The sequence below is a fragment of the Mesorhizobium sp. M0496 genome, from assembly GCF_040321205.1.
GTDB lineage: Bacteria > Pseudomonadota > Alphaproteobacteria > Rhizobiales > Rhizobiaceae > Mesorhizobium.
The window spans coordinates 1-41,262 of the sequence record NZ_JAMYRC010000054.1; the positions used below are offsets into that span (position 1 = coordinate 1).

Below are 41,262 nucleotides of genomic sequence, written 5' to 3' on the forward strand. Positions count from 1 at the left end.
ATACGCGCCAGGACATCTGGGTCCCCACCACGGGCTCACGGGTAACCGGCGCCCCCCACGCGGGCGCGGCTGCGCTGGGACGGAGTGGGGGAAGGCGTCCGGCCAAATCGAACCCGCGCCAAATCGAACCTGCCGTTGAGACCTTCAACTTCACGTTCGCACTGGAGTACCACTCAATCCTGGTGCAGAATAAATTCCAGATAGAGGTTACGCTGCAGCATCGAGTGGTTGTCGTCGGAAATCAGCGACACCATCAGCGCACCGTCGTCGCGGGTCCAGACGTCGAGCCCTTCCATGTTATCGATCTGGTAGCCCATGTCGGCTTCCAGCAGCACCGGCCCGTCGGCGACGGCGCCCTTCTCGACGCTCTCGCCATAGATGCGCCGCAGCCGCATCTTGACGCCTCTGGCCATCGAAAAACTGCGTTCCAGAAGCAGCAGGTCGCCATCCGGCAGGAAGGCACCGTCGGTGATGTCGAAATCGCCGTTGCGCTTGACGGTGAAGACGCCCTTGCGCGGCCCTTCGATGATGGCGGCATAGATGTTGCCGGCCTTGTCGAGGCTCTTCTCGGAGACCACGACCAGCCCGCCCTCATGCTGGCCGTTGGCATTGGCATGGGTGACGGTCTCGAAGCCGCGATTCTGGCGCAATTCCTGGGCCGGAACCACGAAATCCAGCTGGCTGAACGGCGCCTTCATGCCGGTGGGGTCGATCCTGAACTGGGCGACGCGGTGGTTGCGCTCGAAGCCGACGGTGGCAACACCGTCTTTGACCGCGAGACCTTCCGCATCGACCTCCCATTTCTTGTCGATCGGCCGACCGGTCTCGTCGACCATCTGCTGCATGCGAAAATTCTGAATGCCGGACGGCCGCTTGTCAGCGTCGCGAACCACCGTGCCGAAGAACCAGAACCCGGTATCGGCAACGCCGATGAACTCGCCGCCGGCTTTCAGGAACCGGAACGCCGACAGCGCGCCGAAATCGCGCGTTGGTGAGGTCATCTCCAGCCCGCCGACGAATTCGAGCGTACCGAACTGCTTGTCGGCATGGCCAATCTGAAATTCGGCAATCGGGCGGGCCGAGACTTCGACCGGTTCGACCGAGGTGGAATCAGCCGAACCAGCTGCAGCTGAAGCCGCGCCGGCGAACAGGGCGATGGCGGCGAAAAGCGTCTGCTGAAAGCCGCGGCGCGAAAAGATCATCCGGCGCGCCGCATACCGCCGCGCCGCGTATCCTTCGCGCTCTCCTCGGCGAACAGCGAAGCCAGCTGCTCGGTCATCGCGCCGGCCAGTTCCTCGGCATCGACGATGGTGACGGCACGGCGGTAGTAGCGCGTGACGTCATGGCCGATGCCGATGGCCAGCAGCTCCACCGGCGAGCGCGTCTCGATCAGTTCGATGACCGCGCGCAGATGACGCTCGAGATAGTTGCCAGGATTGACCGACAGCGTCGAATCGTCGACCGGCGCGCCGTCCGAGATCATCATCAGGATCTTGCGCTGTTCGGGCCGGGCAATCAGCCGGTTGTGCGCCCATAGCAACGCCTCGCCGTCGATGTTTTCCTTGAGCAGGCCTTCGCGCATCATCAGGCCGAGATTGCGCCGTGCCCGCCGCCATGGGTGGTCGGCCGATTTGTAGATGATGTGGCGCAGATCGTTGAGCCGGCCGGGATTCGGCGGCTTGCCGTCCTTCAGCCACTTCTCGCGCGCCTGCCCGCCCTTCCACGCCCGCGTGGTGAAGCCGAGGATCTCGACCGAGACGCCGCAACGCTCCAGCGTGCGCGCCAATATGTCGGCGCAGGTGGCGGCGACCGTGATCGGCCGGCCGCGCATCGAGCCCGAATTGTCGAGCACCAGCGTCACCACCGTGTCGCGGAATTTGGTGTCGCGCTCCTGCTTGAACGACAGCGGCTGCATCGGATCGATGACGACGCGCACCAGCCGTGCCGGGTCGAGGTAACCCTCTTCCAGGTCGAAATCCCAGGAGCGGTTCTGCTGCGCCATCAGCCGGCGCTGCAGTCGGTTGGCCAGGCGGCCGACGACGCCGGACAGATTGGCAAGCTGCTTGTCGAGGAAGGCGCGCAGCCGGTCGAGTTCTTCCTCTTCGCAAAGCTCCTCGGCGCCGACCGTCTCGTCGAAGGCGGTGGTGAAGACCTTGTAGTCGATTTCCTTCGGCAGATTGGTGAAGGGATTGTCGTTGCGGCGCGCCTCGCCGGGTGTCTCGGCGTCCGCATCGTCATCGTCGGACAGGTCGTCGGCTGTGGCGTCGGAGGCTTCGGTCTCGGCCGACTGCTCGTCATCGGCCGACGCCTCGGCATCTTCGGATTGCGACTGCTCGGAACCGGAATCCTCTTCGCCGCCCTCCTCGCTCTGCTCCTCGCCTTGCGGCTGGTTTTCGTCATTGTCCTCGGAGTCTTCCGTCTCCTGGTCATCGCCGAGTTCCTCGGCCATTTCCATGGAGGCGAGCATCTCGCGCACGACGCGGGCGAAGGCCTGCTGGTCACCGAGCTTTGCCGACAATCCGTCGAGGTCGGCCTTGGCCTTTTCCTCGACCCAGGGCCGCCAGAGTTCGACCAGCCGCTCGCCGCTTTTCGGGATCGGCCGGCCGGTCAGCTTCTCGCGCACCATCAGGGCAAGAGCTTCCTCGATCGGCGCGTCGGCCTTGTCCTTGACGTCGACGAGGTTGGCCTTGGCGTATTTGTCCTCAAGCATCGAGCCGATATTGTCGGCGACGCCTTGCATGGCGCGTGAGCCGATCGCCTCGACGCGGGCCTGCTCGACCGCGTCATAGATGGCGCGGGCCGCCTTGCCCTCCGGTGCCAGCTTGGTGTGGATGCGCACGTCGTGGCAGGCGCGCTTCAGCGCCATGGAATCGCCAAGCCCGCGGGTGATGGCAATGTCGGTCTTCGACGCCTTCTTCGGCAGTTCGGGCAAGCGCGCGCGGCTGCCCGCAAGTGCGGGCCTATCTTTGACGAAACCGACCTCGAGTTCCTTGTCGCCGGCGATGGCGCGCATGCAGACGGTGACGGCGCGCTTGAAGCTGTCGGCTTCAGACCCCGTCTTCGACTTGTTGCGCGTGTTGTCGCCCGGACCCGCCATCGAGGCTCTGCTTACCCCAGCACCACGTTGGCGGCGCTCTCGGGCAGATCCTCGCCGAAGGCGCGCTGGTAGAACTCGGCCACCAGCGAGCGCTCGAGCTCGTCGCATTTGTTGAGGAAGGTCAGCCGGAACGCCATGCCTATATTGCCGAAGATCTCGGCATTCTCGGCCCAGGTGATGACAGTGCGCGGGCTCATCACGGTCGACAAATCGCCATTGATGAAGGCCGAACGCGTCATGTCGGCGACACGCACCATCTTGTTGACGATCTCTTTGCCCTTGGCGTCGCGATAGTGCTTGGCCTTGGCCAGCACGATGGCGACTTCGTTGTCGTGCGGCAGGTAGTTCAGCGTGGTGACGATCGACCAACGGTCCATCTGCGCCTGGTTGATCTGCTGCGTGCCGTGATAGAGACCGGTGGTATCACCCAAGCCAACCGTGTTGGCGGTCGAGAACAGCCGGAACGCCGGATGCGGGCGAATGACACGGCTCTGGTCGAGCAGCGTCAGCCGGCCCGACGATTCCAGCACGCGCTGGATGACGAACATCACGTCCGGACGGCCGGCATCATACTCGTCGAAGCACAGCGCGACATTGTGCTGGTAGGCCCAGGGCAGGATGCCGTCGCGAAATTCGGTGATCTGCAAGCCGTCCTTGACGACGATCGCATCCTTGCCGACGAGATCGATACGGCTGACATGGCTGTCGAGGTTGACGCGCACACAGGGCCAATTGAGGCGGGCGGCAACCTGTTCGATATGGGTCGATTTGCCGGTGCCGTGATAGCCCGACACCATGACGCGGCGGTTGTAGGCAAAGCCTGCCAGGATCGCCATCGTCGTGTTCTTGTCGAACAGATAGTCCGGATCGATGTCGGGCACATGCTCTGATGTTACCGAATAGGCCGGCACCACCATCTTGGAGTCGAAACCGAATTTCTCCTTCACCGACACCGTCGTGTCGGGCAGGTTGGCGATGTCGCGATCGACCTTGTTCATATCTCTCAACGTCTCCACGGGCGAAAAGCCTGATTTCGCCGGCAATCGATTTTGTTCGGGGGCGGTCTTAGAGATCCAATCTTATGAAAGTTGGAAAAATGCCCCGACCGAAAGGTCGCTCAGCACAGGCCCGCCTGTTTGAGCACGCGATAGGCCTGCAGCACATCGCGGAACCGGTCTTCCGAACCTCTGTCGCCACCATTCGCATCCGGATGGTGGAGTTTCACCAGTTCCTTATAGCGCGCCTTGATCTCCTTGCCAGTCGCCTTTGTATCAAGGCCAAGCGTTTCCAGCGCCTTGGCCTCAAGCGGCTTGGCCTTGCGCTCGCGCGCCTCGCGCGGATCCTTTGGCCCTTTGAACAGGTCGAACGGGTCGCGCATGCGGTTGTAGTAGCCGGCACGGCCGGAGCGCATCTGGGCCATATCGGGCGACGATCGCGTCGAGGGGCCGGTGGCGCCCATCTTCCAGGTCGGCCGATGGCCGGTCATCGCTTCCTTCTGGAAGCGCGCGACCTCGGTGTCCGGCACGCCGGAGAAATAGTTGAAGCCCTTGTTGTACTCGCGCACATGGTCGAAGCAGAAACGGAAATACTCGCCCTCCTTCATGCGCCCGACCGGCGCGCGATGGGTGCCCGCCTCCTTGCAGCCGTCCCACTGGCAGATCGGCGAGTGCGACTTCAGCTCCGCGTCCTTGTCGGGGCGGACGCGAATCTTCTCGAAATATTTGGGGTACGGCTTCATTTCACCCATTTATGGGGCGTTCGCAGATGCGAAACAAGAATTGACATTTTCGCGATGATCGCCCTAACCGCTGAATCGCGGCATAAAGCAGGCGAATGGCGGATTTTGTTGCGCGGCAGCGGCTTTTTCGAAGACCGATTTTCGGTTTCAAGGCTGATGTGCCAGCCATATGTGGTGAAGGGAGACGGCGATGTCCATACAGAAGACCATGGAAGACAAGCTCAACAAGGCATTTTCGCCGGACCGGTTGGTCATCATCAACGAGAGCCATCTCCATGCCGGCCATCACCACAACGGCTCCGACCATCACGGCACCTATGACGGCACCGGCGAGACGCATTTTCGCGTCCGCGTCGTCGCTTCCGCCTTTGCCGGCATGAGCCGCATCGACCGCCACCGCGCCGTCAACGAACTGCTTGCCGACGAGTTGAAGGCCGGTGTGCATGCGCTGGCGATCGAACCGGCGGCTCCCGGCGAGAAGACCCGCTGGTAGGTCGGTTAAGCCGCGCTCAGAGCACCGCTTCGATGAGGAACGGCCCGCGCCGTGACAAGGCGCTGTCCAGCAGCGCGTCGAACCGCTCGCACGTATCGGCGCGGGCCGCCTCCACGCCCATGCCTTTGGCCAGCGACACCCAGTCGAGCGGCGGATGGTCGAGGTCCAGCATGCGCCTGGCGTTCTCGCCGATCGCCTCGACACCGACATTCTTCATCTCGCCATGCAGGATCGCATAGGTCCGGTTGGCAAACACGATCGTCACCACATCGAGATTCTCTCTGGCCTGGGTCCACAGCCCCTGCACCGAGTACATGCCGCTGCCGTCGGCTTCGAGATTGATCACCTTGCGGTCCGGACAGGCGATCGCCGCCCCCGTCGCCATCGGGATGCCTCCGCCGATCGATCCGCCTGTGCCCATCATGTAGTCGTGCGGCGCGGCAAAGGCCGACAGCGCGAAGAAACGCAGCGCCGAGGTGATCGCTTCATCGCAGACGATCGCTTCCACGGGAAGCTTTCGCGCCACCGACAATGCGATGGCATCTTCCGTCAGCTTGCCGTTCGGCGTTGCCTCGTCGGGAAAGGCGGTCGCGAACACCTGTTGTTGCGCCGGCTTTATGCCGAGTTCGTCGCGCAGCGCCTCCAGCGCCGCATGCAGATCGTTGCCATGGGCGGCCAGCGTCAGCACCTGGCACCCCTCACGGACAAGCCGCCCGGGCTTTCCCGGGTAGGCGAAGAAGGCAACCGGTTCCTTCGCGCCGACCAGGATCAGAACGTCGATATTCCCGAGCACAACCGTCGCCGCATCGACCGGATAGGGGATGCGGGTCGGCGCGACACGTCCGCGTCCGCGTTGCATTCGGGCGATCAGGACATCGCTGAAAAGACGGACATCGCTGCCCGTGGAAATCTGCCCGGCGACGGCAAGCCCATCGGCTCGTGCGGCCTTCCCACGTACGATCATGCCGGCCCGACCTGGAGCCGCACGGATCGCCGCGGCGACCGTGCGCACCGCGTCCATGTCGACGGCGGGCGGCGGTGCCAGCCTCACCTTGCCGACCGAAACCGCTCCAACTTCGCCCCAGGCGGCATCAGCCGGCAGGATCAGCGTCGCGACACTGGGAGGCGTCAACGATGCGCGCAAGGCCGCCTCGGTCGCCGGCGCGACATCGTCTGGGCCGCCGATGCGGCAGACCCAGTTCGACATCGGTGTAGCAAGGCCTTCGATATCGCTTGTGAGCGGAGCATCGAGCGGCAAATGGTAGGAGGCATGGTCGCCGACGATGTTGATCATCGGGCTGAGCGCACGCCGCGCATTGTGCATGTTGGCGAGACCATTGGCCAGGCCGGGACCGGTATGCAGCAGCGTCGCGGCCGGGCGATCGGTCATCCGGGCATAGCCATCGGCAGCCCCGGTCACCACACCCTCGAACAGGCCGAGCACGCAACGCATCCGCGGTTTGCGGTCAAGCGCTGCAACGAAATGCATTTCTGAGGTGCCGGGATTGGCGAAGCAGACCGTCACATCATTGGCCAGAAGCACGTCACACAGGACATCGGCTCCGTTCATGCAATTCTCTCCTGTTGACGATCGAGGAGCAATTCCAGGAAAAGTGTTAAGCTGTTTTCCCGGGAAAAGCGCATAGCGCTTTCCCTTGGGAATTGCGCCAAAACAAACAGATAGAGCAATGCACCTGCGGGCGCCCGCACGGCAATATCCCGCCAGTGCTTTTGGTCTGATCCAGTAGCTAACGCACGAGCTTCGATCAGCCGACCGTCGATTTCAAGAATGCCAGCGCGACAGCGGTCAGCGCATCGCCGTCGTCGCCGAAATCGCGATTGATCGACATGTGCGTATAGGCGCTGCCGTCGAACAGCGTAACCCTGGTGCCGGTGGCGCGCAGGCGCTTGGCAAAGGCCTTGGAGGCTTCGCCACGGCCAGGCGCCCGCGAATAGGCGATGAAGGTCGGCGGATGCTTGCGGCCGTCGACATAGCTGATGGGCGATAGTGCCGCCCATTGCGTAGGGTCGGAAAAGACCCGCGCATAGGCCCGCACCATGCCGCCATTCCTGGCAAGCGCTACAAGGTCGTAGGCCCTTGTATCATCGAGAAGCAGGGCAGCGACGCCGGGCAGTCCACCGCGCATGCCGGTCAGCGCAATCAGATGGCAGCCGGCCGAATGGCCCATGCCCACAATGCGGTTGGGGTCGCCGCCATGCCGGGCGATGTTGGCCCTGATATAGCCATAGGCCTTTTCGACGTCGCCGGCCTGGGTGGCGACATCGGCCTCAGGCAACATGCGGTAATCGATGGAGACGAAGCAGAAGCCATTGGCCAGCAGGAAGGCCGGTTTGGCGTTGACCTGGCTGCGTTTGCCGAACTGCCAGGTGCCGCCATGGACGAAAAACACGACCGGCAGGCCGGTTGCACCATCGGGGGCATAGATGTCGAGTTTGGCCGGCCCGTAATCGAAAGTTTTTGGCGCTGGTTGGCGTTGCCGCCACGCAGCCGATGCTCCCAGTGGCAGCATCGCCGCCACGGAAGCCAGAATGAGGCTTCGTCGATCGATCATCGTGGTCTCCCGACCGTGTCGGCCAAGAGTGCCCGCGCACGCCACGAGCGTCCAGTTAAGGATCGGCAATATCCAAAAATCTGGTTCGGCGATCGATCCTCGATCCGAACGCGATCGAACTGCCCCATCGAACCCGCATCGGGCGACAGCTCTCACCGCATCAAATGCACGCTCTCGGTTCAGTTCACGAAATCAATATTTGTCCTTGACGGCCTCATCTGTCCATCACCCCCTAAGTTATTGGATACGCATTCTAATCACATGGGGTGCTGTCCCGGGTCGATGCCAGGCGCACGTTCTCTCCTTCATGTGAAGGGAACCACAATGCACCCCCGGTAGTTGAATAGATTGAGAGCCATCCGGCAGCCAGAACGGCTTTGAGGGCGGAATATCATGCGTGAGAATCAGTCCGACGTCTTCGATCTTTTTTCGGAGATTTATGCGAACGCGGCCCAGGAAGAAATCAGCCTCCAGCAGTACCTTCTTGCCTGCCGAGAGGACAAATCGATGTATGCCTCGGCGCCTGAACGGATGGTCGAGGCAATCGGCGAGCCGAACCTGGTCGACACCAGCAAGGATGAGCGACTCGGCCGCATTTTCTCGAACCGCACCGTCAAGATCTATCCCTCTTTCTCCGACTTCTACGGCATGGAGGATACGATCGAGCGCATCGCCGGATATTTCCGCTATGCCTCCCAGGGGCTCGAGGAGCGCAAGCAGATCCTCTACCTCCTCGGCCCTGTCGGCGGCGGCAAATCCTCTCTGGCCGAACGGCTGAAGAGACTGATGGAGGAACGCCCGATTTACACGCTGAAGGCCGGCAACCAGATCAGTCCGGTTTTCGAATCGCCGCTCGGCCTTTTCAATCCCGATCGCATGGGCGACCTGCTGGAAGACAAATACGGGATAGCCCGGCGCCGTCTCAACGGGCTTATCTCGCCTTGGGCGGCCAAGCGGCTTGATGAATTGTCCGGCGACATTTCCAAATTCAGCGTGGTCGAGTTGAAGCCTTCGCGGCTGCGCCAGATCGGCATCACCAAGACGGAGCCTGGCGACGAGAACAACCAGGATGTCTCGGCCCTGGTCGGCAAGGTCGACATCAGGCAATTGGAAAATTTCAGCCAGTCCGATCCGGACGCCTATTCCTACAGCGGAGGACTGAACCGGACCACACAGGGCCTGCTCGAATTCGTCGAAATGTTCAAGGCGCCCATCAAGGTCCTGCATCCGCTGCTGACCGCGACCCAGGAGGGCAGCTACAACGGCACCGAGAATTTCGGCGCCTTCCCCTATCAAGGCATCATCGTGGCCCATTCCAACGAATCGGAATGGCAGCAGTTCAAGAACAACAAGAACAACGAGGCTTTTCTCGATCGCATCCTAGTGGTCAAGGTGCCGTATTGTCTGCGGACAACCGAAGAAAGACATATCTACGAAAAGCTGCTGCGGGAGAGCGAATTGGCCACCAGTGCCTGTGCCCCTGAGGTGCTGGACATCCTCAGCCGCTTTACCGTCTCGACCCGCTTGGCCAAGCACGACAATTCGCCGCTCTACACCAAGATGCGTGCCTATGACGGCGAGAACCTGAAGGACGTCGACACCAAGGCGAAACCGGTTCAGGAATATCGCGATGCCGCCGGCGTCGACGAGGGCATGGCCGGCGTCAGCACGCGCTTTGCCTTCAAGATCCTGTCGCAGACCTTCAACTATGACACCGAGGAGGTGGCCGCCGACCCTGTACATCTCATGTACATCCTGGAGGAGGCAATCAAGCGCGAACAGTTTCCGAAGGAGACGGAAGCGGACTATCTGGAGTTCATCAAGTCCGAGCTGGCGGCCCGGTATGCCGAGTTCATCGGCCACGAAATCCAGAAGGCCTATCTGGAATCGTACAGCGAGTATGGCCAGAACCTTTTCGATCGCTACATCGCTTATGCCGATGCCTGGATCGAGGATCAGGACTACAAGGATCCCGACACCGGCCAGATCCTCAACCGCGAGGTTTTGGACAATGAGCTGTCGCAGGTCGAAAAGCCGGCCGGCATCGCCAATCCCAAGGACTTCCGCAACGAGGTGGTGAAGTTCACCTTGCGCGCCCGTGCAAGAAATCACGGCCGCAACCCGGCGTGGACAAGTTACGAAAAGCTGCGCGAAGTCATCGAGAAGCGCATGTTCGGCCAGGTCGAGGACCTCCTGCCGGTGATCAGCTTCGGCTCCAAGCAGGATAGCGTGACGGAAAAACGGCATAATGAATTCGTGCAACGGATGGTCGAGCGTGGCTACACCCAGCGGCAGGTGCGTCGCCTTGTGGACTGGTACATGCGGGTGAACAGGGCGGGTTGAGAGAGCCCGGATGGTTCCATGCCGATCTTCATCGACCGTCGCCTGAACCCAAAAGACAAGAGCCTCGGCAATCGCCAGCGCTTTCTCAGGCGTGCGCGCGAGGAACTGAAGCGGAGCATACGCGATCAGATCCGCACCGGCAGGATCGCCGACGCCGACGCCGAGCACGCTGTGCCCATGCCCGAAAGAGGCACGGGCGAGCCGAGTTTCAACAACGCTCGCAACAGCGGCAGGCGCCAGCACATCCTGCCGGGCAACAGGCATTTCTCCCCTGGGGACCTGATCCCCAAGCCCGGCGGGGGCGGCGGCGCGGGAGCCCCGGGGAATACGGCATCTGAAGACGACTTTCGTTTCGTGCTGTCGCGTGAAGAGGTGCTCGATCTTTTTTTCGAGGATCTCGAACTCCCAGATATGGTCAAGCTCAACCTCAAGGAGATCCTTGCCTTCAAGTCGCGCCGGGCTGGCTTCGCCGCCACCGGCTCACCGACCAACATCAATGTTGTGCGCACGATGCGCAACAGCCATGGCCGCCGCATTGCGCTGAGACGTCCCAAGCAGGAGGAGTTGGACGCGATCCTCCAGGAAATCGCCACGCTCGAGTTGGTGCCATCCAGCGCAGCGGCGCGTCAGCGCATTGCGGCGTTGCGCGAAGAGCTTGACCGGCTGGAACGGCGGCGCAGGCGGATTGCCTATGTCGATCCGGTCGACATCCGCTTCAACCGCTTCGATCCCCGGCCTGTGCCGAACGCCAATGCCGTCATGTTCTGTCTGATGGATGTATCCGGCTCGATGGGTGAGCGCGAAAAGGATCTGGCGAAGCGCTTCTTCGTACTGCTGCACCTGTTCTTGAAACGGCGCTACGAGCGCATCGAGATCGTCTTCATCCGCCACACGCACCTGGCCCAGGAGGTCGATGAGGAAACATTTTTCTACAACACGCAAAGCGGCGGCACCGTCGTTTCCACCGCGCTGGAGGAAATGCACCGCATTATTGACGAACGTTACCCCGCCCACGAATGGAACATCTACGCCGCCCAAGCCTCGGACGGCGACAATTTCGCCGGCGATTCCGAGCAATGCATAACATTGCTCAACGGCAAGCTCATGCGGCTGTGCCAGTATTTTGCCTATGTCGAGATCATCGACGAGCGTGAAGCCCATATCTTCGGCACGACCGAAAACGGGACATCGCTATGGCGAGCCTATAGCGAAATCGACCTGAGATGGCCGAACTTCCAGATGAGCCGCATTGCCACGCCCGCCGATATCTACCCGGTCTTTCGCCAACTCTTCGGCAGACAGCCGGCTTCCCTCAAGAGTGCATGAGGGCTCCGATGGCCAGACAAGCCAGTAAATCCAGCCTGCTTTTTTCGGGGTCCGACTGGGATTTCAAGACATTGTCACGAACCTATGACGCGATCGAGGCAATCGCGGTCGAAGAGCTTCATCTCGAAACCTACCCCGTGCAGATGGAGATCATCTCTTCCCAACAGATGCTCGACGCCTATTCATCGGTCGGCATGCCACTGATGTATCGTCACTGGTCTTTCGGCAAACATTTCCTCCATCAGGACCTGCTCTATCGCAAAGGCGGGCGAGGGCTTGCCTATGAACTGGTCATCAATTCCAATCCCTGCATCGTTTATCTGATGGAGGAAAACACCATGGCCCTGCAGGCCCTGGTGACGGCCCATGCTGCGCTCGGGCACAACCATTTCTTCAAGAACAACCAGTTGTTCAAGCAGTGGACGGACGCAGGGGCGATCCTCAGCTACCTGGACTTCGCCAAGGGCTACATTGTCCGTTGCGAGGAGCGGCACGGCCCCGCCGCCGTCGAGGCTGTTCTTGATTCCGCCCACGCGCTGATGGCGCAGGGCGTGTTCCGCTATCACCGGCCGCCGAAGCTGTCGTCGGAGCGGCAGCGCGAAGGGCTTCGCGAGCGCCTCGAATACGAAGAACACTCCTATAATGATTTGTGGCGCACGCTGCCGCCGTCGCAGCGAACGGCCAACGACAAGGGACACGACGAGCCGGAGCGGAAGAAATCGCTCAACCTGCCCGAGGAAAACCTGCTTTATTTCCTGGAAAAGAACAGCCTGATCCTGGAGCCTTGGCAGCGTGAGGTGATCAGGATCGTTCGTGTCATAGCACAATATTTTTACCCTCAACGGCAAACACAGGTGATGAACGAGGGCTGCGCCACTTTCGTCCACTATACGCTGATGAACATGCTGTTCGATCGCGGCCAGATCAGCGAAGGCGCCATGCTCGAAATCCTGCGGAATCATTCCAACGTGGTCTTCCAGCCGGCATACGACGATCCGCGCTTTTCCGGCATCAACCCCTACGCTCTCGGCCTCGATATGATGCAGGACATTAAGCGCATCTCGACCGAGCCGACGGCGGAAGACCGGGAATGGTTTCCCGACATCGCCGGTCACGGCAACTGGCTTGAGGTCCTGCTCGATGCCTGGGCGGATCACCGGGACGAGTCCTTCATCCGCCAGTATCTCAGTCCGACCTTGATCCGGAAATGGCGGTTCTTTGTGCTCGGTGACGTTGCCGAACAACCGCATTGCCAGGTCGCCTCGATCCACAACGAACGCGGCTATGCCAAGATCCGCGCCGCGCTTGCCCACAGCTACGAGATCGGCGCGAACCAACCGGACATCCAAGTAATGGATGTCGATCTGCTCGGCGACCGGCATTTGAGGCTGCAGCACAAGGTCAATGATGGCATCCTTCTCGAGGATGCCAGCCGCGATGCCACGCTTCGTCACATCCGCAGGCTTTGGGGTTATGAGGTCAGCCTGGCGGCCGTCGACGCTGAGACGGGCGCGGCTATCCACGAACGCTCGACGAGCCAGATCGCAGAATGAGACTCCTTAGCTGCGCTGGTCTCATGGCGCCAAAAAGTGCGCAGCGTTTTAAGCGTCGCCGGCTGGCCTGATCCTCAGCCTGGCAATCCGGTTCTTGTCGCGCTTCATGACGGTGAAGCGCTTGCCGTGGAACGTGAAAGCCTGCTTCTCCTCGGGGATCGACTGCGTCTCGTGGATGACGAGGCCGGCAATGGTGGTGGCCTCCTCATCCGGCAGGTTCCAGTCGAGCGCCCGGTTCAGGTCGCGGATCGGCACCGTGCCGTCGACGACGACGGAACCGTCAGCCTCCTGCTTGACGCCCTGGATGTCGACATCATGCTCGTCGGCGATCTCGCCGACGATTTCCTCGATGATGTCCTCCAGCGTCACCAGCCCTTCGACCTCGCCATATTCGTCGACGACGACGGCGAAATGCGCCTTGCGGCGCAGGAAGGCGTTGAGCTGTTCCTGCAATGTCGTGGTGTCGGGCACGAACCAAGGTTTCGAGGCAATCTTCATCACGTCGATCCTGGAGAAGTCGTTGCCGACTTCGTTCAAGGCGCGCAGCAGATCCTTGGCGTGCAGCACGCCGACGATGTTGTCGAGCGAGCCCTTCCACAGCGGCATGCGGGTATGCGGGCTCTGCAGGATCTCGCGCACCACCGCCTCCGGCGCATTGTCGGCATTGACCGAGCGCATGTTGGTGCGGTGGACCATGATGTCGGAGACTTCAAGCTCGGCGAGATCGAACAGGCCGCCGACGCGATCGCGATCCTCGCGCACTATCTGGCCGTCGCGGCGGAAATCGTCGACCGCGCCGCGCAATTCGTCCTGGGTCGAGCGCTGCGGCTCGATGCGCGACAGCTCATAACCAAAAGCGGCAAGCAGGCGCGTGCGCACGGCAACGACCAGCAGGATGAGGATGGCAAGGACAGCGACGACGATCCAGCCGGTCTCGTTGTTCATTTCGGCCGCATCTTCTGCTTGCCCAGCCGGCTTTCCTGCTGGCTGGGATGGTTCTCTTTCAGGAACGACAGCACTTCCGATGCCGGAACATCCTTGGCGATGAAGGCCTGGCCGATGCCGCGCGTCAGGATGAAGGTCAGCGCACCGCGCGACACCTTCTTGTCCTGGGTGATGAAGGCAAGCAGCGCCTCGGCGCCCGGCAGATCGCCCGGGATATCGGCCATGCGCCAGGGCAGGCCGACGGCGCGCAGATGCGCCTCGACGCGCGCCGCGTCGTCAGGGCTGGCCAGGTTGAGCCGCGACGAGAACCGGTACGCCAGCGCCATGCCGATAGCGACGCCTTCGCCATGGACAAGGCGGGTTCCGTCATATTGGGTGGCGGCTTCCAGCGCGTGACCGAACGTGTGGCCGAGATTGAGCAGCGCGCGGTCGCCGGTCTCGAACTCGTCGCGGGCAACGACGTCGGCCTTGGCCCGGCAGGCTTCGGCAATGGCCTGCGCCCTCTCCGGTCCACCGGCAAAAACCTGGCCCCAGTTCTCTTCCAGCCAGGCGAAAAATCCCGGCCGGTCGATAAGCCCATATTTGGCGAGCTCGGCATAGCCGGCGCGGAATTCGCGGATCGGCAGCGTGTCGAGCACTCCGGTGTCTGCCAGCACCAGCTTCGGCTGATGGAAGACGCCGACAAGGTTCTTGCCGCGCGCGCTATTGATGCCGGTCTTGCCGCCGACCGAGGAATCGACCTGCGCCAGCAGCGAGGTCGGGATCTGCACGAAATTCATGCCGCGCCGCACGATGCCGGCGGCGAAGCCGGCAAGGTCGCCGATAACGCCGCCGCCAAAAGCGATGACAATGTCGCCGCGTTCCAGCCTGGCTGCCAGCACACCGTCGACCACCTCTTCGAGATGAGCAAAGCTCTTGGTCTTCTCGCCGGGCGGCAGCGTGATCACGGCGGGCTGTATGCCGTCCGTCTCAAGGCTGGCCTTCAGCGCATCGAGATGCGCTGAAGCGACATTGGCGTCGGTGATCACAGCGGCGCGGGTACCCGGCAGCCGGCGCGAAATCTCCGCACCGGCGCGTGATAGCAGCCCCGAGCCGATCAGGATGTCGTAGGTCCGGTCGCCAAGGCCAACTTCGACGGTGACTGGCTGATCCGCGCTCATGATCGCACCTCGCCTGTCGCAGCGGTCACATCGATGCCGAAATGCCGGCACAGCGCATCCACCACCTCGGTCGCGATGACCTCCTTGCGGTCGTCGCGGGTCGGCACGGTGACGTCAGATGTCGCGTAGACCGGATAGCGCTCGCTCATCAGCCGCTCCAGCACGGCGCGCGGATCGGCACTTTTCAACAGCGGCCGGTTCTGCTTCTTGGAGACGCGATCCATCAGAAGGTCGAGCTCGGCCTTCAGCCACACCGACACGCCGTGCGAGGCGATCGCCTCGCGCGTCTGCGCGTTCATGAAGGCACCGCCGCCCGTCGACAGCACTTGTGGGCCGTTTTCCAGCACCCGCAGGATGACGCGCTGCTCTAGCGCCCTGAATTCGGTCTCGCCATAACGCTCGAACAGCTCCGGTACGGTCATGCGCGAGACGCTCTCGATCTCCTGGTCGCTGTCGATGAAAGGCAGCGCCAGCATCGTCGCCACCTTGCGGCCGATCGCCGTCTTGCCGGCGCCCATCAGCCCGACAAAAACGATGGAACGGCTGCCGAGCCGGCCAAGCAGCGCGGCGTGGGTCTCGTCTGGAGGATTTGCTGGCAGCGCGTTCATCGGATGTTTCGAGGGCCCTCTTTGCCGGCGTATCGACATGAAAAGCCCGTTTGCGTCAAGCGTGGCAAGCACCTTGAGCCCGATATGGGCTGGCAAGGTCTGCGCCGGAAGTTGCTGACAGGCCTCAGCTTCTTCCTTGAATTGGCCGGATTGGCGTCCCATAAGGGGACAGGGTTTGGAAACGCAGAACAAGAAGACGGGCGAAAATTAATGCCGACACTGTTTCGCTTTGTCGTGATAGCAGCGATTCTGGCTGGCATTGCCTATGGTACGATGTTCGCACTGGTGATGTTCGTGGAGCCCAAGAAGGGAGAAATGAGCGTGCGCATCCCTCCGGAAAAGCTCAATCCCAAGAAAAGTTGAATGAACAGCGCCGCTCGCATCGAAGCCTTCCTGGAAATGATGAGCGCCGAACGGGGTGCCGCCGAAAACACGCTTTCCTCCTACCGCCGTGACCTCGAAGACGCCTCTGGCGAGATCGATGGCGGGCTCGCCGGTGCGGCAGCCGCCGATATCCGCGCCTATCTCGACGACGTCGCCGCGCGCGGCTTTGCCGCCACGTCGCAGGCGCGCAAACTGTCGGCGATCCGCCAGTTCTTCAAATTCCTCTACGCCGAAGGCCTGCGCGGCGATGATCCGACCGGCACGTTGGACAGCCCGAAAAAAGGCCGCCCGCTGCCCAAGACGATGAGCGAGGCCGACACCGGCCGGCTGATCGACCGCGCAGCACTTGAGGCCGGCGATTCAGGGCTTGGCGACGGTGAGTGGCTGGCGGCGCTGCGCCTGCATGCGCTGGTCGAGGTGCTTTATGCCACCGGCCTGCGCGTTTCCGAGCTGGTCGGCCTGCCGGTGACGGTGGCACAGCGCGACGACCGCTTCTTCATGGTGCGCGGCAAGGGCGACAAGGAGCGCATGGTGCCGCTCTCGGCCAAGGCGCGCATAGCGATGAAAACCTGGCTTGCTGCCCGCGCCAAGGTTCCAGCCTTTGCCGACAGTCCGTTTCTGTTTCCGGCCGCCTCGGACAGCGGCTATCTCTCGCGCCAAGTCTTCGCGCGCGACCTGAAAGGGCTGGCGGCAAGGGCCGGCATCGCCTCGGCGAAGATCTCGCCGCATGTGCTGCGCCATGCTTTCGCCAGCCATCTCCTGCAGAACGGCGCCGATCTCAGGGCCGTGCAGCAATTGCTCGGCCATGCCGACATATCGACGACACAGATTTACACCCATGTGCTGGAAGAGCGGCTGGTGCGGCTGGTCAACGATCATCATCCGCTTGCCGACTAGGCCTCATATCGCTATGTGAGGACGACGTTTCACCGCCCGGAGCCTTGGATTCAAGGGTTCCGTCAGCCATTGCCTTCCGATGTATCGGTCCGCTCACGCATGTACAATTACCTCGATTTCGAAAAGCCGGTGCAGGACCTCGAGGGCAAGATCCTCGAGCTGAAGAAGCTCGCCGAGAATGGCGAGGCGGTCGATGTCGGCGACGAGATCAGCCGTCTCGAGAAGCGCTCCCGCGACGCCCTGCGCGACGCCTACAAGGCGCTGACGCCGTGGCAGAAGGTACAGGTGGCGCGCCATCCCGACAGGCCGCATTGCGTCGATTACATCAAGGGCCTGTTCAACGATTTCACGCCGCTGGCCGGCGACCGCAATTTCGGCGAGGACCAGGCAATCGTCGGCGGTTTCGCCCGCTTCCGCGGCGAGCCTGTTGCTATCATCGGCCAGGAAAAGGGTTCCGACACGACCAGCCGCCTGAAGCACAATTTCGGCTCGGTGCGGCCGGAAGGCTACCGCAAGGCGGTACGGCTGATGGAACTCGCCGACCGCTTCAATATCCCGCTGCTGACGCTGGTCGACACCGCCGGCGCCTATCCCGGTGTCGGCGCCGAGGAGCGCGGCCAGGCCGAAGCCATTGCCCGTTCGACCTCCGCATGCCTTGGCCTCAAGGTGCCGTCGATCTCGGTGGTCATCGGCGAAGGCGGCTCGGGCGGCGCCATCGCCATCGCCACCGCCAACCGCGTCTATATGCTCGAACACTCCATATATTCGGTGATTTCGCCGGAGGGCGCGGCGTCGATCCTGTGGCGCGACACCACACGATCCAAAGACGCGGCGACCAACATGAAGATCACCGCCCAGGATCTTTTTGAGCTGAAGATCATCGACGCCATCATTCCCGAGCCGCTCGGCGGCGCGCATCGTGGCGCCGAAACCGTGATCGCCGCGACCGGCGACCTCATCGCCAGGACGATGAAGGATTTTGCCGGCGCCAACACCGATTTCCGCGAGCAGCGCCGCGAGAAATACCTGGCAATGGGCCGCAGTCTCTGATCGCAGGCAGCCTTGCTCGCCACAATGTGGCGGCACGGAGCATTTTTGCCACAAAAATGCCGCTGCTTTCAGCTCAATGGGACTGCCGTCAGGGGACGCATCGACACTTGCGGTAAGGAATTTGTTAGGGTTAACGGGCTTAGGGTCTGTCGATGTGCAGTGCAGTAGCCGGGGCGCGAACGCCCTGGCGCCAGAGAAAAGACGATATCCGTAGCCATGTTCGCCAAGCTTGCCCGTACCGGAATGCTGATAGCCGCGCTCGGTGTGGCCGGCTGCAACAATTCGTCGATGAAGGATTTTGCCCCGGAAGCCAACAAGCCGCTGCCCGACAAGATCCTCGCCGACATGAGGGCCAAGGGCATGGTCCGCACCTCGTCGGTGATGGCCCGCATCTTCAAGGAAGAGGGCAAGCTCGAAATCTGGAAGGCCAAGACCAACGGCCGCTACGACATGGTCGCCAGCTACGACATCTGCAAATGGTCGGGCAAACTCGGGCCTAAATACACCGAAGGCGACCGCCAGGCGCCGGAAGGCTTCTATACGGTGCGTCCGGCGCAGATGAATCCGCGCTCGAACTACCATCTGTCCTTCAACATCGGCTATCCCAACGCCTATGATCGCGCCAATGGCCGCACAGGCTCCAATTTGATGGTGCATGGCGCCTGTTCGTCATCGGGCTGCTATTCGATGACCGACGCGCAGATCGAGCAGATCTATGCCTTTGGCCGCGATGCCTTCCAGGGCGGCCAGACCGAGTTCCAGATCCAGGCGTTTCCGTTCCGCATGACCGCCGCCAACATGGCGCGCTACCGCAACGACCCGAACTACGACTTCTGGAAGATGCTGAAGGTCGGCTACGACAATTTCGAGATCACCAAAGTGCCGCCGAAGGTCGACGTCTGCGAAAAGCGCTATGTTTTCAACCAGGCTGCCGCCGACGGCGAAACGTTCGATCCGACCGGCGCCTGCCCGGCGACGACGCAACCTGATTCGCTGAAAAGCGCCTACAACTCCTATATGAGCACCTACGACGCGGCGTTCAACGGCGCGGTCAAGGCCAGCGTGCCGGCGCCCAAGCCGACCATTGCTGGCATCAAGGAAGCCAGCATCGTCTCGGACTGGTCCAAGCGCCGCGCCCGCGGTGAGCGCGTACCGATCGATCCGCCGTCGCTCAACAACGACGGCTCGGTCACCGAGACGGCGCGCATGGGCCGCATCGATTCGCCTGCCGGCCGCAAGATGGCCGCCCTCGACGCCGAAAAGGCCGCCAAGCAGAAGGCCGAAGAGCAGAGACTGGCTGCCATAGAGGCGGCCAAGCAGGCCAAGGAAGCCGCCAAGGCTCAGGCTCTGGCTGAAAAAGAGGCCGAGAAGGCTGCCAAGGAAGCCCCTGTCGCCACCGCGACCATCGCAGCCCCTTCCGAAGCCGCGCCAGTGGCAGAAACGCAAGCCGCGAGTGCCGACGAGAGCCGGGTGACAAAGCTGAAGAACAAGCTGCTCGGCATGTTCGGCGGCTGATTTTCACCCGTGACTGATCGCGTCGCTGTCTATGACCTCAAGGGACTGAACTGCCCCTTGCCCGTGCTCAAGGCCAAGAAGCGCCTTGCCGGCATGCAACCGGGCAGCCGGCTCTGGCTTGAAACCACCGATCCGCTCGCCGTCATCGACATTCCGGCATTCTGCTCCGACAGCGGCCACAATCTCATCGAAACGGCGGCTGTCGTCGGCGGCCATCGCTTCCTGGTCGAGCGCGGCGAACAGCGATCGTAGAGCTTACCGTCCGGCAATCGCCAGCGGATTGTTTTCCAGCGCCGCGCGGTCGGGCGTATCGATCGACGGCCGGTTGGTGAAGGCGGCGAACAGCCGGCGGATATAGTCTTCCGGCATGTCGAGCGTGATCAGAACCAGCCGTGTGCCACGCTGGCCATCGGGCCAGGCCGGCAATTGCACCGGCGGATGCAGGATTTTCTGCACGCCATGGATCACCAGCGGCCGCGACGGGTCTTCCCTGAGTTCGATGATGCCCTTCATGCGCAGCAGGCGCTCGCCATGCGTCGAACGCAACAGGTCGAGAAACATCTCGATGGCCGAAAACGGCACCGGGCCGTCATGCACCAGCGAATAGGAGCGCACCCGCGAATCGTGGCGATGGCCGTGGTCATGGCCATGTTCGTGATCATGCCCATCTTGATGATCGTGATCACGATGGTGGTCGTGATCGTGCGCTGCTTCCTCGCCAAGCCAGCGCCGCACATCAGCGGATTTGGTGGCGGGATTGTAAAGGCCGCAGTCGAACAGCGCCGCCACGCCTGTCCCGGTATCGGCGGCATCGAGCAGCTCGGCGCCCGGATTGATCTGCCGCAGTCGCGCCCGCAGCGTTTCCAGTTCGCTGGGGTCGGTGACCAGGTCTGCCTTGCTGAGCACGATACGGTCGGCGACGGCAACCTGCTTGACCGCCTCGACATGGGCATCGAGCGTCGCCTCCCCGTTGACGGCGTCGACCAAAGTAATGACGCCGTCGAGCCGGAATGCCTGGACGAGTGCGGGATGCGCCATGATCGACTGCAGCACCGGCGCCGGATCGGCCAGCCCCGTGGTTTCGACGATGACACGGGAGAGCCGGGCGATGCGGCCGGTCTGCAGCCGGTCGACCAGGTCGGCCAACGTGTCGACCAGTTCGCCGCGCACCGTGCAGCACAGGCAGCCGTCGGAAAGCTGGATGATGCCGTCGGAGGACTGCTCGACCAGCAAATGGTCGATCGCCACCTCGCCGAACTCGTTGATGATGACCGCCGTATCGGCCAGCGCCGGATCCTTCAACAGCCGGTTGAGCAGCGTCGTCTTGCCGGCGCCGAGGAAACCGGTCAGCACCGAGACGGGGATCGGGAAGCCGCTCATTGAGTTCTATCTGTCTGTTCGAGCATGATCTTTTCCGAAAACCGGTCTCCACTTTTCGGGATCATGCTCTAGTTCGCAACCTTGGCCGGCTGGTCGCCCTGCGCGGCGGAGCCGGCAATCTTCGGACCCGTCCCGGCCGGTGCCGGCCTATCGGGCCGCCAGCTCGGGATCGGCACGTCGGCATAGTCCTGTCCGCCTTGGTCGAGGACGGCCTTCGGCGCCGGACCGGTGGCGCCGCCAAGGCCGACGGCAACCAGCGTCGGCACATGGTCGAGCTTTTTCTGATAGGGCGATTTCGGCACGTCCTTGGCAACAACCGGCGGCGCTTCGGACTGTTCCTGCGGCGCCTTCTTCTTGCAGACCTCGTCATGCATGTCGTTGGGCGAGACCGTGTCGCCATAGGGCGCCAGCGTAGTGACGGTGGCCGAGCCGGCGGCAGGCGTGTCGAAACCCTGATCGAGCAGTTTCGCGGCCGTCTCGGCACGGGTGACCGCCGACTTCTCGCCAAGCACCACCGCGACAAGCGTGCGCCCGTTGCGGGTCGCCGAACCGATCATGTTGAAGCCGGAGGGGCAGACAAAGCCGGTCTTCATGCCGTCGGCGCCGGGATAGCGGCCGATCAGCAGATTGTAGTTGGGAATAGCCTTCTTGCCGACGGCAAGGCCTTCGATCGAAAACCACGACGCATATTGCGGAAATTCACGGCGGATCGCCATCACCAGAACGGCGAGGTCGCGCGCCGTCGTGTACTGGTCCGGCGAATAGAGCCCGTTCGGATTGACGAAATGCGTGCCGTTCATGCCGAGCCGGATCGCTTCGGCATTCATCCGTTCGGCGAAGGCTGCCTGCGAACCGCCGACATTCTCGCCGACGGCCATGGCGATGTCGTTGGCCGATTTGACCAGCATCATCTTCAGCGCATTGTCGAGCCGCATCACCGAGCCCGGCTTGAAACCCATCTTGCTTGGCGGCTCGGAAGCGGAGTGTTTCGTCACCTTGATCGGCGAATCAAGCTGGACCTCGCCGGCGGCGATCGCTCGAAAGGTCACATAAGCGGTCATCAGCTTGCTCAACGACGCCGGATACCAGCGCTTGAATGCATCCTGATGCTGCAGGATCTTGCCGCTGCCGAGGTCGAACACGACCACCGGATTGGCCAGCGTCGGCCCGGCCAGGACCGACAGCGCGATTGTGCCAGCCGAGAATAGTTTGAGGAAATGCCTGTGCCGCATGATCAAATCCGAAATCGCCTCTTGCCGTAGTCGCCCCTGGCTCCGTAAGATTTCGTTACGCGATCGCCAGCATGATAGGTCCGACCCTCAAAAACCGGACCGCATCGATGCGGTGCTATTTACCCTATGTGACGCCAAGATGGCAAAGTGCCTGGCGATCACAATTGCAAGGCAGCGGGCCGATACCCGCCTGTCCCAACAGCGAGATGGAACCATCATGCCAATCCTGAACCGTGCCGCCGAAATGCAGGACGAAGTTGCCGGCTGGCGCCAGCATCTGCACCAGACGCCAGAACTCAACTTCGACGTCTTCAAAACCGCCGCCTTCGTCACCGAGAAGCTGAAAGCCTTCGGTTGCGACGACGTGGTGACCGGCCTCGGCAAGACCGGCGTGGTTGGCATCATCCGCGGCCGCCAGGGCCAAGGCCCCACCATCGGCCTGCGCGCCGACATGGACGCGCTGCCGCTCAATGAGATATCAGGCAAGCCCTATGCCTCGACCATTCCGGGCAAGATGCATGCCTGCGGCCATGACGGCCACACGGCGATGCTGCTTGGTGCCGCGAAATATCTCGCCGAGACGCGCAACTTCACGGGTTCGGTGGCGGTGATCTTCCAGCCGGCGGAGGAAGGCGGCGGCGGCGGCAACGAGATGGTCAAGGACGGCATGATGGAGCGTTTCGACATTTCCAAAGTGTTCGGCATGCACAACATGCCAGGCCTGCCTGTCGGGCAGTTCGCCATCCGCCCGGGCCCGATCATGGCGGCGACGGCCGAATTCACCATCACCGTGCGCGGCAAGGGCGGCCATGCGGCGATGCCGCACGGCACGATCGATCCGATCGTCATCACCAGCCAGCTGGTCGGCGCCTTGCAGACGATCGCCTCACGCAGCACCGACCCGGTCGAGGCCGTGGTGGTGTCGGTGACCAAATTCCATGCGGGTGACGCATACAACATCATCCCGGAAACGGCGGAAATCGCTGGCACCGTGCGCACCTTGCGCAAGGAAATCGCCAAAAAGTCCGAAGAGCGCATCCGCACGATCTGTGAAGGACTGGCGACCGCCTTCGGCGCCAAGATCGAGGTCGACTACCAGGCAAATTACCCCGTGACCTTCAACCACGCGGAAGAAACGGTGTTTGCCAGCGATATCGCGATCGGTGTCGCCGGCGACGCCCATGTCCACCGCGGCATCCAGCCGGTGATGGGCGGCGAGGATTTCTCCTATATGCTCGAAGCCCGCCCCGGCGCCTTCATCTTCATCGGCAATGGCGACACCGCCGGTCTCCACAACCCGGCCTACGACTTCAACGACGAGGTCATCCCGCACGGCATGAGCTACTGGGTGAAACTGGCGGAAACCGCGCTGGCCGCCTGATACCTTCGACGCCAAGAGGCTGACCGAATTGCGTTCGGCCAGCCTCTTGGCGAAACGATCCGAAGCGGCTATGTGTCGGGCCGCGTGGTCCCGTAGCTCAGTAGGATAGAGCGGCAGATTCCTAATCTGTAGGTCACAGGTTCGATTCCTGTCGGGATCACCATGCTTTTCAATGGCTTAGTAAAGAACCGTCGTACTTTTTTGCGAAACTAGTCCCGTTGGAGAGGGCGAAACCATCACGCCCTCATGCGCGTATTTGACAATCGTCGGGCCTCAGATGTGAGAGAGAATCCTCGCTTGCGCTGGCATTTCGGCATTCGTCTGCTGCATTGGCTAACCGTGATCGCGCTCGCGGCGCAAATCGCAATTGCCTTCGGACCGATGGACGGGCTGGGTATGGCGACGATGAGCTGGCTTCCGCTTCACATGTCGATCGGCGTGACGATCCTTGCCGTCATCATCCTCAGGCTTTGCTGGCGCATCTTCATCCGTGCCCCTGTCAGGCAAACCTCACGGTTCATGCGGTTTGCGACTTCATTCTTCCATGTGCTTCTCTACGTCACGATTCTCGCCGTCCTGATAACGGGATGGCTGGGCTACCGGCCAATGCCTTTCATGCCTCCCGCACGGCTTTTCGGAAACTTGCCTATCCCGTTGGCGCCATCCGTCGGCGCGACAAGGGCTTTCGCGTCCATCCACGCAAAGCTGGTCTGGATACTGCTTGGATTCGTCGGCGTTCACATCCTGGCTGCGTTTGTGCATTTCGCCCTGCTTCGCGATGATGTCATGTACACCATGCTCTTTGGACGGCCGGACATCGCTTCGCGCAAAGAGAAAGCGCAGCTTGCTGTCGACGATGACGCCAGCGGCTCACGCGATCGCCCATAATCCTCCCGCAATGACAGCTGCGTATCGCGCCGCCGGCGGCTTCCTACCTGCCGTGGGCTCGCTAGGCCGATGGACGACGAAGAATCATAGTGACAGTGCACTTTTTACCTTGGTCGCCCGGCCGTCACATTCGACGCACGAGGCCGAGAGCATCGACCGGCCGGTGTGCAACGAGGCATTTCCGGAAAATAGTGCACTCTCGCCGTAATTTGCAAAAGTTGTGGCTAATCGGCCTCCCGCGCCTGCGCAATCGGCTTTTGTAGTAGTCTTGCGCCTGAAAACTTCGGCCGAGAATCAGCCGGGGTGGCGGGCGGCTGGTTGTGGCGACACTCAACGCGCAGGTTCTGGATTTCCTAGACTGGTGGCTCGATGAGCTGCGAGGGGTCTGGACGCGGATTGTTCCCAGGCAAAAGCAAGCTTCCACCTCCGACTGGATTGTCAGCCTGGCGGATGACGGCATTCGCGCCCGCGAGGCCAATGCGCCGGAATTTCAATCGATCCCGTTGGCGCTCACCGCTTCTTCGGACGAGGTTCTGGCACTTCTCCAGGACGGGCCTCGGCGCAAGCGGCCGACTTTCGATATCCGCATCGAGCCCGGGCTGTTCCTGACCAGGCAATTGGCGGCGCGGCGGCTGCCGCTTCGCCAGGCCCGGGACATGGCCGAACTCGACCTTCTGGCCTCGACGCCGATCGATCCGGCGCAGGTGCATGTCGTCTTCGCCAGGCAAATTGAGCGGGACTGCTTCTACCATGTCATCAAGGCGAAGACGCTGGCTGCGGTGTTGGAAGCTGTCCGCCGGGCCGGCGGATCGGTCCGCTGCCTGTCGCTGTCGCAGCCGGACCGCATCCCGCAGGCCGATCCGCTCAGCCTCGCCGCCATCTGGCCGCTGACCGCGCGCGACCGGCGTGGCAGGACCGTAGGGATGGTGGCCTGTTCGATGCTGGCCGGAGCCGTGCTCTTCACATTCGCTCACGCGCATTGGCGCAGCTGGCAGGCGGGTGCCGAACTGGACGCGCGGATCGCCGATGCGCAGGTGCTGGCTAAGGCGGCACGCACCTCGCTGCAGAAGCGCCAGGCCGGCATCGAGCAGATCGAAAATATCCGCCAGGAAAAGAAGACGACGGCGTCGCTGGTCCGCGTCTGGGCCGAGCTGACGCACCTGCTTCCCGACACGACCTGGCTGACCGATCTTTCGGCCAAGGGCGACGACCTGACCATCACAGGCTTTTCGGCCTCCGCCGCCGAGCTGATCCAGCCGCTCGACGCCTCGCCGTTGTTTTCGGCGCCCGAATTCGCCTCGCCCGTGGTCAAGGTTCCCGGCCAGGAGGGCGAACACTTCACCATTACGGCAAAGATCGGAGCGCTCTGACGATGCTCTCCGCCATCCTCAACACCAGCCCGCTGGTTCGCCGCCTGATCGCGCTGGCCATCGCGGCGGTATCGGCTGGCGTCCTCGCCTGGGTGATGTTCGCGGCGCTCGGCAGTGTCGCCTCGGCACAGGCCAGGATCAAGGAGAAGCGCGAGCTTCTCGGCCAGTTGCAGAGCGTGGCGGCACTGGCCAAGCGCCTCGATAGCGCCGCCAGTCCGGCAGTGGCAGCAAATCCCGAATTTCTCACCGGCGAGAGCGAAGCGATCATTCGCGGCGGGCTGCAGACCCGCCTGAACGCGATCGCCGCCGCCAATGGCGTGAACGTGCTGTCGGCCGGCAATGCACCGGTGCTCAGCGAAGCCGGCGTCGATTTCATCGGGCTGCGGGCCAACCTTTCGGGGCCGCTCGAGGGCATTCACAACGTCGTCCTCGCTATCGAAACGTCGCTTCCGGTGCTGTTCATTCGCGAGGCCACCGTGCGCACGACCGATGTCGGACCGGCCGCCGGGCGCAGCGGCGACCCCGAGATCTTTGCCGAGATCCTGTTTTACGGCCCGCTGCAAACGCAAGACGCATCGGCGGCCAGTGGGGCCAAGCCATGACCCTGAAAGTCACCGGCCTGGCGATTGCGGCCATGATCACAGGCCTCATCCTGGTCAATGTCGCGCTCTACGGCACGCCGGTCGACATCACGCCGGTCGCCTCCGGGAGAGGGCATGACGGCGCGTTGGCATCAGCGGCGGGATCGCTGCAGTTTCCCGAGGCCGGCGATTTCAGCGAGACATTCCGGCGTCCGCTGTTCACACCGACGCGCCGGAAAATCGTGCCGCCGCCAGTCCCGCCGCAGCCGATGGAAATTGCCGTCGCACCGGCCGAGCAGCCGGCGTCACTGCTCGAAGCCGCACCGGCCGTTGCGCCATCGCTGCTGGGCATCAGCAGAAACGGCGGAGCGGCAAAGGCGCTGCTGCGCGTCGCGGGCAGCGATGCTGCTGTCTGGTATGGCAATGGCGAGACCGTCGATGGCTGGAAGGTGTCGGCGATCGACAAAGATCAGGCCGTGCTCGAGCGGGACGGCAAGGTGGCGCACATCCTGCTTTATCCGCCATGGGAGAACCTCCCGCCACCACCACCGCCCCCTCCGCCACCCCCGGTCCCGGAATTATGAGCGGCCGCACACCTCACGACGGCGCAAGCGCAGGCAACGAAAGCCCAAATAGCGGCTTTTCGCTGGTCGCCGTGCTGGTGTTCATGCTGATCGTCTCGGCAATCGTCGTGCCCTTCGCCGTGACGGCCAAAACGCGGCTGATGATCGCCAACAACGAGGTAGAACAGGAGCGCCTGTCGCTGCTTGCCGAGGGCCTGGGCAATCTTATTGCGAGTGAATTGACCGGCGGCTCGGGAACGAAGACATTCCCGCTGGATTCCACACCGGCAGCGTGCCGGTCGGGTGCGCTCAGTTTCGATGTGCGCGTCCAGGATCACGGCGGGCTGATCGATCTCAATGCCGCCGACGACTATTTGCTGGCGCTTGGTTTCGCATCGCTTGGCTTCGAGCAGCAGGCGTCGCAAGCGCTGGCCAAGGCCGCGCTCCGGTTTCGTGACAACGCCAAGCTGTTTGCCGGCCAGCCCGGGCCCAGAAGCGCCGTCGGGCCGCCGCAAGACAAGCAGGCGCCGTTCGAATCGGTGTCCGAACTGCAGGAGTTCGCTGCCCTTGCGTCAGTGCCCCTGCAGGCCCTCCATACCGCCTTCACGGTCAACTCGAAGCGCGGCACGATCAGCGCCGATCGTGCACCGAACCGTCTTCGGGCGGCCCTTGCCACTGGTTCCAGCGCGGCGCTTGTTCAGGCTGCCGAGGCTTCGGCCTACACGGTCGACGTGGCCGTCACACGCGACGGATCCGGCATCACGGGTCAGGCCGGGTTCATCATCGAGAAATCTCCGGTGAGCGACACGGCGTTCCGGCGCGTCTCGCGAAGCCCGGCGCGTGACGCCGGCACATTGCCGGCAGACGCCGGCAGTGCCGGCTGCGAGGTGCTTTTCGGCACCGAGGCCGCACAGCTCCTGCAGGGGTGGAGCTCATGAATGCTCCCGTCCAGCCCCAGGGGATCGAAGCGTTTCTGGCGTTTCTCGAAGGCGAGAAGGTGCTGACCGCGCACGCGGCCCAGCGCGCCTTGGGAGCATCGCGAACCTCAGGACACCCGTTCGATACGGTGATGACCGAGCTCGGGCTGATCGGCGAGCAGGAGCTTGCCAACAGCCTCAGCCGCTACCTCCAGGTACCGACGCCGGTCGAGATTCCCGAACAGGTCGGCCCCGAAATGCTGGCAAGCGTGCCGCTGGTCTACCTGCGTGAAAACGCAATCCTGCCGCTGCAGATGGATGCCGAGCGGCTGGTTGTCGCCGTCGCCGATCCCTTCTCGTCGGCAACCATGGACGCCCTCGCCTTCCACTATGAGCGGACAGTGGCACTGCGCATCCTGCCTAGGCGCACGATCACCGAATGCATCGATCGCATCGAGCAATCGGCTCTGGCGGCCGTTTCAAATGGCGGCGGCGGTGGCGAATTCCTGGATTTCGGCCCCGACGACCTCGAACGATTGAAGGATTTTGCCCGTGAGGCGCCGATCGTCCGCTTCGTCGCCGAGACCATCCACAAGGCGGTCGATGCAAGGGCCACCGACATCCACATCGAGCCGCTCGAAGATCACGTCCGCATCCGCTTCAGGCATGACGGCATGCTGTCGACGGTCGACACCGCCTCGATTGCGATGCTGTCCGGCATTTCCACCCGCATCAAGATCCTGTCGCGGCTCAACATTGCCGAGCGGCGCCTACCGCAGGATGGACGCATGCGCATCGCCGTGCGCGGCCGCGACGTCGACCTGCGCGTCTCGGTCATTCCGTCGATTCACGGCGAAGCCATCGTGCTTCGAATTCTCGACCGCGCCGGGGTCGAATTGAAATTGGAGAAACTGGGTTTCGACGGCGTCGCGCAAGGCAAAATCCGCTCCATGTCACAAGCCGCCAACGGCATCGTGCTGATCACCGGGCCGACCGGTAGCGGCAAGACGACGACACTCTATTCGATCCTCGCCGAGCGGTCGCGTCCGGATGTCAAGATCTTCACCGTCGAGGACCCGGTCGAATACCGCATGGCGGGCATCACCCAGCTCCAGGTCAATCCAGCGATCGACCTCGACTTTGCCGCCGCGCTGCGCTCGATCCTGCGGCAGGATCCCGATATCATCCTGCTCGGTGAAATTCGCGATCGCGAGACGGCGCAGGTCGCGGTCCAGGCGGCGCTCACCGGCCATTTGGTGTTTTCGACACTTCACACCAACAGTGCCGCCGGCGCGCTGACGCGGCTTCGCGACATGGGCATCGACGGCTATCTGCTCGGCGCAACGATCAGAGGCGTCATCGCACAGAGACTGTTGCGCCGTATCTGCCCGACCTGCCATGGCGCCGAACAAACCGGCCCAGCCTGCCGCACCTGCAATGGCTCCGGCTATAGCGGGCGCACGGTGACCTACGAAATGCTGCAGGTGTCGCCGCGCATCGCCGAGCTTATCGACCAGGGCGCCGGCGAAATGGAGATCGGGAAAATTGCCGCCGAGGACGACCTCGTGCCGATGTCGGTCCACGCAACCGCCCTTGCCCGATCGCAGGTCACCACGATGGACGAAGTCCGGCGTGTCATCGATCTCGCGGGAGAGGGCTGATGCCGGCCTTCGCCTATCGCGCCTATCTCGTCGACGGCAGCACCGAGACCGGCATTCTCGATGCGTCGACCAAGCAGGATGCCGCGCGCAAACTGGCGCAGCAGGGCCGCCGTTCCTACCATCTTGCGCCTGTGAGTGGCGACAAGCAGAAGCTTCGTCTGCTGGGACGCAGCGCGCTGACGTTGACCCGCAAGGTCGATCTCAGCCGTCTGTTTTCCGAGCTTTCGGTGCTTCTGAATGCCGGGTTCACCGTCGACCGCGCGTTGGGCGCGGTCATTTCGGGCGAAGCCAACCATCAGCGGCGCCAGCAGCTGCAATCGGTGCTCGATCTCACGACCGGCGGCCGGCCGATCGCCGAAGCATTTGCCGGCTTGCCGGGCATCACCTCCGACGTTGCCGCTCTGCTCGCCAGCGGCGAGCGCAGCGGCAAGATGGCCTATATATGCCAGCGGCTGGCCGACACGTATGAGGCAACCGCCAAGCGCCGTGCGGCAATTATCGAGGCTCTGGCCTATCCTGCCTTCCTGCTGATGGTGATGAGCGGGGCGCTGGTCATTCTGGCGACGGTCCTGGTACCGGCGCTGGAACCGATTTTCGAAGGCTCATCTGCTCCCAAGCCATTCACCATGACCATGCTTTCTGCATTCGGCACGGTGTTCCGCGACTATCCGTTCGTCTTCCCGTTGGCGGCGGTCCTCGGCCTGCTTTCCTGGCTTTTTCTGTCCCGATCCACCGGTGCGAGAAAACGCCTCTCGCATTGGCTATTGAATATCCCGCTGATCGGCGCGCTGGTCAGGGATGCCGTGATCGCGCGCTATCTGGAAACGCTTGCGCTGCTGCTCGGCAATGGCGTGGCGATGACCGAGGCGCTCGGCCTGGCCGCCAATGTTTCTAGGCAGAGTTCGCTGGCGGCAAGCTTTGCGGCGATCGAAGAAACCGTCGCCAACGGCGCCCGCCTGCATGGCGCGATCGTCAAGGCAGGGATTTTCGACAATGCGACGATGTCGCTGGTCTCGCTCGGCGAAGAGGCGAATGCCCTTCCGGTGGTCCTGGATCGGGCGGCGAAAATGCTGCAGCTGACGCTGACGCGACGGATCGACACTGTGCTGAAGCTGCTGACCCCGGCTTTGACGATTTCGCTCGGTTTCCTCGTCGGCAGCCTGGTCATTTCGGTGATGACCACAATCCTCAGCATCAACGATCTGGCACTGCAATGACAGCCGCACCGATAGCCGGCGCGCCGGCACACGCAACGGCCGGATTTACCCTGGTCGAGATGCTGGTCGTGCTGGCGATCATGGCCCTCGTCGCGGCCATCGCCGCGCCAGGGCTAGTCAGCAATTATCGCACCAAGAACCTGGAGACACTGGCCGGCGAGATCACCATGCGGCTGCGCCTGTCGCGCACATCGGCGATCGCCACTGCCAAGCCCAATCAGGTTCTCGTCGATCTCGGCGCCCGCGCCTTCCGTTTTGGCGAGCGGGACACGCTCACGCTGCCGGACGATGTCAAAATGACCGTGACCACCGGCCAGGAGACCGTCATCGCCGACCGGCAGACAGTCTTGACCTTCCTTCCCGACGGTAGCGCTTCCGGCATGGATATCTCCCTGCAGCGAAAAGGGCGGACCGCGCGCATCGCCGTCAACTGGCTGACAGGGCTTTCAACCTGGCGCGCGCTGCCATGACGGCGCCATCGTCCCAACCCACCTCCGAAGACGGATTTTCGATCCTGGAGATGATTGTCGCCATGACCATCCTGGCGCTTGTCCTTGGCATCGCCAGCCAGTCGATCGTTCTGGCGAGCCGCAACATCGCTGCTGCCAAGCGCCAGGTCGAAGCCGCCAGGACCGTCCGGGTGATGCTGGCCGACTACGAGGCCCGGACACAAACCACGGCGCCAAACGGCTGGACCCTGAAGACGCGCACGATAGAAATGTCGAAGGCCAAGGTGACGGCCGTGCTCATAGAAAAGACGGGCGGAGCGTTTCCAGGCAGGCCGTTTCTAACCTTCGTGCCGGTGCAGGAGCCCGGTGCTCAATGAGCGGCCTGTTTTCCCGCACTCACTCGAAAATCCGCGCCGTCTGCCGGCCGGAGCGTCGATCAGGCACCCCCCTGCCCGACATCAGATCATCGAGTAGGGGACCATCGGCATCAGTCGAGGGATTTGCGTTGATCGACGTGTTGGTCGGCCTGACCCTGATCGGCGTGATCACATCGCTGATGATGGTCTTCCTCGGCCAGGCTCGAACCATGCTGCGCATCGAAAAAGCAACGGAATTCCAGATGGAGGTCGATGCCGCATCGCGGTTTCTGGAAACGGCAATCAGCCATGCCGAGCCCTTGCCCTTGTCGAAGTCGTCGCCGGACCAGGTGCTTTATCTCGACGGCGATGGTGCCCGGATCGAGTTCAACGCCGTTCAGGCGATCGGCTTTAAGTCCTCCGCACTACGCGAAATTGCCATTTCGCTTGGCGGAAGTGCACTGGCCATAGTCCAGAAAACACGGCGCGGCAGCGGACCCGGCGCGTCGACGCAGAGCCAGCCGGTGCGGCTGATCGGCGGTGTGAGCGCCATAAGATTCGAATATCTCGACGGTTCGGTGACTGGTTCATCGTGGTTGCCGAGCTGGAATGCGCCGCGGCGCCTGCCCGCCGCCGTGCGCTTCACCGTTTCGGTTCTGCGCGATGGTGCAGCCTATTCGACGAGCGGTTTTGCCCGCCTCGACCTGGCCAATGCCCGGCAGCTGCCAGGCACGAACGAAACACAGCGCTCCGAAACACAGCGCCCATAGAACAGAAAAATCAGTTGCTGATGTCCTGGTCTTCGCCGGTTCCATCCGGCTTGCCGTCTTTGCCAAGGCTGCGGATGACCACGCCGCTCGCATCGGCCTTCACTTCGTAGGAATAAGGCCTCCCCCACGGATCCTTCAAGCCGGTCGTTCCCTTGAGATAGGGACCGTTCCAGCGCGCTTCGCCGGCGGGCGCCGCGACCAGCGCCGAGAGCCCCTCCTCCGCGGTCGGATATTTCGCATTGTCGACGTAGTAGAGTTCGAGCGCGCTTTCGATGTTGCGGACTTGCGCCTTGGCCGCGTTGGTCCTGGCCGAGCCGAGATAGCGCAGCACCTGAGGTGCTGCGAGCGTGGCAATCAGCGCGATGATGGCGAGCACGACCAGAAGCTCGACCAGGGTGAAGCCGCTTTCGCGATCGTCGCTTTCGCCGCCAGATTTTCTGGCGCGGCGGGATTTTTCAGAGGTAAAGCGTGGAGTGATCATCCGAGCAGTCCCATGTCCAAACCTGCAAATTGCTCCAGTGCCCAGCTGCAGCCGAGGCCGATGGCGATAAACGGACCGAAGGCGACACGGGCTTTGGCCGCCGCCGGCCCTGTCGCGACCACCAGCCCGCCGACGAACAGCAAAGCGCTGGCGCTGGCGACGAACAGCAGCACCGGCAACAGCAGCGGGCTGATCCAGCATGCAGCGGCGGCCAGCATCTTGACGTCGCCGAGGCCAAGGCCAATCCGGCCGGTCATCAGGAAATGACCGCGCCGGATCAACCAGGCAGCGGCAAAGGTCGCGGCGGCGAACAGCAGCCGCGCAGGCAGGCCGTCCGCCTGCGTCGCCATCTGATAGACAAGGCCGATGCCGGCCAGAGCCAGGTTGAACCCATCCGGGATGATCTGCCGGCGGAAATCGGCGATCGAAATGGCGGCAAGAACCGCCGCCAGGGCGATCGTGGCAGCCAGCACGAGGGATGGGTGCACAGCAATCGTCAATACGCCAGCCTCTTCAGGTCCTGTTGCAGCTTGGTGCCGCCGCGTCGCTTCTGGATCGGCGTCTGCAAGCTGATCTTGCCGCGGAATTCGTCCGTCACTTCGCGAGCTTCGTTGATGTCGCGCACGACATGCGGCCTGATGAAGATGATCAGTTCGGTGCGTCCGATGCTGTCCGTCTTTTGCTTGAACGCGTTGCCGATGATCGGGATGTCGCCGAGGATAGGTACTTGCGTGCGGTCGACATTATTGCGCGACTGGATCAGGCCGCCCAGCGCCAGGCTCTCGCCGTCATTGACCAGGACGCGGGTCTGAATCTTGCGCTGCTGGATGGTCGGCGAATCGATGCCGGAGCTGGTCGTCCTGGTGACGTTGCTGACCTCCTGCTGGATATCGAGCATGACCCTGCCGGCATTGTTGATGCGTGGCGTCACCGTCAGGATGACCCCGGTGTCCTTCATCTCGACCGAAACGACCGGCGAACTGCCGAGCGTCTGGTCCACCACTTGCCTTGTGGCGATCGGCACCTGGTCACCGACCTGCAATATCGCCTTCTGGTTGTTCAGCGCCATGATGGTCGGCGCCGAGATGACATTGACGTCGGTGATGCTGGAAAGTGCATTCAGCGTCACCTGGATGTTGTCGGTGGCGTAGCTCCAGTTGAAGCCGGGCAGTGCTGCCGCGGCAACGCCCTTTGCCACGTCGGTCACCGAGATGTTCATGCCGCCATTCTCGAAGAACCAACGCAGTCCGTATTTCAAATCGTCGTTGAGCGTCACTTCGGCGATGACAGCCTCCAGCATGACTTGCGTCGGCAGCACGTCGACCTTGGCCAGTATCTGCTCGATGCGTTCGTAGTCGCGCGCTGTGGTCTGGATCAGCAGCGCATTGTTTTCGACATCGGCGACGACCGTGGCGTGGGCGGGCGCCTGTCCATCCTGCATCGGCATCGAAGGCGACGGCCCGGTCAGTGGCACCGGCGTGACGCCATCCGATTGCATGGCGATCGGCGTCTGGTCGGGCGACACATTCGAGCCGCCTGTATCTCCCTCCGTCTTGACCGTGGTGCCAAGCACGGAGCTCAACACCGCAGCCAGTTCCTTGGCCGGACGGTTCTGGATCTGGTAGACGAAAAGCTGATCTTCGTTCGTCTCGGCCAGCCGATCGAGCTTGTTGATCCAGGTCGCGGCACGGGCGAGATAGGCCGGGCGCGACGTGATCACCAGCACCGAATTCAGCCTGTCATTGGGGATGAACTGGATGAGCTTGGCGCCGGGCCCTTCCTTGGTGCCGAAGATGGAATCGAGTTCGGCGGCAACCGCCTCCGGCTTGGAGGTCTTGAGCGGATGCAGCGCCACCGACATGCCGCGCATCCAGTCGACGTCGAACACCGAGACAGCTTCTCTGATAGCATTGAGGTCGCTGTCGTTGCCGGCGACCGTGATCAGGTTGCGAACGGAATCGACCCGCAGCACCGAGCCCTGTCGGGTGATCGGTTCGAGAATGGTCTTCATCTCGTCGGCGGCGATGAATTGCAGCTGGAGCACCTGCACCTTGACGCCGGGGCCGGACGGCGAAACCGAAGGCACACTGACCGGCGGTGTGCTGGACATGATCTCGGAAAGCGGCACGATCTGATAGGTGCCTGCGCGGTTGGTGATGCCGGCGGAATTCACCGCGAGCGCCGATTGCAGGATGTCGACCAGCGCGTCCTTCGACACCGGCTGCGAGGTCTGTAAGGTCACCGTGCCCTGCACGCGCGGATCGACGATGTAGTTGAGGTGCAGCGCATCGCCCAGAACCGCTTTGGCCGCCTCGGTGATCGGCGCATTGATCAGGTTGAGCTCGAACTGGCCCGAACCGTCTGTCGTCACCTTGGTGACGGGCGCGCCGGAGGAGACGAACTGGCCCGAGCCCTGATACTGCGTGCCGTTGAAGCGCTGCGCCTGGCCGGCGGCCGAGGTGATGGCGCCGGGACCGGTGTAACCCGCTCGCAAGGGCGAGTTCTTGGCGTGCAGGCTGTCGATTGTCTCGGTGAAGAAGTCCTTGCCCGGCGCGGAGGTGCAGCCGGCAATCGCCAGCAACGTGCACAACACGACGCGATGACCGGACCCGATTGCCATACACTTGATTCCCCTGAGACCAAGTCTAGGGCTTCTTGCAAGCAGATGTCGGGAATGATGGGGGTATTGGGGGTCTATCCACAGGGTTGGCGGCGGAGGGCGGCAGGTGGTCGGAGCAGGAGATGAGGGCGTGCGATTCGGACGGTGAGGCGCGTACGGCGTATAAAACGGCAACCGCCCGAACGTGGCAAAGGGCAGGGTCGCTGCAGTTTCACGGCAAAAAGTGCACTGTCACCGTAATTCCCCTTAGTGAAGAACCGCCAAAGGGGCTAAATCCGCTGCGAAGCGGGGCGCCACCATGCCCAAATTGAGTGCCGATTGCCTCCCAACATCATTTATCCGACCCAAAATACTTGGTCCGCAGATCGTCGATCTCGCCCGTATCATGAGCACCAAGCAATTCTATCGTTAGCGGGCGAGTCAGGAGGCTCTGTCGCGGAAGCGCGAAGCCGTACTTGTCAGGTTCGAACAGTGGCCCGACCACCTTCACCGGTAGATCGGGATGGATGTAGGCGTGATATTCGAGAACGGGGGCATCGGCGATGATTGCAGCGACGTCGCCATTCACGAGACCGTCGACGGCGCGATCGAGCCCGGCGTAGGTGAGGGTTTGAAGCCCCTGCTGCCGGGCAAAATCCTCCTCGACGGTGCCCGTCAGCACACCGACCGGCTTGTCGGTCAGATCGGCGAGGCCATTGATCTTGTTTGTGAGGGAAAGGGTCGTCATCACGCTCGTCACCGACGAGGTGACATAGGCAAGGACGGCGATGCCACAGACCAGCCACAGCCCCTGCCAGATACGACCGGCCCAGCCAAACAGGTTCTTTCGCGAAGGCGACTTGCCGGATGTCGCGACCGACATCACTGAATAGAAGCTCTCGGCAAAGCCGTCGCGCCACCGCTTGGGGAAAGCCTCGTCGAACTGGCGATCGAAGAAGGTGAGCAGGACCGTGGCAGCGACAATGATCAGGGCTATCCAGGCATAGGCTTTCAGGAAGCCGGCATCGCCAAGACCCGCGATCAGATTGCCGAAGCCCTTTCCCTGCTCCGTGCTGGTCATGATCCGCATGCCGCCGTCGAACCAGGGCTGGGTGAAGTCGAGCAGTTCGGCCCGGGATTGATTGATAGTCAGATTGGTCACCGCTACGTCGATTTTGCCGGAAGCGGCCGCCAGAACCAGATCGTGCATGGTGTCGAACTGGATGTAGCGATACTGGTGGCCGAGTTTGGCCGCAAGGCCCTCCCAAAGATTGACCGCCATGCCGGTGAACTGCCCCTGGTCTTTCATGACGAAGGGAGGGTTGACGAAAAGGCCGACTTTCAAGGGCTCGGAAGGCAGTTGCGCCTGGGCTGCAACTTGCGGCCACAGCAACATGAGGAGCAGAATGAAGGAGCCGGCTAGCCTGCACCAGGTCCGCATGGCGATCCTTTCCTTGTTGGCATCTCAACCCGGTCGAGGACGGCAAGCGAGTTTCGCCAGAAACCGGAAAGCCTGGCGCGTCCATGGAAGAGCGGCGATCGGCCCTCGCGCGGTGTTGCCGGGTGCAGGACGATCCGACCGGCTATTTTGCGGCATGCGGCAGCTCGGAAAACAGCCTGTCGTGCCGGCAGCTTTTCTTTCGGATGCATGCAACGGCTTGGCAAAGAGCGAAAATAAGCCTTACAACACATCAGGCCATAATCTATCCAAAAAGAAGTCATTCAGGGATACGCCTTTTTCATTCGGGTATTAATTTGAAACAACGATGCGATATATTTGCAGAGAGAAACAGACTACCGAGATAAATTATATTTATGTATTGCCATACCTTGCCGCTGGCAGCATTTCAGCGACCGCTAAGGCATCGTCGAGAACTCCAGACTATTTTCCATATTATTAAGCATTTGAAAAATTCAACCCGCGCTATGCTACTTTTTCCTTGCTTCAGGCCGACTTGAGATGCAGCTTTTTAGCAACAGCATCCGCGTCCGCGGATTGCTGCATGCTTGGGCGGACGGGCGCTAAGCATGGAAAGGGAAATCGACATCCGCTGATGCGGCCTCCCGTGGGCTCGATCCTGCCCGCTCTTCTTTTGAGGCTGTGGACCATCTCCCATCCCAGGCTGCTGTTGGTCGTCGAGCTACACTTTTGACGGACAATCCGCAGCCGCCAGCCAGTCGAGGAATGAACCATGAAATTCACAGTGTACGCGATCATCGCCACTGCCTTGGTGGCGGTCGCCGGATGCACCACCGATGACTACGATGGCTGTCGCGGAAACGGCTGCCTGGTCGATCGGCCTCAGCAAAAAAATCTGAAGATCGATGACCGACCGCAGTACGACAGGAACGGCAATCCGAACTTCGATACGCGTGACCGCTACATCGGCTGCCATGGGCTGGGATGCAAGGTCGACGACCCTGATGATGGCGATCAAAGCATCGACGACAGGCCGCAGTACGATAAGCAAGGCAATCCGAATTTCGATACGCAGGGCAATTACCAAGGATGCCACGGCATCGGCTGCGACGTCGACACGCCGGCCGATGACAGTTCATCGGACGATGACGATTCCAATTGATAGGCCTCGCGGCCAACAAGGAGGCCAATTATGTCTGAATTCGACAGCCATCGACGTGCCAAGATCGTTGTGATCGGCCTCGCGGGGCTCGGAATGACGCTGACGTCCGCCTTCGCCGCGAATAGCGACTGCCACGGCGTAAAGGTCGACGTGACGACGGCGCGCAAACAGGAGTTTCGTCCTCTCGTTGCGTCGGCGATGACCAACAAGGTCAAACCCGCCCAGGTGAAATTCCAAGCGATTCTGGAAAGCGGGAAATGGAGTGCCGTTTATGTTTCCACGCCAGTGGCCGAAGACGGCATGATGTTCTTCCAGACAGTCAATGGAAAAAGGCAGTTTCGTGAAGTATGGGGCGGCTATGCCACTCCATCGGAAAAACCTGAACTGGTATCGTGGGCTAAGAAGCTCGGAGCGCCGCAAGATCTGGCAAAGTGTTTTGCCGAGACAGTTACGGAAAGACGGTGACGGCCGCTGGAGATTGTCGCGAATGATTTTCAGGCATGGATCGGCGGAAACTGATCAAGGACTGTCTGGACCGCCAAGGGTTCACACAATAGCGCAGGAGATACGAACAATGGCCAGAAGACACGCTTTTCTCCTTGCACTGGGGCTCATCTCCGCAATCGGTGCCGGATCGGCACTCGCGCAATCGGCGGCTGACGTGAACAGCAACCTGGACACCCTGTTCGGAAATCATGCTCAGTACCAGACCTTCTTTGACCAGCTAAAAAAAGCAGTCGGCTCCGACGCCAAGGCGACCGTTGCCACAATGTTCGACTATCCGTTCCAGGCCCGCATCAAGGGCAAGGCCCTGAAGATCACGGACGCCAAGCAGTTCGTTGCCGACTACGATCAGATCATGACGGGCAAGGTCAAGGCCGCCGTCTTGAAGCAGACCTATGCTACTCTCTTCGCGAATTCACAGGGCGTGATGATTGGCGACGGTGAGGTCTGGTTCAGCGGCATCTGCAGCGACAATTCCTGCAAGCAGCAGACCGTCAGGATTACCGCCATTAATGACTGATGTCGCGATCGGGGAAGGAAAGTCGGTATTGATCTCACGCAGCAGAATCAAGCCTGACGGCCACGACGGCAGTGTCGACAGCGATTTTGCCAGTGGCGTTGCTCGCGCCGGACTCGGCTCGACCGAGGACACCCTGGCTGATAATCCAACCGTGATTCCTCTGGAGCACCTCAAGGATAGCGACGGGCCACCGATTCCTGTCGGAATCGCCGTGTAAGATCAAATACTTAAGACGCCATCGCCAATATGGAAAACCCGCCATGGCGAACCATGACGGGTTTTTCACGATGCAACTGCGATTAGCCCGCTTCAGCCGACCCTGACGACAAAATGCTTCGTCACCGGCTCGATAATCTTCCAGGTTCCCTTGAAATCCGCTTCCACCACGAAGGCATCGCCGGGGCCGACCTCGACCGACGTGCCGCCGTCCGGCGTGATGATGATGCGGCCGGCGATCATGTGCACGAACTCATAGTCGGTATAGGTGGCGTGATAAGTGCCGGGCGTCGCGCGCCAGGTGCCCGACAACACCTTGCCGTCCTCAGTCGTGTGCTGGACGGCGGTCTGCATGGTCGGCTGGCCCTCGACGACGACCCAGCCAGCCAGGTCGCCGGCTTCCGCGTTCTCGACGGCGCCGAATTTGAGGATCGTGCTGCGTGTCATGTGCTGGCCTCCGTTTGGTGCATTGCGTGGCGTTGTTTGCCTGGCCGGTCAGATAACCGATGCACCTGCCGCGAGCAATGCCGGCGCCATACGGAGCAGGGCAACGAACTCATTAACGGGTTCCTTCGGCGCCTTTCGCCGGCGCGTTGGCTGACGGAGCATCAAACGAAAAACCCGCCTGTGCGGCGGGTTACCGGCGCAAATCAGCACCATGGACGAATATGTACCATAGCTGAGGGCACGGAGTCAAGAAAAAATTCCTATCGCGAAAAAACCAGCGTCACAAAAGCTGCCAACACTGGCTTCCACGAGGCCTTTTGTTAATCTGAGCTCGGAGCCCTGCCATGCGGCGCACGACACGCCTGCGTCCTTCGGCTCTCGACGGGCGGGTTAGGGTTTGTGCCGTGCCGAAACCAGCTCGGCCTTGCGCCTTGCCGTCTCCAGCCCGAGCCCGATGAAGGCGCGCGCGTGCTTGGCCAGCGCCATGTTGTCCGTCCACAGATTGCGCCAGATCGCGGTCTTCTTCGACAGGTTCTCATCGACGATTTCCGAAGAGAAGGATTCGAAGCTGAGGTCGTCGCTGTAGCCGATGGCCGTGAGCGCATCGAAGATCGCGGCGAAGTCGATATTGCCGGTGCCGAGGAAGCCGCGATGGCTTTCGCCGATATGGACATAGCCGATCTTATCCGCGGCTTGACGGATGGCCAGCCCGACATCGGCCTCCTCGATGTTCATGTGGAAGGTGTCGAGATGCAGGAAGATGTTGTCCGAGCCGGTGTCCTCGATGAAGGCCAGCCCTTGCGCGGCGGTGTTGAGCAGATTGCTTTCGAAGCGGTTGACGATCTCGAGGTTGAGCGTGACGCCGGCGGCCTTCGCTGCCTCGGCAACCTTGGCCAGCGTGCCGGCACTGCGCTGCCATTGATCGCGCGTCGGCGCTAGCGTCTGCAATCCGTGGCTGGTCGAGAGAATGCCGGCGACCTTCCGGCCGCCGAGGTCGCGCGTCAGCGCGATGGTGTCGTTGAGGATTTCGACGCCGCGCGCCGCAATCGCCTTGTCGGCGCTCGAAATATCGCCATCAACCGGCAATCCGATGCTGATCGCCACGCCGAGGCCAAGATCAGCAATGCGTCTGGCGAGCCCGCCGATGTCGACATTGGCGGGGTCGAGATAGGAGAATTCGATAAGGTCGAAGCCGGCCTCCCTGGTGTTGGCCAGCGTCCGTTCGAGATCGGCCTGTGCCGAACTCGCCGACCAGACGAAAGAATGGATTCCAATACGCGACATCATCGTCTCCGGCTTCTGCGCATCGGACCCAGAGGCGGAGCCGATGCCTGGACAAGACGTGGGGGGGGGGGGGGGGGGGGGGGGGCGGCGGGGGGGGGGGGGTGGGGGGGGGGGGGGGGGGGAGCGGTCTGGGGGGGGGGGGGGGGGGGAGAGGGGGAGGGGGTCCGGGGGCGGGGCGGGCG

41 protein-coding genes and 1 tRNA gene are annotated in these 41,262 nt (G+C 62.2%); 25 read left to right on the forward strand and 17 right to left on the reverse strand.

Going from position 1 to position 41,262, the window contains the following annotated elements; genetic code table 11:
* Window positions 1-173 precede the first annotated feature (173 nt).
* The 4 genes from NKI73_RS29615 to NKI73_RS29630 form a co-directional block, all read right to left on the reverse strand.
* Entirely contained in the window at window positions 174-1,202 is a 1,029-nt protein-coding gene (locus NKI73_RS29615) for an esterase-like activity of phytase family protein (RefSeq protein WP_352635081.1), read from the reverse strand.
* Complete coding sequence (gene cobT, locus NKI73_RS29620) at window positions 1,199-3,097, reverse strand: cobaltochelatase subunit CobT (protein ID WP_352635083.1); 1,899 nt, start codon at window positions 3,095-3,097, stop codon at window positions 1,199-1,201. The genes NKI73_RS29615 and cobT overlap by 4 nt, the downstream gene beginning before the upstream one ends.
* An 11-nt stretch (window positions 3,098-3,108) precedes the next feature.
* Window positions 3,109-4,095 (reverse strand): cobaltochelatase subunit CobS, encoded by a 987-nt coding sequence (gene cobS, locus NKI73_RS29625; protein ID WP_352635085.1) that lies wholly within the window; start codon window positions 4,093-4,095, stop codon window positions 3,109-3,111.
* Between the two features lie 119 nt (window positions 4,096-4,214).
* Entirely contained in the window at window positions 4,215-4,844 is a 630-nt protein-coding gene (locus NKI73_RS29630; RefSeq protein ID WP_352635087.1) for a J domain-containing protein, read from the reverse strand.
* Window positions 4,845-5,025: 181 nt separating this feature from the next.
* Between NKI73_RS29630 and NKI73_RS29635 the strand changes: the two genes are divergently transcribed.
* The gene (locus NKI73_RS29635; RefSeq protein WP_352635089.1) at window positions 5,026-5,328 is read left to right on the forward strand and encodes a BolA family protein; all 303 of its coding nucleotides are present in this window, start codon (window positions 5,026-5,028) and stop codon (window positions 5,326-5,328) included.
* A 16-nt stretch (window positions 5,329-5,344) separates the two neighbouring features.
* Here NKI73_RS29635 and NKI73_RS29640 read toward each other — a convergent pair whose 3' ends face one another.
* Both NKI73_RS29640 and NKI73_RS29645 read right to left on the reverse strand, forming a co-directional pair.
* A complete protein-coding gene (locus NKI73_RS29640; protein ID WP_352635091.1) occupies window positions 5,345-6,898 on the reverse strand; it encodes an acetolactate synthase large subunit in 1,554 nt (517 codons plus the stop codon).
* A 196-nt stretch (window positions 6,899-7,094) separates the two neighbouring features.
* Complete coding sequence (locus NKI73_RS29645) at window positions 7,095-7,901, reverse strand: alpha/beta hydrolase (RefSeq protein ID WP_352635093.1); 807 nt, start codon at window positions 7,899-7,901, stop codon at window positions 7,095-7,097.
* Window positions 7,902-8,294: 393 nt separating this feature from the next.
* On the opposite strand from NKI73_RS29645, the gene NKI73_RS29650 reads away from it, so the two are divergent.
* The 3 genes from NKI73_RS29650 to NKI73_RS29660 are packed head-to-tail and all read left to right on the forward strand — an operon-like array spanning window position 8,295 to window position 13,123.
* Complete coding sequence (locus NKI73_RS29650; protein WP_352635095.1) at window positions 8,295-10,244, forward strand: PrkA family serine protein kinase; 1,950 nt, start codon at window positions 8,295-8,297, stop codon at window positions 10,242-10,244.
* A gap of 18 nt (window positions 10,245-10,262) precedes the next feature.
* Window positions 10,263-11,570, forward strand: a complete 1,308-nt coding sequence (locus tag NKI73_RS29655) for a YeaH/YhbH family protein (protein WP_352635097.1) — start codon at window positions 10,263-10,265, stop codon at window positions 11,568-11,570.
* A gap of 8 nt (window positions 11,571-11,578) precedes the next feature.
* Entirely contained in the window at window positions 11,579-13,123 is a 1,545-nt protein-coding gene (locus tag NKI73_RS29660) for a SpoVR family protein (protein WP_352635099.1), read from the forward strand.
* A 48-nt stretch (window positions 13,124-13,171) separates the two neighbouring features.
* Here the strand turns inward: NKI73_RS29660 and NKI73_RS29665 are convergent, their stop codons facing one another.
* From NKI73_RS29665 to NKI73_RS29675, 3 genes are read right to left on the reverse strand one after another with little or no spacing between them, the layout of a single operon-like run.
* The gene (locus NKI73_RS29665; protein ID WP_352635101.1) at window positions 13,172-14,068 is read right to left on the reverse strand and encodes an HlyC/CorC family transporter; all 897 of its coding nucleotides are present in this window, start codon (window positions 14,066-14,068) and stop codon (window positions 13,172-13,174) included.
* Entirely contained in the window at window positions 14,065-15,228 is a 1,164-nt protein-coding gene (gene aroB, locus NKI73_RS29670) for a 3-dehydroquinate synthase (protein WP_352635104.1), read from the reverse strand. Before aroB ends, NKI73_RS29665 begins: the two co-directional genes overlap by 4 nt.
* Window positions 15,225-15,836 carry a shikimate kinase gene (locus NKI73_RS29675; protein WP_352635106.1) on the reverse strand — a complete coding sequence of 204 codons (612 nt, stop codon included), beginning with the start codon at window positions 15,834-15,836 and terminating at the stop codon, window positions 15,225-15,227. Before NKI73_RS29675 ends, aroB begins: the two co-directional genes overlap by 4 nt.
* A gap of 210 nt (window positions 15,837-16,046) precedes the next feature.
* Here NKI73_RS29675 and NKI73_RS29680 point away from each other — a divergent pair, with 210 nt between their 5' ends.
* The 5 genes from NKI73_RS29680 (at window position 16,047) to NKI73_RS29700 (ending at window position 19,934) form a co-directional block, all read left to right on the forward strand.
* Complete coding sequence (locus tag NKI73_RS29680; protein WP_352635165.1) at window positions 16,047-16,199, forward strand: histidine kinase; 153 nt, start codon at window positions 16,047-16,049, stop codon at window positions 16,197-16,199.
* Window positions 16,200-17,117, forward strand: coding sequence for a site-specific tyrosine recombinase XerD (locus NKI73_RS29685; RefSeq protein WP_352635108.1), 918 nt, complete (start codon window positions 16,200-16,202; stop codon window positions 17,115-17,117).
* Window positions 17,118-17,216: 99 nt separating this feature from the next.
* Window positions 17,217-18,167 carry an acetyl-CoA carboxylase carboxyltransferase subunit alpha gene (locus NKI73_RS29690; RefSeq protein ID WP_352635110.1) on the forward strand — a complete coding sequence of 317 codons (951 nt, stop codon included), beginning with the start codon at window positions 17,217-17,219 and terminating at the stop codon, window positions 18,165-18,167.
* Window positions 18,168-18,383: 216 nt separating this feature from the next.
* Window positions 18,384-19,682 carry a L,D-transpeptidase family protein gene (locus NKI73_RS29695; protein WP_352635115.1) on the forward strand — a complete coding sequence of 433 codons (1,299 nt, stop codon included), beginning with the start codon at window positions 18,384-18,386 and terminating at the stop codon, window positions 19,680-19,682.
* Between the two features lie 9 nt (window positions 19,683-19,691).
* Complete coding sequence (locus tag NKI73_RS29700; protein WP_352635117.1) at window positions 19,692-19,934, forward strand: sulfurtransferase TusA family protein; 243 nt, start codon at window positions 19,692-19,694, stop codon at window positions 19,932-19,934.
* Between the two features lie 3 nt (window positions 19,935-19,937).
* Here the strand turns inward: NKI73_RS29700 and NKI73_RS29705 are convergent, their stop codons facing one another.
* Both NKI73_RS29705 and NKI73_RS29710 read right to left on the reverse strand, forming a co-directional pair.
* Window positions 19,938-21,062 carry a CobW family GTP-binding protein gene (locus NKI73_RS29705; RefSeq protein ID WP_352635119.1) on the reverse strand — a complete coding sequence of 375 codons (1,125 nt, stop codon included), beginning with the start codon at window positions 21,060-21,062 and terminating at the stop codon, window positions 19,938-19,940.
* Window positions 21,063-21,130: 68 nt separating this feature from the next.
* On the reverse strand, window positions 21,131-22,294 hold the full coding sequence (locus tag NKI73_RS29710; RefSeq protein ID WP_352635121.1) for a D-alanyl-D-alanine carboxypeptidase family protein: 1,164 nt from the start codon (window positions 22,292-22,294) through the stop codon (window positions 21,131-21,133).
* A 217-nt stretch (window positions 22,295-22,511) separates the two neighbouring features.
* Here NKI73_RS29710 and NKI73_RS29715 point away from each other — a divergent pair, with 217 nt between their 5' ends.
* The 12 genes from NKI73_RS29715 (at window position 22,512) to NKI73_RS29770 (ending at window position 32,447) form a co-directional block, all read left to right on the forward strand.
* Window positions 22,512-23,675: a M20 aminoacylase family protein gene (locus NKI73_RS29715; protein WP_352635123.1), complete on the forward strand. Its 1,164-nt coding sequence runs from the start codon at window positions 22,512-22,514 to the stop codon at window positions 23,673-23,675.
* 86 nt (window positions 23,676-23,761) lie between these two features.
* A tRNA-Arg gene (locus NKI73_RS29720) sits at window positions 23,762-23,838 on the forward strand.
* An 83-nt stretch (window positions 23,839-23,921) separates the two neighbouring features.
* A complete protein-coding gene (locus NKI73_RS29725; RefSeq protein WP_352635125.1) occupies window positions 23,922-24,563 on the forward strand; it encodes a cytochrome b in 642 nt (213 codons plus the stop codon).
* Window positions 24,564-24,883: 320 nt separating this feature from the next.
* Window positions 24,884-25,933: a PilN domain-containing protein gene (locus NKI73_RS29730; protein ID WP_352635127.1), complete on the forward strand. Its 1,050-nt coding sequence runs from the start codon at window positions 24,884-24,886 to the stop codon at window positions 25,931-25,933.
* A gap of 2 nt (window positions 25,934-25,935) precedes the next feature.
* Window positions 25,936-26,535 (forward strand): type II secretion system protein GspM, encoded by a 600-nt coding sequence (gene gspM, locus NKI73_RS29735; RefSeq protein WP_352635129.1) that lies wholly within the window; start codon window positions 25,936-25,938, stop codon window positions 26,533-26,535.
* Entirely contained in the window at window positions 26,532-27,098 is a 567-nt protein-coding gene (locus NKI73_RS29740; RefSeq protein WP_352635131.1) for a hypothetical protein, read from the forward strand. Before gspM ends, NKI73_RS29740 begins: the two co-directional genes overlap by 4 nt.
* Window positions 27,095-28,015 (forward strand): hypothetical protein, encoded by a 921-nt coding sequence (locus NKI73_RS29745; RefSeq protein ID WP_352635133.1) that lies wholly within the window; start codon window positions 27,095-27,097, stop codon window positions 28,013-28,015. The genes NKI73_RS29740 and NKI73_RS29745 overlap by 4 nt, the downstream gene beginning before the upstream one ends.
* Window positions 28,012-29,655 carry a GspE/PulE family protein gene (locus tag NKI73_RS29750; protein WP_352635135.1) on the forward strand — a complete coding sequence of 548 codons (1,644 nt, stop codon included), beginning with the start codon at window positions 28,012-28,014 and terminating at the stop codon, window positions 29,653-29,655. The genes NKI73_RS29745 and NKI73_RS29750 overlap by 4 nt, the downstream gene beginning before the upstream one ends.
* A complete protein-coding gene (locus NKI73_RS29755; RefSeq protein WP_352635137.1) occupies window positions 29,655-30,872 on the forward strand; it encodes a type II secretion system F family protein in 1,218 nt (405 codons plus the stop codon). Before NKI73_RS29750 ends, NKI73_RS29755 begins: the two co-directional genes overlap by 1 nt.
* Complete coding sequence (locus tag NKI73_RS29760; protein WP_352635139.1) at window positions 30,869-31,342, forward strand: prepilin-type N-terminal cleavage/methylation domain-containing protein; 474 nt, start codon at window positions 30,869-30,871, stop codon at window positions 31,340-31,342. Before NKI73_RS29755 ends, NKI73_RS29760 begins: the two co-directional genes overlap by 4 nt.
* The gene (locus tag NKI73_RS29765) at window positions 31,339-31,698 is read left to right on the forward strand and encodes a PulJ/GspJ family protein (RefSeq protein ID WP_352635141.1); all 360 of its coding nucleotides are present in this window, start codon (window positions 31,339-31,341) and stop codon (window positions 31,696-31,698) included. Before NKI73_RS29760 ends, NKI73_RS29765 begins: the two co-directional genes overlap by 4 nt.
* Before the next feature lie 137 nt (window positions 31,699-31,835).
* Window positions 31,836-32,447 carry a type II secretion system protein GspJ gene (locus NKI73_RS29770; protein ID WP_352635167.1) on the forward strand — a complete coding sequence of 204 codons (612 nt, stop codon included), beginning with the start codon at window positions 31,836-31,838 and terminating at the stop codon, window positions 32,445-32,447.
* 10 nt (window positions 32,448-32,457) lie between these two features.
* Here the strand turns inward: NKI73_RS29770 and gspG are convergent, their stop codons facing one another.
* The 4 genes from gspG to NKI73_RS29790 all read right to left on the reverse strand — a co-directional run bounded on the left by gspG (window position 32,458) and on the right by NKI73_RS29790 (window position 36,968).
* Window positions 32,458-32,928 carry a type II secretion system major pseudopilin GspG gene (gene gspG / locus NKI73_RS29775; protein ID WP_352635144.1) on the reverse strand — a complete coding sequence of 157 codons (471 nt, stop codon included), beginning with the start codon at window positions 32,926-32,928 and terminating at the stop codon, window positions 32,458-32,460.
* A complete protein-coding gene (locus NKI73_RS29780; RefSeq protein WP_352635146.1) occupies window positions 32,925-33,428 on the reverse strand; it encodes a prepilin peptidase in 504 nt (167 codons plus the stop codon). The genes gspG and NKI73_RS29780 overlap by 4 nt, the downstream gene beginning before the upstream one ends.
* Entirely contained in the window at window positions 33,425-35,548 is a 2,124-nt protein-coding gene (gspD, locus tag NKI73_RS29785; RefSeq protein WP_352635148.1) for a type II secretion system secretin GspD, read from the reverse strand. The genes NKI73_RS29780 and gspD overlap by 4 nt, the downstream gene beginning before the upstream one ends.
* A 331-nt stretch (window positions 35,549-35,879) precedes the next feature.
* Entirely contained in the window at window positions 35,880-36,968 is a 1,089-nt protein-coding gene (locus NKI73_RS29790) for a transporter substrate-binding domain-containing protein (RefSeq protein WP_352635150.1), read from the reverse strand.
* A gap of 763 nt (window positions 36,969-37,731) precedes the next feature.
* On the opposite strand from NKI73_RS29790, the gene NKI73_RS29795 reads away from it, so the two are divergent.
* From NKI73_RS29795 to NKI73_RS29810, 4 genes are all read left to right on the forward strand, one after another.
* Complete coding sequence (locus NKI73_RS29795; RefSeq protein ID WP_352635152.1) at window positions 37,732-38,109, forward strand: hypothetical protein; 378 nt, start codon at window positions 37,732-37,734, stop codon at window positions 38,107-38,109.
* Window positions 38,110-38,139: 30 nt separating this feature from the next.
* Window positions 38,140-38,574, forward strand: a complete 435-nt coding sequence (locus NKI73_RS29800; RefSeq protein WP_352635154.1) for a hypothetical protein — start codon at window positions 38,140-38,142, stop codon at window positions 38,572-38,574.
* A 109-nt stretch (window positions 38,575-38,683) separates the two neighbouring features.
* Window positions 38,684-39,133 (forward strand): hypothetical protein, encoded by a 450-nt coding sequence (locus NKI73_RS29805; RefSeq protein WP_352635157.1) that lies wholly within the window; start codon window positions 38,684-38,686, stop codon window positions 39,131-39,133.
* A complete protein-coding gene (locus NKI73_RS29810; RefSeq protein ID WP_352635159.1) occupies window positions 39,126-39,350 on the forward strand; it encodes a hypothetical protein in 225 nt (74 codons plus the stop codon). The genes NKI73_RS29805 and NKI73_RS29810 overlap by 8 nt, the downstream gene beginning before the upstream one ends.
* 92 nt (window positions 39,351-39,442) lie before the next feature.
* Here the strand turns inward: NKI73_RS29810 and NKI73_RS29815 are convergent, their stop codons facing one another.
* The gene (locus NKI73_RS29815; RefSeq protein ID WP_352635161.1) at window positions 39,443-39,796 is read right to left on the reverse strand and encodes a cupin domain-containing protein; all 354 of its coding nucleotides are present in this window, start codon (window positions 39,794-39,796) and stop codon (window positions 39,443-39,445) included.
* A gap of 390 nt (window positions 39,797-40,186) precedes the next feature.
* Window positions 40,187-41,080 (reverse strand): sugar phosphate isomerase/epimerase family protein, encoded by an 894-nt coding sequence (locus NKI73_RS29820; protein WP_352635163.1) that lies wholly within the window; start codon window positions 41,078-41,080, stop codon window positions 40,187-40,189.
* Window positions 41,081-41,262 lie beyond the last annotated feature (182 nt).

Excerpts from the sequence above, each read along its gene's own strand:
- NKI73_RS29705 (WP_352635119.1), bottom strand. The coding sequence starts at position 21,062 with ATGAGCGGCTTCCCGATCCCCGTCTCGGTGCTGACCGGTTTCCTCGGC.
- NKI73_RS29750 (WP_352635135.1), top strand. The coding sequence starts at position 28,012 with ATGAATGCTCCCGTCCAGCCCCAGGGGATCGAAGCGTTTCTGGCGTTT.
- NKI73_RS29675 (WP_352635106.1), bottom strand. The coding sequence starts at position 15,836 with ATGAACGCGCTGCCAGCAAATCCTCCAGACGAGACCCACGCCGCGCTG.
- NKI73_RS29645 (WP_352635093.1), bottom strand. The coding sequence starts at position 7,901 with ATGATCGATCGACGAAGCCTCATTCTGGCTTCCGTGGCGGCGATGCTG.
- NKI73_RS29650 (WP_352635095.1), top strand. The coding sequence starts at position 8,295 with ATGCGTGAGAATCAGTCCGACGTCTTCGATCTTTTTTCGGAGATTTAT.
- NKI73_RS29665 (WP_352635101.1), bottom strand. The coding sequence starts at position 14,068 with ATGAACAACGAGACCGGCTGGATCGTCGTCGCTGTCCTTGCCATCCTC.
- NKI73_RS29690 (WP_352635110.1), top strand. The coding sequence starts at position 17,217 with ATGTACAATTACCTCGATTTCGAAAAGCCGGTGCAGGACCTCGAGGGC.
- NKI73_RS29755 (WP_352635137.1), top strand. The coding sequence starts at position 29,655 with ATGCCGGCCTTCGCCTATCGCGCCTATCTCGTCGACGGCAGCACCGAG.
- NKI73_RS29635 (WP_352635089.1), top strand. The coding sequence starts at position 5,026 with ATGTCCATACAGAAGACCATGGAAGACAAGCTCAACAAGGCATTTTCG.
- NKI73_RS29740 (WP_352635131.1), top strand. The coding sequence starts at position 26,532 with ATGACCCTGAAAGTCACCGGCCTGGCGATTGCGGCCATGATCACAGGC.
- cobT (WP_352635083.1), bottom strand. The coding sequence starts at position 3,097 with ATGGCGGGTCCGGGCGACAACACGCGCAACAAGTCGAAGACGGGGTCT.
- NKI73_RS29630 (WP_352635087.1), bottom strand. The coding sequence starts at position 4,844 with ATGGGTGAAATGAAGCCGTACCCCAAATATTTCGAGAAGATTCGCGTC.
- NKI73_RS29810 (WP_352635159.1), top strand. The coding sequence starts at position 39,126 with ATGACTGATGTCGCGATCGGGGAAGGAAAGTCGGTATTGATCTCACGC.
- aroB (WP_352635104.1), bottom strand. The coding sequence starts at position 15,228 with ATGAGCGCGGATCAGCCAGTCACCGTCGAAGTTGGCCTTGGCGACCGG.
- cobS (WP_352635085.1), bottom strand. The coding sequence starts at position 4,095 with ATGAACAAGGTCGATCGCGACATCGCCAACCTGCCCGACACGACGGTG.
- NKI73_RS29745 (WP_352635133.1), top strand. The coding sequence starts at position 27,095 with ATGAGCGGCCGCACACCTCACGACGGCGCAAGCGCAGGCAACGAAAGC.
- NKI73_RS29685 (WP_352635108.1), top strand. The coding sequence starts at position 16,200 with ATGAACAGCGCCGCTCGCATCGAAGCCTTCCTGGAAATGATGAGCGCC.
- NKI73_RS29800 (WP_352635154.1), top strand. The coding sequence starts at position 38,140 with ATGTCTGAATTCGACAGCCATCGACGTGCCAAGATCGTTGTGATCGGC.
- NKI73_RS29640 (WP_352635091.1), bottom strand. The coding sequence starts at position 6,898 with ATGAACGGAGCCGATGTCCTGTGTGACGTGCTTCTGGCCAATGATGTG.
- gspD (WP_352635148.1), bottom strand. The coding sequence starts at position 35,548 with ATGGCAATCGGGTCCGGTCATCGCGTCGTGTTGTGCACGTTGCTGGCG.
- NKI73_RS29725 (WP_352635125.1), top strand. The coding sequence starts at position 23,922 with ATGCGCGTATTTGACAATCGTCGGGCCTCAGATGTGAGAGAGAATCCT.
- NKI73_RS29655 (WP_352635097.1), top strand. The coding sequence starts at position 10,263 with ATGCCGATCTTCATCGACCGTCGCCTGAACCCAAAAGACAAGAGCCTC.
- NKI73_RS29615 (WP_352635081.1), bottom strand. The coding sequence starts at position 1,202 with ATGATCTTTTCGCGCCGCGGCTTTCAGCAGACGCTTTTCGCCGCCATC.
- NKI73_RS29715 (WP_352635123.1), top strand. The coding sequence starts at position 22,512 with ATGCCAATCCTGAACCGTGCCGCCGAAATGCAGGACGAAGTTGCCGGC.
- NKI73_RS29695 (WP_352635115.1), top strand. The coding sequence starts at position 18,384 with ATGTTCGCCAAGCTTGCCCGTACCGGAATGCTGATAGCCGCGCTCGGT.
- NKI73_RS29790 (WP_352635150.1), bottom strand. The coding sequence starts at position 36,968 with ATGCGGACCTGGTGCAGGCTAGCCGGCTCCTTCATTCTGCTCCTCATG.
- NKI73_RS29765 (WP_352635141.1), top strand. The coding sequence starts at position 31,339 with ATGACGGCGCCATCGTCCCAACCCACCTCCGAAGACGGATTTTCGATC.
- NKI73_RS29760 (WP_352635139.1), top strand. The coding sequence starts at position 30,869 with ATGACAGCCGCACCGATAGCCGGCGCGCCGGCACACGCAACGGCCGGA.
- NKI73_RS29805 (WP_352635157.1), top strand. The coding sequence starts at position 38,684 with ATGGCCAGAAGACACGCTTTTCTCCTTGCACTGGGGCTCATCTCCGCA.
- NKI73_RS29820 (WP_352635163.1), bottom strand. The coding sequence starts at position 41,080 with ATGTCGCGTATTGGAATCCATTCTTTCGTCTGGTCGGCGAGTTCGGCA.
- NKI73_RS29680 (WP_352635165.1), top strand. The coding sequence starts at position 16,047 with ATGCCGACACTGTTTCGCTTTGTCGTGATAGCAGCGATTCTGGCTGGC.
- NKI73_RS29660 (WP_352635099.1), top strand. The coding sequence starts at position 11,579 with ATGGCCAGACAAGCCAGTAAATCCAGCCTGCTTTTTTCGGGGTCCGAC.
- gspG (WP_352635144.1), bottom strand. The coding sequence starts at position 32,928 with ATGATCACTCCACGCTTTACCTCTGAAAAATCCCGCCGCGCCAGAAAA.
- NKI73_RS29815 (WP_352635161.1), bottom strand. The coding sequence starts at position 39,796 with ATGACACGCAGCACGATCCTCAAATTCGGCGCCGTCGAGAACGCGGAA.
- NKI73_RS29710 (WP_352635121.1), bottom strand. The coding sequence starts at position 22,294 with ATGCGGCACAGGCATTTCCTCAAACTATTCTCGGCTGGCACAATCGCG.
- gspM (WP_352635129.1), top strand. The coding sequence starts at position 25,936 with ATGCTCTCCGCCATCCTCAACACCAGCCCGCTGGTTCGCCGCCTGATC.